The sequence below is a fragment of the Microbacterium sp. NPDC059771 genome (assembly GCF_042732495.1).
Classification (GTDB): Bacteria; Actinomycetota; Actinomycetes; order Actinomycetales; family Microbacteriaceae; genus Microbacterium; species Microbacterium sufflavum.
In genome coordinates, this window is the sequence record NZ_JBHWHK010000001.1 from 1,577,183 (window position 1) to 1,632,561 (window position 55,379).

At 71.1% G+C, this 55,379-nt stretch carries 51 protein-coding genes, 1 pseudogene and 1 riboswitch (2 of these 53 running past the window's edge); of the genes and pseudogenes, 31 read left to right on the plus strand and 21 right to left on the minus strand.

The genetic code is table 11. The features are described from left to right. Window positions 1-363, minus strand: partial view of an MDR family MFS transporter gene (locus ACFV3I_RS07520; protein ID WP_136036937.1) — the 5' end (the start) only. 1,113 nt of this gene lie to the left of the window's left edge; only the first 363 of its 1,476 coding nucleotides appear in the window; the start codon lies at window positions 361-363; its stop codon lies off the left edge, out of view. A gap of 167 nt (window positions 364-530) precedes the next feature. On the opposite strand from ACFV3I_RS07520, the gene ACFV3I_RS07525 reads away from it, so the two are divergent. Further along, a complete protein-coding gene (locus tag ACFV3I_RS07525; RefSeq protein WP_247982862.1) occupies window positions 531-2,627 on the plus strand; it encodes an ABC transporter ATP-binding protein in 2,097 nt (698 codons plus the stop codon). Between the two features lie 17 nt (window positions 2,628-2,644). Here ACFV3I_RS07525 and ACFV3I_RS07530 read toward each other — a convergent pair whose 3' ends face one another. Genes ACFV3I_RS07530 through ACFV3I_RS07560 form a run of 7 tightly spaced genes read right to left on the minus strand, consistent with a single transcriptional unit; the run spans window position 2,645 to window position 9,976 of the window. Then, a complete protein-coding gene (locus tag ACFV3I_RS07530; protein WP_247638562.1) occupies window positions 2,645-3,418 on the minus strand; it encodes an SDR family NAD(P)-dependent oxidoreductase in 774 nt (257 codons plus the stop codon). A 25-nt stretch (window positions 3,419-3,443) separates the two neighbouring features. Beyond that, on the minus strand, window positions 3,444-4,388 hold the full coding sequence (locus tag ACFV3I_RS07535) for a glycosyltransferase family 2 protein (RefSeq protein WP_308194353.1): 945 nt from the start codon (window positions 4,386-4,388) through the stop codon (window positions 3,444-3,446). Window positions 4,389-4,410: 22 nt separating this feature from the next. After that, window positions 4,411-5,547, minus strand: a complete 1,137-nt coding sequence (locus tag ACFV3I_RS07540; protein ID WP_247638563.1) for a cysteine desulfurase family protein — start codon at window positions 5,545-5,547, stop codon at window positions 4,411-4,413. Between the two features lie 4 nt (window positions 5,548-5,551). Then, entirely contained in the window at window positions 5,552-6,403 is an 852-nt protein-coding gene (gene nadC, locus ACFV3I_RS07545; protein ID WP_247638564.1) for a carboxylating nicotinate-nucleotide diphosphorylase, read from the minus strand. After that, on the minus strand, window positions 6,403-7,932 hold the full coding sequence (gene nadB / locus ACFV3I_RS07550; RefSeq protein ID WP_378822654.1) for an L-aspartate oxidase: 1,530 nt from the start codon (window positions 7,930-7,932) through the stop codon (window positions 6,403-6,405). The genes nadC and nadB overlap by 1 nt, the downstream gene beginning before the upstream one ends. Beyond that, window positions 7,929-9,263, minus strand: coding sequence for a quinolinate synthase NadA (gene nadA, locus ACFV3I_RS07555; protein ID WP_247638566.1), 1,335 nt, complete (start codon window positions 9,261-9,263; stop codon window positions 7,929-7,931). The genes nadB and nadA overlap by 4 nt, the downstream gene beginning before the upstream one ends. After that, window positions 9,260-9,976 carry an NUDIX domain-containing protein gene (locus ACFV3I_RS07560; protein ID WP_247638567.1) on the minus strand — a complete coding sequence of 239 codons (717 nt, stop codon included), beginning with the start codon at window positions 9,974-9,976 and terminating at the stop codon, window positions 9,260-9,262. Before ACFV3I_RS07560 ends, nadA begins: the two co-directional genes overlap by 4 nt. 267 nt (window positions 9,977-10,243) lie before the next feature. Between ACFV3I_RS07560 and ACFV3I_RS07565 the strand changes: the two genes are divergently transcribed. The 13 genes and pseudogenes from ACFV3I_RS07565 (at window position 10,244) to ACFV3I_RS07625 (ending at window position 26,426) form a co-directional block, all read left to right on the plus strand. Next, window positions 10,244-11,935, plus strand: coding sequence for an ABC transporter substrate-binding protein (locus ACFV3I_RS07565; protein WP_136035501.1), 1,692 nt, complete (start codon window positions 10,244-10,246; stop codon window positions 11,933-11,935). 40 nt (window positions 11,936-11,975) lie between these two features. Beyond that, the gene (locus ACFV3I_RS07570; protein WP_136035502.1) at window positions 11,976-12,971 is read left to right on the plus strand and encodes an ABC transporter permease; all 996 of its coding nucleotides are present in this window, start codon (window positions 11,976-11,978) and stop codon (window positions 12,969-12,971) included. Further along, window positions 12,964-13,944 (plus strand): ABC transporter permease, encoded by a 981-nt coding sequence (locus ACFV3I_RS07575; RefSeq protein WP_136035503.1) that lies wholly within the window; start codon window positions 12,964-12,966, stop codon window positions 13,942-13,944. Before ACFV3I_RS07570 ends, ACFV3I_RS07575 begins: the two co-directional genes overlap by 8 nt. Continuing rightward, window positions 13,941-14,717 (plus strand): annotated as a pseudogene (locus ACFV3I_RS07580) (ABC transporter ATP-binding protein); the annotation flags it as partial. The gene ACFV3I_RS07575 and the pseudogene ACFV3I_RS07580, both read left to right, overlap by 4 nt. A gap of 71 nt (window positions 14,718-14,788) precedes the next feature. Next, the gene (locus ACFV3I_RS07585) at window positions 14,789-15,649 is read left to right on the plus strand and encodes an ABC transporter ATP-binding protein (RefSeq protein ID WP_378803555.1); all 861 of its coding nucleotides are present in this window, start codon (window positions 14,789-14,791) and stop codon (window positions 15,647-15,649) included. A gap of 71 nt (window positions 15,650-15,720) precedes the next feature. Then, window positions 15,721-15,815, plus strand: a riboswitch (glycine riboswitch). Window positions 15,816-15,968: 153 nt separating this feature from the next. Beyond that, entirely contained in the window at window positions 15,969-17,084 is a 1,116-nt protein-coding gene (gene gcvT, locus ACFV3I_RS07590) for a glycine cleavage system aminomethyltransferase GcvT (RefSeq protein WP_247638570.1), read from the plus strand. Then, window positions 17,081-17,458: a glycine cleavage system protein GcvH gene (gcvH, locus tag ACFV3I_RS07595; protein ID WP_136028632.1), complete on the plus strand. Its 378-nt coding sequence runs from the start codon at window positions 17,081-17,083 to the stop codon at window positions 17,456-17,458. The genes gcvT and gcvH overlap by 4 nt, the downstream gene beginning before the upstream one ends. A 61-nt stretch (window positions 17,459-17,519) precedes the next feature. After that, window positions 17,520-20,360: an aminomethyl-transferring glycine dehydrogenase gene (gene gcvP, locus ACFV3I_RS07600; RefSeq protein WP_378803855.1), complete on the plus strand. Its 2,841-nt coding sequence runs from the start codon at window positions 17,520-17,522 to the stop codon at window positions 20,358-20,360. A 215-nt stretch (window positions 20,361-20,575) separates the two neighbouring features. After that, window positions 20,576-22,228, plus strand: a complete 1,653-nt coding sequence (locus ACFV3I_RS07605; protein ID WP_136028634.1) for an ABC transporter substrate-binding protein — start codon at window positions 20,576-20,578, stop codon at window positions 22,226-22,228. 101 nt (window positions 22,229-22,329) lie between these two features. Next, on the plus strand, window positions 22,330-23,256 hold the full coding sequence (locus ACFV3I_RS07610) for an ABC transporter permease (RefSeq protein WP_136028635.1): 927 nt from the start codon (window positions 22,330-22,332) through the stop codon (window positions 23,254-23,256). Beyond that, the gene (locus ACFV3I_RS07615; RefSeq protein ID WP_136028636.1) at window positions 23,249-24,190 is read left to right on the plus strand and encodes an ABC transporter permease; all 942 of its coding nucleotides are present in this window, start codon (window positions 23,249-23,251) and stop codon (window positions 24,188-24,190) included. The genes ACFV3I_RS07610 and ACFV3I_RS07615 overlap by 8 nt, the downstream gene beginning before the upstream one ends. Further along, window positions 24,187-25,860 carry a dipeptide ABC transporter ATP-binding protein gene (locus ACFV3I_RS07620; RefSeq protein ID WP_378822655.1) on the plus strand — a complete coding sequence of 558 codons (1,674 nt, stop codon included), beginning with the start codon at window positions 24,187-24,189 and terminating at the stop codon, window positions 25,858-25,860. The genes ACFV3I_RS07615 and ACFV3I_RS07620 overlap by 4 nt, the downstream gene beginning before the upstream one ends. Window positions 25,861-25,862: 2 nt before the next feature. After that, on the plus strand, window positions 25,863-26,426 hold the full coding sequence (locus ACFV3I_RS07625) for a PH domain-containing protein (protein WP_136028638.1): 564 nt from the start codon (window positions 25,863-25,865) through the stop codon (window positions 26,424-26,426). 18 nt (window positions 26,427-26,444) lie between these two features. Here ACFV3I_RS07625 and ACFV3I_RS07630 read toward each other — a convergent pair whose 3' ends face one another. After that, window positions 26,445-27,218 (minus strand): CPBP family intramembrane glutamic endopeptidase, encoded by a 774-nt coding sequence (locus ACFV3I_RS07630; RefSeq protein WP_136028648.1) that lies wholly within the window; start codon window positions 27,216-27,218, stop codon window positions 26,445-26,447. Between the two features lie 120 nt (window positions 27,219-27,338). Here ACFV3I_RS07630 and typA point away from each other — a divergent pair, with 120 nt between their 5' ends. From typA to ACFV3I_RS07650, 4 genes are all read left to right on the plus strand, one after another. After that, window positions 27,339-29,252 carry a translational GTPase TypA gene (typA, locus tag ACFV3I_RS07635; protein WP_136028639.1) on the plus strand — a complete coding sequence of 638 codons (1,914 nt, stop codon included), beginning with the start codon at window positions 27,339-27,341 and terminating at the stop codon, window positions 29,250-29,252. Between the two features lie 171 nt (window positions 29,253-29,423). Then, window positions 29,424-30,308, plus strand: coding sequence for a phospholipase (locus tag ACFV3I_RS07640; RefSeq protein ID WP_136028640.1), 885 nt, complete (start codon window positions 29,424-29,426; stop codon window positions 30,306-30,308). 108 nt (window positions 30,309-30,416) lie between these two features. Next, window positions 30,417-31,463, plus strand: coding sequence for a glutaminase A (gene glsA / locus ACFV3I_RS07645; protein WP_136036701.1), 1,047 nt, complete (start codon window positions 30,417-30,419; stop codon window positions 31,461-31,463). Continuing rightward, window positions 31,460-33,085 (plus strand): MFS transporter, encoded by a 1,626-nt coding sequence (locus ACFV3I_RS07650; RefSeq protein WP_136036700.1) that lies wholly within the window; start codon window positions 31,460-31,462, stop codon window positions 33,083-33,085. Before glsA ends, ACFV3I_RS07650 begins: the two co-directional genes overlap by 4 nt. Before the next feature lie 8 nt (window positions 33,086-33,093). On the opposite strand, the gene ACFV3I_RS07655 is transcribed toward ACFV3I_RS07650, so the two are convergent. Then, window positions 33,094-33,642 (minus strand): helix-turn-helix domain-containing protein, encoded by a 549-nt coding sequence (locus tag ACFV3I_RS07655; protein ID WP_136036699.1) that lies wholly within the window; start codon window positions 33,640-33,642, stop codon window positions 33,094-33,096. A gap of 102 nt (window positions 33,643-33,744) precedes the next feature. On the opposite strand from ACFV3I_RS07655, the gene ACFV3I_RS07660 reads away from it, so the two are divergent. The 6 genes from ACFV3I_RS07660 (at window position 33,745) to ACFV3I_RS07685 (ending at window position 38,154) form a co-directional block, all read left to right on the plus strand. After that, complete coding sequence (locus ACFV3I_RS07660; protein ID WP_136045755.1) at window positions 33,745-34,461, plus strand: AzlC family ABC transporter permease; 717 nt, start codon at window positions 33,745-33,747, stop codon at window positions 34,459-34,461. Beyond that, complete coding sequence (locus tag ACFV3I_RS07665; protein WP_136028645.1) at window positions 34,458-34,772, plus strand: AzlD domain-containing protein; 315 nt, start codon at window positions 34,458-34,460, stop codon at window positions 34,770-34,772. Before ACFV3I_RS07660 ends, ACFV3I_RS07665 begins: the two co-directional genes overlap by 4 nt. Before the next feature lie 46 nt (window positions 34,773-34,818). Beyond that, window positions 34,819-35,223 (plus strand): hypothetical protein, encoded by a 405-nt coding sequence (locus ACFV3I_RS07670; protein WP_206251516.1) that lies wholly within the window; start codon window positions 34,819-34,821, stop codon window positions 35,221-35,223. A 9-nt stretch (window positions 35,224-35,232) separates the two neighbouring features. Continuing rightward, window positions 35,233-35,553, plus strand: a complete 321-nt coding sequence (fdxA, locus tag ACFV3I_RS07675) for a ferredoxin (protein WP_017203330.1) — start codon at window positions 35,233-35,235, stop codon at window positions 35,551-35,553. Between the two features lie 9 nt (window positions 35,554-35,562). Then, complete coding sequence (gene dapC, locus ACFV3I_RS07680) at window positions 35,563-36,675, plus strand: succinyldiaminopimelate transaminase (protein WP_136028646.1); 1,113 nt, start codon at window positions 35,563-35,565, stop codon at window positions 36,673-36,675. Between the two features lie 189 nt (window positions 36,676-36,864). Then, a complete protein-coding gene (locus tag ACFV3I_RS07685; protein WP_136028647.1) occupies window positions 36,865-38,154 on the plus strand; it encodes a citrate synthase in 1,290 nt (429 codons plus the stop codon). Between the two features lie 116 nt (window positions 38,155-38,270). Here the strand turns inward: ACFV3I_RS07685 and ACFV3I_RS07690 are convergent, their stop codons facing one another. Next, window positions 38,271-39,671, minus strand: a complete 1,401-nt coding sequence (locus ACFV3I_RS07690) for a DEAD/DEAH box helicase (RefSeq protein WP_206251515.1) — start codon at window positions 39,669-39,671, stop codon at window positions 38,271-38,273. Between the two features lie 236 nt (window positions 39,672-39,907). Then, entirely contained in the window at window positions 39,908-40,861 is a 954-nt protein-coding gene (gene dapD / locus ACFV3I_RS07695) for a 2,3,4,5-tetrahydropyridine-2,6-dicarboxylate N-succinyltransferase (protein ID WP_136033204.1), read from the minus strand. Window positions 40,862-40,927: 66 nt separating this feature from the next. Here dapD and dapE point away from each other — a divergent pair, with 66 nt between their 5' ends. From dapE to ACFV3I_RS07710, 3 genes are all read left to right on the plus strand, one after another. Beyond that, a complete protein-coding gene (gene dapE / locus ACFV3I_RS07700) occupies window positions 40,928-42,001 on the plus strand; it encodes a succinyl-diaminopimelate desuccinylase (protein ID WP_136033202.1) in 1,074 nt (357 codons plus the stop codon). Further along, on the plus strand, window positions 41,983-43,200 hold the full coding sequence (locus ACFV3I_RS07705) for a hypothetical protein (RefSeq protein ID WP_378803557.1): 1,218 nt from the start codon (window positions 41,983-41,985) through the stop codon (window positions 43,198-43,200). The genes dapE and ACFV3I_RS07705 overlap by 19 nt, the downstream gene beginning before the upstream one ends. A gap of 94 nt (window positions 43,201-43,294) precedes the next feature. Further along, a complete protein-coding gene (locus ACFV3I_RS07710) occupies window positions 43,295-43,468 on the plus strand; it encodes a DUF3117 domain-containing protein (protein ID WP_136033199.1) in 174 nt (57 codons plus the stop codon). A gap of 89 nt (window positions 43,469-43,557) precedes the next feature. Here the strand turns inward: ACFV3I_RS07710 and ACFV3I_RS07715 are convergent, their stop codons facing one another. After that, entirely contained in the window at window positions 43,558-44,196 is a 639-nt protein-coding gene (locus ACFV3I_RS07715; protein WP_136033197.1) for an O-methyltransferase, read from the minus strand. Between the two features lie 90 nt (window positions 44,197-44,286). On the opposite strand from ACFV3I_RS07715, the gene ACFV3I_RS07720 reads away from it, so the two are divergent. Continuing rightward, window positions 44,287-44,661 carry a twin-arginine translocase TatA/TatE family subunit gene (locus tag ACFV3I_RS07720; RefSeq protein ID WP_136033195.1) on the plus strand — a complete coding sequence of 125 codons (375 nt, stop codon included), beginning with the start codon at window positions 44,287-44,289 and terminating at the stop codon, window positions 44,659-44,661. Window positions 44,662-44,670: 9 nt separating this feature from the next. Here ACFV3I_RS07720 and ACFV3I_RS07725 read toward each other — a convergent pair whose 3' ends face one another. Genes ACFV3I_RS07725 through ACFV3I_RS07740 form a run of 4 tightly spaced genes read right to left on the minus strand, consistent with a single transcriptional unit; the run spans window position 44,671 to window position 48,091 of the window. Beyond that, complete coding sequence (locus ACFV3I_RS07725; RefSeq protein WP_136035377.1) at window positions 44,671-45,165, minus strand: YcxB family protein; 495 nt, start codon at window positions 45,163-45,165, stop codon at window positions 44,671-44,673. Between the two features lie 18 nt (window positions 45,166-45,183). Next, window positions 45,184-46,305, minus strand: a complete 1,122-nt coding sequence (locus ACFV3I_RS07730) for an Mrp/NBP35 family ATP-binding protein (protein ID WP_136033192.1) — start codon at window positions 46,303-46,305, stop codon at window positions 45,184-45,186. Then, window positions 46,302-46,826 (minus strand): DUF1003 domain-containing protein, encoded by a 525-nt coding sequence (locus ACFV3I_RS07735; RefSeq protein WP_136033189.1) that lies wholly within the window; start codon window positions 46,824-46,826, stop codon window positions 46,302-46,304. Before ACFV3I_RS07735 ends, ACFV3I_RS07730 begins: the two co-directional genes overlap by 4 nt. Beyond that, window positions 46,826-48,091 carry a magnesium transporter MgtE N-terminal domain-containing protein gene (locus ACFV3I_RS07740; protein WP_136033187.1) on the minus strand — a complete coding sequence of 422 codons (1,266 nt, stop codon included), beginning with the start codon at window positions 48,089-48,091 and terminating at the stop codon, window positions 46,826-46,828. Before ACFV3I_RS07740 ends, ACFV3I_RS07735 begins: the two co-directional genes overlap by 1 nt. A gap of 85 nt (window positions 48,092-48,176) precedes the next feature. Here ACFV3I_RS07740 and ACFV3I_RS07745 point away from each other — a divergent pair, with 85 nt between their 5' ends. After that, the gene (locus ACFV3I_RS07745; protein ID WP_378822656.1) at window positions 48,177-48,968 is read left to right on the plus strand and encodes a general stress protein; all 792 of its coding nucleotides are present in this window, start codon (window positions 48,177-48,179) and stop codon (window positions 48,966-48,968) included. Window positions 48,969-48,984: 16 nt separating this feature from the next. Further along, window positions 48,985-49,644, plus strand: coding sequence for an alpha/beta family hydrolase (locus ACFV3I_RS07750; protein ID WP_378803559.1), 660 nt, complete (start codon window positions 48,985-48,987; stop codon window positions 49,642-49,644). A gap of 260 nt (window positions 49,645-49,904) precedes the next feature. Here the strand turns inward: ACFV3I_RS07750 and ACFV3I_RS07755 are convergent, their stop codons facing one another. Genes ACFV3I_RS07755 through ACFV3I_RS07765 form a run of 3 tightly spaced genes read right to left on the minus strand, consistent with a single transcriptional unit; the run spans window position 49,905 to window position 53,295 of the window. Next, window positions 49,905-50,807 (minus strand): phosphotransferase, encoded by a 903-nt coding sequence (locus ACFV3I_RS07755; protein WP_378803560.1) that lies wholly within the window; start codon window positions 50,805-50,807, stop codon window positions 49,905-49,907. Window positions 50,808-50,814: 7 nt separating this feature from the next. After that, window positions 50,815-52,236 (minus strand): aminopeptidase P family protein, encoded by a 1,422-nt coding sequence (locus ACFV3I_RS07760; RefSeq protein WP_378803561.1) that lies wholly within the window; start codon window positions 52,234-52,236, stop codon window positions 50,815-50,817. A 36-nt stretch (window positions 52,237-52,272) separates the two neighbouring features. Then, on the minus strand, window positions 52,273-53,295 hold the full coding sequence (locus ACFV3I_RS07765) for an endonuclease/exonuclease/phosphatase family protein (protein WP_378822657.1): 1,023 nt from the start codon (window positions 53,293-53,295) through the stop codon (window positions 52,273-52,275). Window positions 53,296-53,393: 98 nt separating this feature from the next. Between ACFV3I_RS07765 and ACFV3I_RS07770 the strand changes: the two genes are divergently transcribed. Next, the gene (locus ACFV3I_RS07770; RefSeq protein WP_378803562.1) at window positions 53,394-54,266 is read left to right on the plus strand and encodes a PHP domain-containing protein; all 873 of its coding nucleotides are present in this window, start codon (window positions 53,394-53,396) and stop codon (window positions 54,264-54,266) included. 105 nt (window positions 54,267-54,371) lie between these two features. Here ACFV3I_RS07770 and ACFV3I_RS07775 read toward each other — a convergent pair whose 3' ends face one another. Further along, on the minus strand, window positions 54,372-55,379 hold the 3' portion of the coding sequence (locus ACFV3I_RS07775) for a DEAD/DEAH box helicase (protein ID WP_247638580.1). Its footprint extends 516 nt past the window's final position; 1,008 of the gene's 1,524 nt are visible here — the last part of the coding sequence; the start codon falls outside the window, past its right edge — the gene reads right to left on this strand; the stop codon is at window positions 54,372-54,374.

Consider the following 55,379-nt stretch of genomic DNA (forward strand, 5'->3'; position numbering starts at 1 on the left):
CACCCGGCCGACCAGCAGCACCGAGAAGCCGGGCGCGACCAGCGCGACCAGGGTGCCCAGCGAGAAGGCCGTCATCGCGGCGATGAAGACCTGACGGGTCGTGAAGCGCTGCAGGATGAAGCCGGTCGTCGGGATGACGACCGCCATGGTGAGCATGAAGGCGCTCGTGAGCCACTGCCCGAGCTCGGGCGGGATGCCCAGGTCGGTGTTGAGGTGCGGGATCGCGATCCCCATCGTGGTCTCGTTGAGGATGGCGACGAAGGCCGCGACGAGCAGGAGCCAGATCACGCGCATGTCGCGGCGGGGGATCTCACCGCTCTGTGCGGGAGGCGTCGAGATGGAGCCGGTATCGACGGCAGACATGGGCGGCCTCCAGGGCATCGAGGGGGAAGGAAGGCGCGAGAGTTCGCAGGAGTCACTCAGCGTAACGGGTGCCGCGGACATTTCATTCCGATCCCTGTGATATCCGCTCAGGGCGGAGATCCGCGGGCGGCGACGTCGGCGCCCGTGGGTACGCTTGCGCCATGAGCATGGGCGGTATGGGCGGCGGGCCACGGGCCGGGTTCCGTGGGGTCGACGAGGAGGCCCAGCGCCGCCAGAACGCCGAGGCTCCGCGCATCGAGGGCCTGGGCAGCCGCGTGGTCGCGCTGTTCAGCGCCTACCGGTGGCGCATCCTCGTGACGGGCGTGCTGGTGGTCGTGGGAGCGGGCATCGCGGTCATCCCGCCGTTGCTGGTGCAGCGCATCTTCGACGACGCACTCTTCCCGGTCGACGGCGGCGGCCCTCACCTGCAGCTGCTGGCCTGGCTCGTGGGCGCGATGGTCGCCCTGTTCCTGCTCTCGGCCGGACTCGGCGTCGTGCAGACGTGGCTCACCGCGACCGTCGGCAACAGCGTCACGGGCGACCTGCGGGTGCGCCTTTTCGAGCACCTGCAGGCGATGGAGCTCGGGTTCTTCACCCGTACCAAGACCGGGGTCATCCAGTCGCGCCTGCAGAACGACGTCGGCGGGGTGTCCGGCGTGCTCACCAACACCGTCACGAGCATCCTCGGCAATGCCGTCACCGTGATCGCCTCGCTCGTCGCGATGATCCTGATCGACTGGCGTCTCACCCTGATCGCGGTCGTGCTGATGCCGTTCCTCGTGCTCGTCCAGCGCCGCGTCGGCCAGGTGCGGGCGCGCATCGCGGGGGAGACGCAGGAGTCGCTGTCGGAGCTCACGTCGATCACGCAGGAGACGCTGAGCGTGTCGGGCATGCTGCTCTCCAAGGCGTTCAACCGGCAGCGCACCGAGTCGGAGCGCTACCAGGCGGAGAACCGCAACCAGGTGGTCCTCCAGGTGCGCCGCGCGATGAGCGGTCAGGGCTTCTTCGCGGTCGTGCAGGTGATCATGGCCAGCGTCCCCGCCGTCATCTATCTCGTGTCCGGGTTCTTCATCGCGGGCGGCACCGGTGCCATCACCGCCGGCACCATCGTGGCGTTCACGACCGTGCAGGCCCGGCTGCTCATGCCGCTGATGGGGCTCATGCGCGTCTCGCTCGACCTGCAGACGTCCTCCGCGCTGTTCGCGCGCATCTTCGAGTACCTCGACCTGGTGCCCGAGATCACCGACGCGCCCGACGCGATCACGGTCGACCGGGCGCCGGGGCCGCGCGGTCGCGTGGAGTTCGCCGACGTGGTGTTCCGCTACCCGGATGCCGCGCCCGACGCCCGACCCACGCTGCACGGCGTGTCGTTCGTGGCGGAGCCGGGGCAGCACGTGGCGTTCGTCGGGCCGTCCGGGGCGGGCAAGACCACGATCATCTACCTCGCACCGCGCCTGTACGAAGCCACGGAGGGCACCGTCCTGTTCGCCGGCGCCGACGTGCGCACGCTGCGGCAGGAGTCGATCATCGACGACGTGGGCATCGTGTCGCAGGAGACCTACCTCTTCCATGCGACCATCCGCGAGAACCTCCTGTACGCCAAGCCGGACGCGACCGAGCAGGAGCTGATCGCCGCCTGCACCGCGGCCAACATCCACCACATCATCAGCGGGTTCGAGAAGGGCTACGACACCGTGGTCGGCGAACGCGGCTACCGGTTGTCCGGCGGGGAGAAGCAGCGGATCGCGATCGCGCGCGTCCTGCTCAAGGACCCGCCGGTGCTGCTGCTCGACGAGGCGACCTCGGCGCTCGACACCGTGTCGGAACGCGTCGTGCAGGAGGCGCTGGACGAGGCGGCGAAGGGACGCACGACCCTCTCGATCGCGCACCGGCTGTCCACCGTCATGGGCGCCGACGTGATCCACGTGATCGATGCCGGCCGCATCGTCGAGTCCGGCACGCACGCCGAGCTGCTGGCGCAGGGCGGGCTCTACGCCGAGCTCGCGGCGCAGCAGGTGGCGGCCTCGCGCGTGCTCACCGTCGAGGCGGAGATCGAGGAAGACGACGCGGGGGAGCCCGCGACCGGGGGCGTGCGGGCGGCGCTCGACGCCCGCCGTGCCGACCGCGCACCGGACGACGCGGCTGCGGCGGACGCCGTCACCGCACTCGCGACCGCGGCTCCGCTGATCACGCCGTCCGCACCGGCGGCGGCCACCGGGGTCACGACGCCCGACCCCGACGAGTCCGCCCTCCCCGAGGCCTGAGCGCCGGGGCGGCGGCGTCAGTGCACGGACAGGCCGCCGTCGACGAACAGCGAGTGCCCGGTGACGTAGGCCGAGCCCGCACCGGCGAGGAACACCGCGGCGCCCGCGAAGTCGCTCGGCAGTCCGTTGCGTCCGATCATGGTGCGCGCGGCGAGGGCCGCGATGGTGTCGGGGTCCTGCTGCAGCCGGGCGTTCAGCGGGGTGAGCACGAACCCGGGCACCAGGGTGTTGCTCGTGACTCCGGTGCCACCCCAGGCCTCGGCTTCGGAGCGCATGAGCGACTCGACCGCGCCCTTCGACGCGCCGTACACGCCGCTGCCCACGAAAGCCCGGTGCGCCTGCTGCGAGCTGATGTGGATGAGCCGTCCGTAGCCGCGGGACGCCATGCCCCTCGCGTACCGCTGGCCGAGCAGGAACGGCGCCAGCGCGTTGACCGTCATGGTCGCGTCCCAGTCGTCCTGCGTGATCTCGGCGTAGGGCGGCCGGAGGTTGATGCCCGCCGAGTTCACCAGGATGTCCGGCTCGCCGAACGGCTCCGCGGCCGCGGCGGCCGCGGCGTGGATGCCGTCGCGCGTGCCCAGGTCGCCGACGACCCCGGCCGCGCGGGCGCCGTGACCGCGCAGCTCCTCGACGGTCTCGCGGATGCGCTCCTCGCCACGGGCGACGATCACGGTCGCGGCGCCCGCGCGGGCGAGTGCGGTGGCGATGCCGCGGCCGATGCCGGAGCTGCCGCCGGTCACCACGGCCGTGCGACCGTCGAGCGAGAACAGCGAGTCGAGGTAGGCGTTCATGCGGGCGGCCTTTCGGGGGTCGGGCTCACCAGTTCAGGGCGTCGGCGAGCGCGGGATCGGGAGCGGCGTCGGCGAACTCCGGCAGCGCCCGCAGCTCGGCCAGGAACGCCTGCACCTCGGCGTCGTACGCCGGGTCGGGGTGCGTACGGGCGATGTCGAGCAGGGGAGGGACGTCCATCGCCAGGATGAGGTCGAGGCGGGCGGTGACGGCGGCGTGCTCCCCGGCGGCGTGCAGCACCGCGATCCCGCCGCGGAGGGCCGTGAGGTAGTCGCGGAGCACGGGGAGCTGGGCCTTGCTCTGCGTGATCGACGTGCCGTCGGCCCTGACCCGCCACTCGACGACGACGTCGGGGATGACGTCGAACGCCCCGGCGCGGGTGTACAGGGTCTGCGCGACGACCTGGTCCTCGTAGGCGACGCCCTCGGGGAAGCGGAGGTCGGTCCACAGCGGGGTCCTGCTCACCTTCGACCACGCGACGATGTTCGACGCGGCCGCGGGGTGCTCGGCAAGCGTGGTGCCGCGTCGCTCGGGGGCGGTGGCGGCGGCGACCCACGGCTGCACGCGCCCCGCGACGTAGCGGTCGCCCTGCCACCGCGACCGCACGTACGCGCCGGCGGCGAGGTCGCTCCCGGTCTCCTCGAGCGTGCCGAGCAGCCGGGCGAGCGCCGTGGGGCGCAGTTCGTCGTCGGCGTCGAGGAACCCGGTGTACGGGGTGTCCACGAGCGAGAGGCCCACGTTGCGCGCGGCACCGAGGCCGCGGGAGGCGGCGTGACGCATCGACGTGAACCGCGGATCCGCGGCCGCGGCGGCGTCGAAGATCGCGCCCGTGTCGTCGGTCGAGCCGTCGTCGATGAGGATGGCACGCCAGCGTCGCTCGGTCTGCGCGCGCAGCGAGTCGAGCGCGGCGCGGGCGAAGGCGGCGATGTCGCGTCCTGGCACGACCAGGGTCACGAGCGGGGCGTCGGTCACCAGCCGAGTCTAGAGCCGCAGCTCACCCCCGGACGGCGTCCACGGAGGCGGCGACGAGGGCGGCGAGGCGCTCCGGCGCGTCGTCCGGGAGGGGGGCGCGCCCGAACGTGAAGCGCACCGAGGTCTGGGCGACCGCGGGGTCGAGGCCGCACGCGAGCAGCACGTGCGACGGCTCGTCGCTGCCCGCCGCGCACGCGGAGCCGCTGGACGAGATGACGCCGCGCCGCTCCAGCTCCAGCAGCACCGCCTCGCCGCTCACCCCCGCGATCGTGAAGCTGGCCGTGGCGGGCAGACGGCGCACGGGGTCACCCGTGAGCGCCGCCTCCGGCACCCGCCTCAGCAGCTCGGCGATGAAGCGTCCGGTCGCGGCGCCGATCCGCGCCCCCGCGACCTCGCGTTCCCGTTCGGCGAGGTCGAGCGCGGTCGCCAGGCCCACGGCGCCCGCGACGTCGGCGGTGCCCGAGCGGCGCCCGCGCTCCTGTCCGCCGCCGTGCAGCAGCGGCTCCAGGGGCAGGCGGCCACGCACCGCGAGCGCGCCCGTGCCCTTGGGGGCGCCCAGCTTGTGCCCGGCGATCGACACCGCGTCGGCGCCGAGGTCGCGCAGCGGCAGCCAGCCCGCCGACTGCACGGCGTCGAGGTGCAGCGGCACTCCCCGCGCACGGGCGACCGCGGCAAGGGCCTCGACGTCCTGCACCGTGCCGATCTCGTTGTTCGCGTGCCCCAGCGCGACCAGTGCCGTGTCATCGCGGAGCGCGGCGGCGAGGGCCTCGGTGGTGACGCGGCCGTCCGGCCCCACGTCGAGCGCCGTCACCTCCACGTCGTGGAACCGCGCGAGGAACGCGGCCGACTCCAGGATCGACTCGTGCTCGATCGGCGACACCACGACGTGCCGGCGCCCCGAGCTCAGCGCGCCGAGCACCAGTCCCTTCACCGCGAGGTTGTTCGCCTCGGTGCCGCCGCTGGTGAACACGACGTCGCCGCGGCGCATCCCGAGCACGTGCGCGACCCTGGCCCTGGCGTCCTCGAGGGCCTCCGCCGCCGCCTCTCCCGCGGTGTGGTGGCTGGCGGGGTTGCCGTACACCGTCGTGAGGTACGGCTGCATCGCGGCCAGCACCTCCGGGCGGACGGGGGAGGTGGCGGCGTGGTCGAGGTACAGCACGGCGTCAGTCGATCCGCAGATCCAGGCCGAGATCGAGCGCGCGGGCCGAGTGGGTGAGCGCCCCGACGGAGATGATGTCCACTCCCGTGCGGGCGATCGCGGCCACGGTGTCGAGGTCGACGCCGCCCGAAGCCTCCGCGGTCGCGCGACCGTCGATCAGCGCGACACCGGCGCGCAGCTCGTCCGGGGTGAAGTTGTCCAGCAGCACCGTGTGCGCGCCGCCGTCGAGCACCGCGGGGATCTGGTCGAGCCGGTCGACCTCGACCACGACGTGCGCGGTGTGCGGCAGTCGCGCCACGGCCTCGCGCAGCGCCGACGCCAGGTCGAGACCGGTGCGCTGCAGCACCGCGAGGTGGTTGTCCTTCGCCATGACCGCGTCTGACAGGGAGAAGCGGTGGTTGCGGCCACCCCCGCAGGCGACGGCGTGGCGCTCGAACGCCCGGAGCCCCGGGGTGGTCTTCCTGGTGTCGCCGATGCGGGCGCGCGTGCCCTCGATCGCCGCGACGTACGCGGCGGTGAGGGTCGCGATGCCCGACATGCGCTGCGTGAAGTTCAGCGCCACCCGCTCGGCGGTCAGCAGGCTGCGGGCGGCTCCGGTCACGGTCGCGAGCACGTCACCCGCAGCGAACGCGTCGCCCTCGCCCACGTGCAGGTCCACGGTGACCTCCGGGTCGGTGAGGGTGAAGGCGGCGGCGAACACCTCTCCGCCGCTGAACACCCCGGGCTCGCGGGCGACGAGGTCGGCGGTCGCGGTGGCGTCGGCGGGCAGCAGCGTCGCACTGGTCAGGTCGCCCCACGGGGCGTCCTCCTCGAGGGCGGCGCCGACCACGCGGGTGAGGGTGGCACGGGTGAGCATCAGACGGTCTCCAGGATCGGGGGACGGGCGGTGGCGGGGGCGGCGGGCTCCGCGTCCGCGCGGTGGTGGGCGCCGACCGAGATGCGGCGCGCCAGGGCAGCGGCGGCCGTGGCCTCCGCGACGTGCAGCAGGTGGGCGTCCTCGTGGTCGCGCGCGCTCTGCGGCGGCTGCTGCGCGATGATCCAGCCGCGGATGGTGCCGAGGGCGCGCTCGAGTCCCCGCGCTGTGCGGTGGAGTCCGACCTCGTCCCACATCAGCTGCTGCAGGGCGCGGCGCGCGAACGGCGGGGTGCCGGTGGTCGCCGTCGGCTCCGTGGCGGGTGTCGCGGTCGCCCGCGGCGTCGTGGGGCCGGGGTGGACACCGGCGGGCCAGGGACCGGCGAGGGCCGCAGCCGCCCGTGCGCCGAACACCGCACCCTCCAGGAGGGAGTTCGACGCGAGGCGGTTCGCGCCGTGCACCCCGGTACGGGCCACCTCGCCCACCGCGTAGAGCCCGCGGATCGTGGTGCGTCCGTCGAGGTCGGTCACGACGCCGCCCATCAGGTAGTGCGCAGCCGGGGTCACCGGGAGCGGCTCGCGAGACCAGTCGAAGCCCCGCTCGCGGGTGACACGGTCGATCGTGGGGAAGCGGCGCGCGAGGGTCGCAGCTCCCAGCATCGTGGCGTCGAGGCGCACCGGCACGTCCTGTCGCGCGGCCTGTGCGGCGATCGCCCGCGCGACCACGTCCCGCGGCGCCAGCTCGCCGTCGGGGTGGCTGTCGAAGACGAACCGCCGTCCGTCGGCGTCGAGCAGCACCGCCCCTTCGCCGCGCACGGCCTCCGAGATGAGGAACGCCGGGCCGCTCGCGAGCACGGTGGGGTGGAACTGCACGAACTCCAGGTCGGCGACCGCGGCCCCCGCGGCCAGGGCCACGGCGATCCCGTCGCCCGTGACCCCGGCGGGGTTGGTGGTGTGGGCGTACAGCTGTCCGTCGCCCCCGGTCGCGAGGATCACGGCGTCGGCGGTCCGCACGGTGGGGTGGTCGTCGTGGAGCAGCTCCACGCCGCGCACGGTGCCGTCCGCCACGGTGAGCCCGGTGAGCATCGCCCGTTCGACCGGGGCGATCCCCGCCCGGCGCACGGCCGCGGTGAGGGCGGTCGCGATGGCGGCACCCGTGGCGTCTCCGCCCGCGTGGAGGATGCGCGCGTGGCTGTGCGCCGCCTCCCTCCCGCGCTGGAGGCTGCCGTCGGCGGCGCGGTCGAACGCGACGCCCCGGGCGATGAGCTCCGCGATGCGGGCGGAGCTCGCGGCCACGAGCGTCTCGACGGCGGGGCGGTCGCCGAGTCCGGCTCCGGCGGTGAGGGTGTCGTCCGCGTGCGCGGCCGGGGAGTCGTCCGGCCCGTAGCCGCCCGCGATCCCGCCCTGCGCGAGCGGTGTGCAGCCCTCGCCGACCTCGCCCTTCGTCACGAGCGTCACGGTGTGGCCCGCCTCGTGCGCGTGCAGGGCCGCGGTCATGCCCGCGATGCCCGCTCCGACGACGACGACGTTCATCGCGCGCCGGCTGCCGGGGGCTTGGCGGCGAGCATGCGCTCGAGGGCGACCCTGGCCGGTTCCGCGACGTCCTGGGCCACCGTGATCCGGTTGGGCGTGCGTCCCGCGACCAGCTCCTCCAGCGTCCAGGCGAGGTAGCCGGGGTGGATGCGGTACATGGTCGAGCAGGGGCACACCACGGGGTCGAGGCAGAAGATCCGGTGCTGCGGGTACTGCGCGGCGAGGCGGCGCACGAGGTTGATCTCGGTGCCGATCGCGAACGTCGTCGGCGTGGTGGCCTCGTCGATCGCGCGGCGGATGTACTCGGTCGATCCGGCCTCGTCGGCGGCGTCCACCACCTCCATCGGACACTCCGGGTGGACGATCACGCGCACGCCGGGGTGCTCGGCGCGGGCCTGGTCGATCTGCGCGACCGTGAAGCGGCGGTGCACGGAGCAGAAGCCGTGCCACAGGATGACGCGCGCGTCGCTGAGCTCGTCGGGCGTGGAGCCGCCGAGCGCTCGCCGCGGGTTCCACAGCGGCATGCGCTCCAGCGGCACGCCCATGGCCTTGGCGGTGTTGCGGCCGAGGTGCTGGTCGGGGAAGAACAGCACGCGCTGTCCGCGCGCGAACGCCCATTCGAGCACGGTGTGCGCGTTGGAGGAGGTGCAGACGATGCCGCCGTGTCGCCCGACGAAGCCCTTGATCGCGGCGGACGAGTTCATGTAGGTGACAGGGATCACGGGCACGCGGCCGTCCGCGTCCGGCGTGTCGAGGTCGCCCAGCACGTCGGCGAGCTGCTCCCAGCACTCCTCGACCTGGTCGATGTCGGCCATGTCCGCCATCGAGCATCCGGCGGCGAGGTTCGGCAGGATGACGGACTGCTCGGGGCGCGACAGGAGGTCGGCGGTCTCGGCCATGAAGTGCACACCGCAGAACACGATCGCCTCCGCGTCGGTCCGGCCCTTGGCGGCCGTGGCGAGCTGGAAGGAGTCGCCCACGTAGTCGGCGTGCGTGACGACCTCTTCGCGCTGGTAGAAGTGCCCGAGGATCACCACGCGGTCGCCCAGGGTCGCCTTGGCGGCACGGATGCGGTCGTGGAGCTCGGCCTCCGGTGCCTCGCGGTATTCGGCGGGCAGTTCGCCCTGGCGGGGAGCGCCGGTGGGGATCACATCGCCCATGGACGACCCCGGGCCGTAGCCCGGGCGGATGTCGAAGTCCCAGGGGCCGGCCGCGAGGTCGGTGGTGCAGGTGGCCTCGGTCGACGCGCCGGTGACGATCGCCTGGATCGCGTGGTCGACCGAGGCGTCCACGGGCAGGACGGCGGGAGTCGGGACGGCGGTGATGCTCATCGGGTGCTCGTTTCTTCGGGGCCGAGGGGGCCGCGGTCGGCCAGCTCGACATCGGTGTTGTCGCGGTACAGACGGGCGGGACGGTGGCTTCCGGTGCGGAACCGGTCGGTGGGCAGGAGGTTGCCGGCGGCCTCCACCTGACGGCGGAAGTTCGCGGGGTCGAGCTGGCGGCCGAGGATCGACTCGTACGCCTCGCGGAGCTCGGCGAGCGTGAACTCCGCGGGCAGGAAGCCCTGTGCGACGCGGCTGTAGCCGACTTTGTTGCGCAGGCGCCACAGGGCGTACTCGATGATCTTGGCGTGGTCGAACGCCAGTGCGGGGAGCTCGTCGACCTCGAACCACTGCACGTTCTCCGGCGCGCGTCCGCTGGCGCGGTGGGCGGCGATCTGGGCTTCGACGTCGTCCTGTCGCAGCAGGGCCCAGTACACGATCGAGACGACGCGCGTGGGGGAGCGGTCGACGGCGCCGAACGCGTAGAGCTGCTCGAGGTAGCTGGGCGCGAGGCCCGTGGTCTCCGCGAGCGTGCGGGCGGCGGCGTCGACCGGGGATTCCTCGGCGGTGAGCCAGCCGCCGGGGAGCGCCCACTGCTGCGCGAACGGCTCGCGCGTGCGGAGCACGAGGGGGAGGGCGAGCACGGCGCGGCCGTCGTCGGTGCGCCGCAGCGTCAGGATCACGGTCGAGACGGCGACGCGGATGGGCTGGCTTCGAGTCATAGGCACCTTAACCTCCGTGAACGATCTTAGTGTCATAGCGACCCTTAGGGCGACTCCATGACGCCGTGGGTCCAGCGAGTCCGAAACGTTATCTGCGGGAGGGAATAGGGCTTGTCCGGCTCGAAGGGGTTTGTTAGGTTACTGTCCTAACAAACCCCTTCGAGGTGACGTCCGTCTCCTCCTCCCGGGTTTCCCGTGAACCCCGACCGGGGTTCGGCTCCATCCGGAGAATCCCTCCTGCAGTGCAGCACCGAGAGGAAATGAAGAATGATCCGTAAGGGAAAGCGCGGTATCGCGCTCACGGCGGTCGCGGGGGCCTCGGTCCTCGCGCTGGGACTCACCGCCTGCGGTGGCGGGGGAGGCGAAGGCGGCAACGCCGACGGCGACCGCGCCCTCCGCGTCTGGGCCGGCAGCACGACGCCGATCACCACGAACTACAACCCCTTCGCCCCGAACGTGCTCCACGGCGCACTCGGTCCGATCTACGAGCCCCTGTTCTTCTACAACAAGACCAAGGATGAGGAGCCGATCGGCCTCATCGGCGAGTCCTTCGAGTACAACGAGGACGGCACGCAGATCACGGTGAAGATCAAGCCCGATCTGAAGTGGAGCGACGGCGAGCCCCTCACGGCCTCCGACGTCGCCTTCACCTTCAAGTACGAGGCCAACAACCCCGAGGGCAACAATCTGGTCTCCGCCGAGGCGACGGACGACACCACCGTCGTGCTCACGTACGGCATCGCGCAGTACACCACGGAATTCCAGCGGATGGGCTCGAGCTACATCCTCCCCGAGCACATCTGGAAGGACGTGGACGACTTCGCGAACTTCACCAACGAGGAGCCGGTCGGGTCGGGCCCGTACGTCGTCGACAAGACCACGAGCGAGTCCTACACCCTAGTCGCGAATGAGAACTACCGCGACGCCGACGAGCTGGCCATCAAGAAGGTCCAGTACATCGCCGTCGACAACAACCAGACGGCGCAGGATCTCGTCGCCGCGGGCGAGCTGGACTGGACCGGCATGTTCATCCCCAACCCGGACGACGTGACCGGCAACGGCAAGATCGAGTGGATCAACACGCCGCAGGACCCGACCGTGCTGTACACGTGCTCGAACGCCGAGCTCGGCTGCACGGGTCCGCAGACCGACGTCGCCGTGCGTCAGGCGCTGAACGTCGCGATCGACCGCGCCACCATCAAGGAGAAGGCGTTCGTCGGCCTCACCGCCGACATCTCGCCCGCCTACACGCTGCTCCCGCGGGATGAGAAGTGGCTCACGGACGACGCGTACGAGGTCAGTCCGCAGGAGGCGAACGTCGAGGAAGCCGCGTCGATCCTCGAGGCGGCCGGCTACACCAAGGGCTCGTCGGGCATCTACGAGAAGGCCGGCGTGCCGGTCGAGTTGAGCCTGATCTCGGTCGACGGGTGGACGGACTACAACGACGCCGCGAAGCTGATCGCCGAGCAGGCGGAGAAGGCCGGCATCAAGGTCACCACGTCCACCGTGCAGTGGCAGGAGTTCGTCGACGCCCGTCAGTCCGGCCAGTTCCAGCTGATCGTCGGCGGGGTCATCGGCACCACCATCGCCGACCCGTTCCAGATCTACCGTGACTGGTTCGGCGGCACCGCGGTGCAGTCCACCAGCCCGGTCGGGACGGAGATCCCCCCGGGGCGCTGGAACTTCAGCCGCTACAGCAACCCCGCCGTCGACGCGGCCATCCAGCAGGCCATCAGCACCGAGGACGAGGGGGAGCGCAAGCAGCTCTACGCCACGATCCAGGACGCGATCGTCAACGACGTGCCCTACATCCCGCTGGTGATCAACGCCACGCAGACCTTCTACAACACGAAGGACTACACCGGCTGGCCGACGGAGGAGAACCTCTACGCGTTCCCGCCGTCCTGGGGTGCCATCGCCGCCGGCTACGTGCTGACGCAGATCAAGCCGGCCGGCTGAGCGAAGGAGTCGGGGAAGCAGGAAGTCAGGACACAGTGACATGAAGTTCTATGCACGACGGATCGGGTTCTACGCGTTCACGCTGTGGGCCGCGATCTCCATCAACTTCCTGCTTCCCCGGCTCATGCCGGGGGACCCCGCCGACATCATGATCGCCAAGATGCAGCGGGCGGGCGGCGAGGTCTCCGAGACCACCATCCGCAACATCAAGCTGCTGCTCGGGGGCGACGACTCCTCGCTGTGGGAGCAGTACATCGCCTACTGGGGGCGGATGCTCCGCGGAGACCTCGGCATCTCCGTCACGAAGTTCCCGACGCCGGTCGCCGACCTCATCGCGGGCGCCCTCCCGTGGACCCTGGTGCTGGTGGGCACGGCGACCGTCCTGTCCTTCCTCCTCGGCGTCGTGCTCGGCGCGTGGGCGGGGTGGAAGCGGGGCACGTGGGTCGACCACCTCATCCCGGCGACCACCGTCCTGCAGTCCATCCCGTACTTCTGGCTCGCGCTCGTGCTGGTCGCCGTCTTCGCGGTCGGGCTCGGATGGTTCCCCATGTTCGGCGGCTACGACGTCTTCGACTTCCCGGACGGCCCGGAGCCGACCTGGGCCTTCTTCACCGACGCGGTCGCTCACTCGCTCCTTCCCGCGATCACGATCGTGATCAGCTCGGTCGGCGGGTGGATGTTCGGCATGCGCAACATGATGGTGTCGACGCTCGCCGAGGACTACGTGCTGACCGCCGAGGCGAAGGGCCTGCGCCCGCGGCGCATCATGACCACCTACGCCGCGCGAAACGCCGCGATCCCGTCGATCGCGGGCTTCTCGATCACCCTCGGCTTCGTGGTGGCCGGCGCCATCGTGATGGAACAGGTGTTCACGTATCCGGGTGTCGGGAAGCTCATGTTCCAGGCCGTCACCAACAACGACTACGCGCTGATGCAGGGGCTGTTCCTCGTGATCACCCTCACGGTGCTCGTCGCCAACTTCTTCATGGACCTCGTCTATGGCTTCATCGACCCGAGGGCTCGCCAGAATGTCTGACACGAAGAACCCGCTCCTCGTGGAGGAGCCGCCCACCGTCGCCCCCGAGGGCACGGTCGCCCTGGCCACGCAGCGCCAGGAACGCAAGCGCCGCCGGATCCTGCCGAGCACGTCGCCGAAGTTCATCGTCGGCTCTGTGCTCGTGCTCGCCATCGTGCTCTTCGCGATCATCGCGCCCTTCTTCACACAGAACCCGCGCAGCACCGACAACCCCGCACTCGCCGCGCCCTCGGCCGAGCACTGGCTGGGAACGACCAAACTCGGCAACGACGTCCTCGCCCAGCTCGCCATCGGGGCGCAGGGATCGTTGCTCATCGGCGTCACCGCCGGCGGGATCGCGATCGTCCTGTCCCTCTTCTTCGGTGTGCTGGCGGGGTACCTCGGCGGCTGGCGCGAGGACGCCCTGGCGCTGCTCACGAACGTGATGATCGTGATCCCCGGGCTCCCGCTCGTGATGGTGATCGCGTCGTTCGTGCCGCAGCGCAGCTGGCAGCTCGTCGCCTTCGTGCTCGGCATCACCTCGTGGGCCGGGGCGGCCTATGTCCTGCGGCTGCAGACGCGCTCGCTGCGCACCCGCGACTACGTGTACGCCTCGAAGGTGGCGGGGGAGCGATCGTTCCGCGTGATCCTCGTCGAGATCATGCCGAACCTGCTCCCGCTGCTGACCGCGCAGTTCCTGTTCGCGATCATCTTCGCGATCCTCGGCGAGGCCGGGCTGTCGTACCTCGGTCTCGGCCCGAACTCGTCGATCACCTGGGGGTCCATCCTCAACGACGCCCAGTCCGGGCAGGCGCTCGGCCGCGGTGCGTGGTGGTGGTTCGTGCCCCCGGGCATCATGATCGCGATCCTGGGCGCGGGCCTCGCGCTGATCAACTTCGCGATCGACGAGGTCATCAACCCGAAGCTGCGCAACGCGCCCGATGCGGCCCGTCGGGTGCGCAAGGCCGCCAAGACGAAGGGGGTCTCCGCATGAGCGACGCCGTCCTGACCGCGAGGAACGTGTCGATCGAGTACGAGGTGGATCCGCCGGTCAGGGCGGTGCGGGATGTGTCGCTGACGCTGCATCGTGGCGAGATCCTGGGGTTGGCGGGGGAGTCGGGGTGTGGGAAGACGACGCTCGCGTATGGGATGAATCGGTTGTTGAAGGCTCCGGCGTTGATGACCCAGGGCGAGATCGTGTTCCATGACCGGGATGGTCATGACATCGATGTGGTGGGCCTGGATGGGGAGGGGTTGCGGGCGTTCCGGTGGGACAAGATCTCGATGGTGTTCCAGGGGGCGATGAACTCGTTGAATCCGGTGATCAGTGTGAGGGCGCAGATCTTCGACATCTTCGACACGCACCGTCCGGGGATGAGTAAGAGGGCGAAGCGGGAGCGGGCGGAGGAGCTGCTGACGCTGGTGGGGGTGGATCCGAACCGGTTGACGAGTTTCCCGCACGAGCTGTCGGGCGGGATGCGGCAGCGGATGATGATCGCGATGGCGTTGGCGCTCGATCCGCAGGTGATGATCATGGACGAGCCCACGACGGCGTTGGATGTGGTGGTGCAGCGGGGCATCATCCGGGAGATCATGCGGTTGCGGGAGAGGTTGGGGTTCGCGGTGATCTTCATCACGCATGACCTGCCGATGCTGATCAAGATCAGTGATCGGATCGCGGTGATGCTGCAGGGGCGGATCGTGGAGCAGGGCACGGCGGAGGAGATCTACCGGACCCCGCAGCACGAGTACACGAAACGGCTGCTGTAGAGTTTCCCGTCGTCGACCGGGGAGCGGGGCGATTTCGTCCGCACGGGTATGAGCCAGGAGGGCATCCGATGACCGCCATCGCCGACACCACCACCGCGACCGGCACCCTGGAGGCGCGGAATCTGGTGAAGGACTTCACCCTGCGCTCCGGGTTCCGCACGAGTGTGTTGCATGCGGTGAAGGACGTGTCGTTCACGATCGAGGCCGGGAAGACGGTCGCGCTGGTGGGGGAGTCGGGGTCGGGGAAGTCGACGATCGCACGGATGCTGATGAAGCTGGAGACGCCCACCTCCGGGTCCATCCTCCTCGACGGTGTCGAGTCCGGCACCCGGGGTCGGGGGTTGGAGCGGTACCGGTCGGATGTGCAGATGGTGTTCCAGGACCCGTTCGCGTCGTTGAACCCGTTCCACACGATCGTGCATCACCTGGAGCGTCCGATCCGCCTGCACCACCCGAAGCTGTCCGGGACGGCGGTGCGAGCGCGGGCGCTCGAGCTGCTCGAACGGGTCCGGCTGACCCCGGGGGAGAGCTTCGCCGAGCGCCGCCCGCACGAGCTGTCCGGCGGGCAGCGGCAGCGCGTCGCGATCGCGAGGGCGCTGGCCCCAGGGGCACGGTTCATCGTCGCCGACGAGCCGGTGAGCATGTTGGACGTGTCGATCCGGCTCGGGGTCCTGAACCTGCTGGCCGAGCTGCAGCGGGAAGAGAACCTGGGCGTGCTGTACATCACCCACGACCTCGCCACAGCCCGCCACTTCTCCGATGAGATCATGGTGCTCTACAAGGGCGACGTCGTCGAACGCGGACCCGCCGACCAGGTCATCCTCCACCCGCAGCACGAGTACACCAAGACCCTCCTCGGTGCCGCCCCCGAGCCCGAGAACCTCGGCCGTCTTCGCGATGAGGTGCGTGCGGAGCTCGCGGGACGGTGATCCGGGTCCGAGCCGTATGGGTGGGGCCCGTGCGTCGGGCTAGACTGAAGCCACAATCGAAGACAGGCCGAACGACCCACGCGGGAGAGCCCCGGCGCACGCAGCCGGGCACCGAAGGAGCAAGCCTCCCCGCCAATCTCTCAGGTACGCGTACCGCGGGGGTCCGGCCGCTCTGAAAAGCGATCCCGAGCTGTCGGGGATCCGCCGACGGTGAAAGCCCGCGTGCTCGTGCGGGCGAAGCTCTCAGGCCCATGACAGAGGGGGAGTTCCCTGGAACGGCGATGCCGCCGTTCCGCCCGACCCAGCCCGGGAGAACTCCATGTCCGACCCCCGCTTCACCCCGCTGCGCGAGCGCCACGAGGCCCTCGGCGCATCCTTCACCGACTTCGGCGGCTGGCAGATGCCGGTGCGCTACACATCCGACCTCGCCGAGCATCACGCCGTGCGCCAGGCGGCGGGCATCTTCGACATCTCGCACATGGCCGAGTTCGCCGTGCGCGGAGGCGACGCGGGTGCCTTCCTCGACTACGCACTGGCCGGACGGCTGTCGGCTCTTGCGGTCGGCAAGGCGAAGTACTCACTGCTGCTCACGCCCGAGGGCGGCATCGTCGACGACGTGATCGTGTACCGGCTCGCCGACGACGACTACCTGATCATCTCCAACGCCGGCAACCGTGATGCCGTCCGTGGTGCGCTCGCGGACCGGGTCGCGCACTCCGGGGTCGAGCAGGTCGAGGTCGCCGACGTGTCCGACGACTACGCCCTCATCGCGGTGCAGGGTCCGCGCGCCGAGGAGATCCTCGCCGCGACGGCCGGTATCGGCGAGGTGAGCGTGCCGTGGGCCGAGCAGCGCTACTACGCCTGGGCGTCCGCGACGTTCGCGGGGCAGCCGCTGCTCCTCGCCCGCACCGGCTACACGGGCGAGGACGGCTTCGAGCTTCTGGTGCCGGCGGCTCACGCGGCCGCGCTGTGGGATGCCGTGCTCACCGCCGGGACGCCCCTGGGCCTGGTACCGGCGGGCCTCGCGGCGCGCGACACGCTCCGGCTCGAGGCCGGGATGCCCCTGTACGGCCATGAGCTGAGCCTGGACACGTCGCCCGCGCAGGCGGGCCTCGGTCGCGTGGTGGTCGCCGCGAAGGAGCGCTTCGTCGGCAAGGACGCCCCCGCCCCGGCGGCCGACGCGCGCGTCCTGGTCGGACTGACCGCCGAGGGTCGCCGCGCGGGCCGCGCCGGCTACGCGGTGGTCGACGCCGACGGTGCCCCGCTGGGGGAGATCACCAGCGGCGCCCTGAGCCCGACGCTGGGTCATCCGATCGCGATGGCCTACGTCGACCCTTCTTCCGCGGAAGAGGGAACCGCAGTATTCCTTGATGTGCGGGGGACCCGTATCCCCGCGACCGTGACCGCCCTGCCTTTCTACCGGAGGAACTCATGACCGACCTCAGCGCACTCCGCTACACCGACGAGCACGAGTGGATCGCCGGTGACGGCGACACCGTGACCATCGGCATCACCGACTACGCCGCCGAGAAGCTGGGCGACGTGGTGTTCGTCGAGCTCCCCGCCGTCGGCACCGAGATCACCGCCGGCTCCGTGGTGGGCGAGATCGAGTCGACCAAGTCGGTCGGCGAGCTCTACGCCCCGGTGGCCGGCACGGTCGTCGAGATCAACGACGCCGTGGTCGACGACCCGTCGCTGGTGAACGCCGAGCCCTTCGAGGGCGGCTGGCTGCTCAAGGTCTCGGTCGCCGCCGGCGCCCTGGACGGACTGCTCGACCGCGACGCCTACGTCGCACTCACGGAGGGCTGAGACACACGTGGTTGCTTTCGCCGATCGTCACATCGGACCCACCGAGGCCGCACAGCGCACGATGCTCGACGCGCTCGGGCTCGGCGGCGCGGAGGACGGGCCCACCAGCCCGGTCGAGACGCTCATGCGCCAGGCCGTCCCCGCCTCGATCTACACGGGGCCGGAGGCCGCGGTCGCGGAGTCGCGCATCCCCGCCGCCGCGAGCGAGACCGAGGCCCTGGCCGAGCTGCGGGCGCTCGCGTCGCGCAACACGGTCCGCCGCGCGATGATCGGCCTCGGGTACTACGACACCATCACGCCCCAGGTGATCCAGCGCAACGTGCTGGAGAACCCCTCCTGGTACACGGCTTACACGCCGTACCAGCCCGAGATCTCGCAGGGGCGCCTGGAGGCGCTCATCAACTTCCAGACCATGGTCGCCGAGCTCACCGGCCTCAGCACCGCGAACGCGTCGATGCTCGACGAGTCCACGGCCGTGGTCGAGGGGATGCTGCTCGCGCGGCGGGCCTCGAAGTCCTCGTCGAACGTGTTCGTGGTCGACGCCGACGCGCTGCCGCAGACCAGGGCCATGCTCGCGTCCCGCGCGGACGCCCTCGGTGTCGAGCTCGTGACGGTCGACCTCGCGGCGGGCGAGGAGCTGCCGGACGAGCTGTTCGGCGTGTTCGTGCAGTACCCCGGCGCGTCCGGTCGCGTGTGGGATCCGACGGCGGTGTTCGAGGCCGCGCACCTCGCGGGTGGTCTCGCCGTGGCCGCGGCCGACCTGCTGGCGCTCACACTGCTCACGGCCCCGGGGACGATGGGTGCCGACGTCGCGGTCGGCACCACGCAGCGCTTCGGCGTGCCGATGGGCTTCGGCGGACCGCACGCCGGCTATATGGCGGTGCGCTCCGGCCTCGAGCGCCAGCTGCCGGGGCGACTGGTCGGGGTGTCGGTCGATGCCGACGGCAAGCCCGCGTACCGGCTCTCGCTGCAGACGCGCGAGCAGCACATCCGCCGGGAGAAGGCCACGTCCAACATCTGCACGGCGCAGGTGCTGCTCGCGGTCATGGCTTCGATGTACGCGGTGTACCACGGCCCCGACGGGCTGCGCTCGATCGCCCAGGGCGTCGCCGGCAAGGCCACCCTGTTGCGTGACTGGCTGGTCGAGGCGGGGGCCGAGGTCGTGCACGAGCACTTCTTCGACACGCTCACGGTGCGGGTGCCTGGCGCCGCGGCGGAGCATGCCGCCCGCGCGCGCGAGGAGCACGGCATCCTGCTGCGGGTCGCCGACGCCGACACGATCGGTGTCGCGGTGGACGAGACGACGACGTTCACCGACCTGCACCGCGTGGCGCTGGTGTTCGGCGGGCCGACGGAGCGGGCGTTCGCGTTCGTCGCGGGTGTCTCGGTCGCGCTGCCGGAGGCTCTCCGCCGCGCGGACGAGTACCTCACGCACCCGGTGTTCCACGCGCACCGCAGCGAGACCGCGATGATGCGCTACCTCAAGAGCCTGTCCGACCGCGACTACGCGCTCGATCGCGGCATGATCCCGCTCGGCTCGTGCACCATGAAGCTGAACGCGGCGACCGAGATGGCGGCGATCACGTGGCCCGAGTTCGCCGGCATCCACCCGTTCGCCCCGGCGGACGACGTGCAGGGCTATCTCGAACTGATCGATCAGCTCGAGAGCTGGCTCGCCGAGATCACCGGCTACGACGCGGTGTCGCTGCAGCCGAACGCGGGGTCGCAGGGCGAGCTCGCCGGCCTGCTCGCGATCCGCGGCTACCACCACGCGAACGGCGACGCGCACCGCACGGTGTGCCTCATCCCGTCGTCGGCGCACGGCACGAACGCTGCGTCTGCCGTACTGGCGGGCATGAAGGTCGTGGTCGTGGCCAGCGATGCGCTCGGCAACGTCGACCTCGACGACCTCCGCGCCAAGATCGCGCAGCACGCCGATGAGCTCGCTGCGCTGATGATCACGTACCCCTCGACGCACGGGGTGTACGAGGAGCAGGTGGTCGAGATCACGACGGCGGTGCACGAGGCCGGCGGTCAGGTGTACGTCGACGGCGCGAACCTCAACGCGCTGCTCGGCTACGCGCGCTTCGGTGACCTGGGCGGCGACGTCTCGCACCTCAACCTGCACAAGACGTTCGCGATCCCGCACGGCGGGGGTGGCCCCGGCATCGGCCCGGTCGCGGCGAAGGCGCACCTGGCCCCGTACCTGCCCTCGCACCCGCTGGCACAGCGCGCCGAGCATTTCGGCGGCTACACGTTCGACGGTGCGGTCATCTCGGCGGCCCCCTACGGTTCCGCGGGCATCCTGCCGATCTCCTGGGCCTACGTGCGCATGATGGGAGCCGACGGGCTGCGCCGGGCGACCGCAGCGGCCGTGCTCTCGGCGAACTACATCGCGGAGCGGCTCGGCTCGCACTTCCCCGTGCTCTACACGGGCGAGAACGGCCGGGTCGCGCACGAGTGCATCCTCGACCTGCGTCCGCTCAAGGAGGCCACGGGCATCACGGTCGACGACGTCGCCAAGCGCCTCATCGACTACGGGTTCCACGCGCCGACGATGTCGTTCCCGGTCGCCGGCACCCTGATGGTGGAGCCGACCGAGTCGGAGGACCTCGACGAGATCGAGCGGTTCATCGAGGCCATGATCATGATCAAGGCCGAGGCCGACGCGGTGGCCGCCGGACGCTGGCCGGCCGACGACAACCCGCTCGTGCACGCACCGCACACCGCGGTGTCGCTCATCGCGGGGGAGTGGACGCACGCCTATACGCGCGAGGAGGCGGCCTACCCGGTGCGCTCGCTCGTGGCCGCCAAGTACTGGCCGCCGGTGCGCCGGATCGACCAGGCGTACGGCGACCGCAACCTGGTGTGCGCGTGCCCGCCGGTGGAGGCGTTCGCCTGAGCCACGAGGGATCCGCGGACGGCGTCGCGACCACTTCCGGGTGGCGCGGCGCCGTCCGCGTCTCCCCATGTTTCGCGCGTGTGACGATTGGTCACCACTCAGTAACAGTTCGTTAGCCGAGTGCGTCGGCGGGCGGACTCGCGGGTTACGCTCAGGTATCCCTGCGTGCTCGACGATGCGCACGCAGAATTCCCACGTCCACAGGAGGACACAAAGTGAAGCGCAACAAGATCGCCCTGGCGGGCGTCGCGCTGTTCGCGGGTGGCGCTCTGGCGCTCGCGGGCTGCGCGGGCGGATCCGGCAACACCGGTGACGGCGGCAACGGTGGGGCCAAGGCCGACCCGGATGCCATCATCACGACGAACGGCTCGGAGCCGGAGAACCCGCTGATCCCGACCAACACGAACGAGGTCGGTGGCGGCAAGATCCTCGACGAGATCTTCGCCGGGCTCGTCTACTACGACGCCGAGGGCAAGCCGGTCAACGACATGGCCGAGGAGATCACCACGGAGGACCCGCAGCACCTCACCGTGAAGCTGAAGGAGGGCCAGACCTTCTCCAACGGCGAAGAGGTCACCGCCGACAACTTCATCAAGGCGTGGAACTACGGCGCACAGGCGGAGAACGCCCACCTCTCGAGCTACTTCTTCGAAGACATCGAGGGCTTCCAGAACACCCCCGACGTATACGGCGCTCAGGGCGACATGTCCGGTCTCCAGCAGGTCGACGACTACACGTTCACGATCACGCTGAACAAGCCGGCCGCCGACTTCGCGCTGCGCCTCGGCTACTCGGCCTACTACCCGCTGCCCGACGTCGCGTTCGAGGACATCGACGCGTTCGGTGAGAACCCGATCGGCAACGGCCCGTACAAGCTCGACGGTGAGGGCGCCTGGCAGCACGACGTGCAGATCGACCTGGTCCGCAACGACGACTACGACGGCGGTCGCAAGGCCAAGAACGGCGGCCTGTCGATCATCTTCTACGCGACGCAGGACGCGGCCTACGCCGACCTGCAGGGCAACAAGGTCGACGTCATCGACGTCATCCCGTCCGTGTCGCTGCCGACCTTCCAGGACGACCTGGGCGACCGCGCGGTGAACCAGCCGTCGGCCGTCTTCCAGTCGTTCACGATCGGTCAGTTCCTGCCGCACTTCTCCGGCGAGGAGGGCATCCTCCGTCGTCAGGCCATCTCGATGGCGTTCGACCGCGACCAGATCACCGACAAGATCTTCTTCGGCACCCGCACGACGGCCAGCGACTTCACGTCGCCGGTCATCGACGGCTGGTCCGACTCGATCAAGGGCAACGAGGTCCTGAAGTACGACCCCGAGAAGGCCAAGGAGCTGTGGGCCGAGGCCGACGCCATCTCCCCGTGGGAGGGCGAGTTCAAGATCGCCTACAACACCGACGGTGGCCACCAGGAGTGGGTCGACGCCGTGACCAACGCGATCTCCAACACGCTGGGCATCGAGGCATCGGGCGACCCGTACCCGACCTTCTCGGTCATCCGCGAGGAGATCAACAACAACAGCATCAAGACCGCTGCCCGTTCGGGTTGGCAGGCCGACTACCCCGGTCTGTACAACTTCCTCGGTCCGCTCTACGCGACCAACGCCGGCTCCAACGACGGTGACTACTCGAACCCCGAGTTCGACGCGCTGATCGCCGAGGGCATCAGCAACACCGACACCGCGGCCCAGGTCGAGGAGTTCACCAAGGCTCAGGAGATCCTGTTCAACGATCTCCCCGCGATCCCGCTGTGGTACTCCAACGTGACCGGTGGTTACGCCGACACGGTCGACAACGTCACGTTCGGCTGGAACTCGGTCCCGCTGTACTACGAGATCACGAAGGCTGCCGAATAGGCCTGACGGAGCTCGCACCCGCGAGGCGGTGACGGTTTCCGTCACCGCCTCGTCGGGTGCTCCCGTTCGGTCTGTTCGCGCCCTCCCGAAAGGGACTGCGGATGCCCAGCTATATCATCAGACGTCTTCTCCAGGTGATCCCCGTGTTCTTCGGGGCCACCCTGCTCATCTACTTCCTCGTGTTCGCCATGCCGGGCGACCCGATCCTGGCTCTGTTCGGCGATCGCACGCCCAATGAGGCTCTCGTCAACGCCCTGCGCGAGGAGTACCACCTCAACGAGCCGTTCCTGGTCCAGTACTGGTACTACATCACCGGTGTCTTCCAGGGTGACCTCGGCACGACCTTCTCCGGTCGCCCGGTCTCCGCGGTGCTCGTCGACACGCTTCCGGTCACCGGCCGGCTCGCCGTCATGGCGATCGGGATCGAGTTCACGCTCGCGATCACGATCGGCACGATCTCGGCGCTGCGCAAGGGCAAGCTGTTCGACACGACCGCCCTGCTGGTCGCGCTCGTCGCCCTGGCGATCCCGATCTTCGTGCTGTGCTTCCTGGCCCAGTACTTCCTGGCGATCCAGTGGGGCTGGTTCAGCCCGACCGTCGGCTCCGACAACGACTGGGGCGGCCTCTGGCTCCCCGCCCTCGTGCTCGGGTTCAGCCTCTTCGCCGTCAGCATGCGCCTGATGCGCAGCTCGGTGATCGACACCCTCAACCAGGACTGGGTGCGCACGGCGTACAGCAAGGGACTCTCGCGCACCCGCGTGATCCCGGTGCACGTGCTGCGCAACTCCCTGCTCCCGGTCATCACCAACTCCGCCACGAACTTCGGCGTGCTCCTCGTGGGCGCGACCGTGACCGAGGGGATCTTCAACATCCCCGGTGTCGGCAACACGCTCTACCAGGCGGCGATCCGCGGTGAGGGGCCCACCGTGGTCTCCTTCGTCACGGTGTTCGTGATCCTGTACGTGCTGGTGAACCTTGTCATCGACCTGCTCTACGGTCTGCTCGACCCGAGGATCCGCTATGTCTGACCCCACCACGCAGAAGCACTACGTCGCCCCGGTCGAGACCGAGTCGATCGCCATCGATGCGGTGCGCGTCGCCGAGAAGCCCAGCAACCTGTGGCGCGACGCGTGGCGCGACCTGCGCCGTCGCCCGATGTTCTGGTTCTCGGTGCTGCTCGCCGCGCTGTTCATCGTCATGTCGTTCTGGCCGACCCTGTTCACGCAGGTCAACCCGCGCGTGTGCGACCTGATGAACAGCAACGAGGGCCCGACGCCCGGCCACCCGCTCGGGTTCAACTTCCAGGGCTGCGACATCTACGCCCGCGTCGTCTGGGGCGCCCAGACGTCGCTGTCGGTCGGTCTCATCGCCACCGTGATCTCCGCGGTGCTCGGCCTCATCATGGGTGCGCTGGCCGGTTTCTACGGCGGCTGGATCGACGCGCTGCTGTCCCGCATCGGCGACATCTTCTTCGCGATCCCGTACATCCTGGCCGCCCTGGTCGTGATGACGGTGCTCTCGGACTATCGCTCGGTGTGGACGCTCGCGCTCGCGATCGGTGGCTTCTCCTGGGCGTCCACGGCACGCGTCGTGCGCGCTGAGATCCTCCGGGTGCGGCAGGCGGACTTCGTCATGGCGTCGCGCTCGCTGGGCCAGTCCCGGTTCAAGACGCTGCTGACCCACGTGATCCCCAACGGCATCGCGCCGCTGCTGGTCGTGTCGACCCTGGGACTCGCCGCGGCGATCGTGGCGGAGGCGACCCTGTCGTTCCTCGGTGTCGGGCTCGGCGGCACGGTGGTGTCGTGGGGTAACGACATCAGCCAGGCACAGGCGGCTCTGCGCATCGCCCCGATGTCGCTCATCTATCCATCGATCGCGCTCACCCTCGCGGTGCTCGCGTTCGTCGGCCTCGGCGAGCTCATCCGAGACGCCCTCGACCCGAAGGCGAGGGCCCGCCGATGAGCGACCACAACGCCGCCCAGATCCCGCTGCTGAGTGTCCGCGACCTCAAGGTCGCGTTCCGTTCGCAGGAGGGGATGCGCGAGGTCCTGCACGGTGTCACGTTCGACGTGTTCCCCGGCGAGACCGTCGCGATCGTGGGGGAGTCCGGCTCGGGCAAGTCCACCACGGCCACGGCCATCGTCGACCTGCTGCCGGGGACTGGAAAGGTCACCGGAGGATCGATCACGCTCGAGGGCCGTCCGCTCACGGGCCTGAGCCGACGCGACATCGAGGCCGTGCGCGGTCGCGACATCGGCTTCGTGCCGCAGGACCCCATGTCGAGCCTCAACCCGGTGTGGAGCATCGGCTTCCAGGTCAAGGAGGCCGTGCGCGCCAACGGCATCGCCCAGGGGCGTGCCGCTGTCAAGGCACGCACGATCGAGGTGCTGCAGCAGGCGGGTCTGGCCGATGCCGAGCGACGGCTGCACCAGTATCCGCACCAGTTCTCCGGCGGGATGCGCCAGCGCGCGCTGATCGGCATCGGTCTCGCGGCCGACCCGAAGCTCCTGATCGCCGACGAGCCGACCTCGGCCCTCGACGTGACGGTGCAGCGGGTCATCCTCGATCACATGGCCTCCCTCACGCGGGACAAGGGCACCTCGGTGCTCCTGATCACGCACGACCTCGGTCTCGCGGCCGAGCGCGCGGAGAAGATCATCGTGATGAACGGCGGCAACATCGTCGAGGCGGGGCCGAGCCGTCAGATCCTGGAGAACCCGCAGCACCCGTACACCAAGCGGCTGGTGGCCGCGGCGCCCAGTGTGGCGTCGCAGCGCATCCAGGCGGTCGTGGAGGATCGGGGGATCGAGACGCTCGAGGACCTCGCGGACATCCCGCCGACCGTCCGGGTGGCCGGTCTGACGAAGGACTACAAGATCCGCCAGGGCAACTTCCGCAGCGAGGCCTTCCGGGCGGTGGACGACGTGTCGTTCGAGATCCCGCGCGGCAAGACGCTCGCACTGGTCGGGGAGTCCGGATCGGGCAAGTCCACGGTCGCGAAGATGGTGCTCAAGTTCGAGGATCCGACCGCCGGCACGATCGAGATCGACGGCCAGGACGTGTCGGGGCTCTCGAACGCGCAGGCGTTCGGGCTCCGTCGTCGGATGCAGCCGGTGTTCCAGGACCCGTACGGCTCGCTCGACCCGCTGCGCAACATCGGCAACACGATCGCCGAGCCGCTGCAGATCCACGGCGTCGGCGACCGCGCCTCGCAGCGGGCGCGCGTGGAGGAGCTGCTGGAGCAGGTCGCCCTGCCCCAGTCCCTCGCCACGCGATACCCGAACGAGCTGTCGGGCGGTCAGCGGCAGCGCGTGGCGATCGCCCGTGCACTCGCGCTCAAGCCCGACATCATCGTGCTCGACGAGGCGGTGTCGGCGCTCGACGTGCTGGTGCAGGACCAGATCCTGAAGCTGCTCGCCGACCTGCAGTCCGAGCTCGACCTGACGTACCTGTTCATCACCCACGACCTCGCGGTCGTGCGGGTCTCCAGCGACCTGGTGTGCGTGATGGAGAAGGGCCGCGTGGTGGAGCAGGGCACGGTCGACGAGATCTTCGCGAACCCGCAGGAGGAGTACACGGAGCGCCTGCTGCAGGCGATCCCGGGTGCGTCGATCCCTCTCGGCGGCCACTGAGCGTGGCATCGCCGGCACAGCCCGAGGACGCACGGACCTACCGTGCGTCCTCGGGCACCGTCATCCTCGTGCTCAGCGTGCTGCTGGTGCTGTTCCTGCTGGGGGACACGGTCGTCAACGGCAGCATCGTGCAGGCGCTGCTGATCGCTCCGTGGATGCTCCTCGCCCTGTGGATCGTGTACGAGATCAGCTTCGTGTCGCACGTGCGGGTGGACGCGCACGGGGCGACCGTGCAGAACCTCCTGCGCCGGACGAGCTTCGGCTGGGGGCACGTGCGCGACATCGACCTGCGCTGGCAGCTCGAGTTCGCGCTCGACGACGGCCGCACGCTCACCTCCTGGGGTGGCCCGGCCCGCGCCCGCCCGCCCCGTCAGCGTCGTGACGAGGACGCGGAGCCGCGGGTGCCCTCCGGGTTGCGGGCCCTCACCGACATCCGCGACCGCTGGTCGGAGGCGGCGGCTGCCGACGCGCCCATCCGTCGCACGTGGGACGGCCCCGCGCTGATCGCGCTCGCGGTGATCGTGCTGTGGGCCGCCGCCGCGCTCGTCGTGGTCAATCTCGGCTGAGCACCCGGCGCACCGGGCTCACCCGGGCAGCCCGAACAGCTCCGGCCAGGTGGCGGCCGCCCACGGGTAGCCGACGAACACGGTCGCGTCGATGAGGAAGTGCGCCACCAGGAACGGCAGCAGTCGTCCCGTCCGCTGGTAGAGCCATCCGAACAGCAGCCCCATCGCGAGGTTGCCGACGAACGCCCCCGGCCCCTGGTACAGGTGGTAGGTCGCGCGGAGCACGGAGGTGGCGACGATGATCGTCCACGGCGACCAGCCGAGCTGCCGCAGCCGCGCGAAGAGGTAGCCGAGCACCACGAACTCCTCCTGCAGGGAGGCGCGGGCCGCCGCGAGCAGCAGGATCGGCACGGTCCACCAGTGGGCGTCGAGTCCCGCGGGGTTCACGGCCACGAACAGGCCGGCCGCCCGGCCGCCGAGGTAGAGCGCGAGGCCCGGCACGCCGATCGCCACCACGAGCAGCACGCCGCGGGCCACGTCGACGCCGATGCGGGTGCCGTCGAGCCCGAGCCGCCCGAGGTGCGGTCGTCGGCGCTGCCACAGCAGGAAGCACACCAGCACCACGGGCACGAGCGAGAAGCCGATCGAGAGCAGCTGATAGACGAGGTCGAACACCTCGCGGTCGCTGCGGGACGGGTTGAGCGTCGCGGTCTGGTCGGCCAGGGGCACGTCGTCGGTCAGGCGGTAGGCCAGCTGCACGATCGCGTAGACCGCCGACTGCCCGAGCCCCAGGGCCAGCACGATCGCGATCTCCCACCACAGGCGCGCACGGCCCTCGCGGCGCGAGGACATCGGGGGAGCGGGGGTCACGGAGTCGATGCTACGACGTGCCTCGGAGATCCGATCCGGCGCGTACGTTATCCTGGAACGTCGGCTTCCCGGCGCAACCCCACACTCTTTGAGGACCCTTGTATGGCGCACGCCCTCCGCTCTGACCTCCGCAACGTCGCAATCGTCGCCCACGTCGACCACGGCAAGACCACGCTCGTCGACGCGATGCTCCGCCAGACGGGCTCCTTCGGCGAACACTCTCACGTCGAGGAGCGGGCGATGGACTCGAACGACCTCGAGCGCGAGAAGGGCATCACGATCCTCGCCAAGAACACGGCGATTACCTACAAGGGCAAGCACGCCGACGGCAAGGAGATCACGATCAACGTGATCGACACGCCCGGCCACGCCGACTTCGGCGGCGAGGTCGAGCGCGGCCTGTCCATGGTCGACGGTGTCGTGCTGCTCGTCGACGCGAGCGAGGGCCCGCTGCCGCAGACCCGCTTCGTGCTGCGCAAGGCCCTCGAGGCCAAGCTGCCGGTTATCCTGCTGGTCAACAAGACCGACCGCCCCGACGCCCGCATCGCCGAGGTCGAGGAGGAGGCGCACGACCTGCTGCTGGGTCTCGCGTCCGACCTGGTCGACGACGTGCCCGACCTCGATGTCGACGCGCTGCTCGACGTTCCGGTCGTGTACGCCTCCGGCCGTGCCGGCGCCGCCTCGCAGAACCGTCCCGCCGACGGGTCGCTGCCCGACAACGACGACCTGGAGCCGCTGTTCGAGGCGATCCTCGAGCACGTGCCCGCGCCGTCCTATGACGACGAGGCGCCGCTGCAGGCCTGGGTCACGAACCTCGACTCCAGCCCGTTCCTCGGCCGACTCGCCCTGCTGCGCGTGTTCAACGGCACGCTCAAGAAGGGCCAGACGGTCGCCTGGGTCCGCTCCGACGGCACGACCAGCAACGCCCGGATCACCGAGCTGCTGAAGACCCGCGCCCTGGAGCGCTACCCGGCCGATTCCGCGGGCCCCGGCGACATCGTCGCGATCGCCGGCTTCGAGGACATCACGATCGGCGAGACCATCGCCGACCCCGAGGACATCCGTCCGCTGCCGGCCATCACGGTCGACGACCCCGCGATCTCCATGACGATCGGCACGAACACGTCGCCGCTCATGGGCAAGGTCAAGGGGCACAAGCTCACCGCCCGCATGGTGAAGGATCGTCTGGACCGCGAGCTCATCGGCAACGTCTCGCTCAAGGTCGTCGACATCGGCCGTCCCGACGCCTGGGAGGTGCAGGGCCGCGGTGAGCTCGCGCTCGCCATCCTCGTCGAGAACATGCGTCGCGAGGGCTTCGAGCTCACGGTCGGCAAGCCGCAGGTGGTCACCAAGAAGATCGACGGCAAGGTCTACGAGCCGTTCGAGCACCTGACCATCGACACGCCGGAGGAGCACCTCGGCGCGATCACGCAGCTCCTCGCGAACCGCAAGGGCCGCATGGAGAACATGACCAACCACGGCACCGGCTGGGTGCGCATGGAGTTCGTCGTGCCCTCGCGCGGTCTCATCGGCTTCCGCAGCGAGTTCCTCACGACCACCCGCGGCACCGGCATCGCGAACGCGATCTCGCACGGGTACGAGCCGTGGGCCGGTCAGATCACGACGCGCCAGAACGGCTCGATCGTGGCCGACCGCTCCGGCGTGGTGACCCCCTTCGCGATGATCGCCCTGCAGGAGCGCATGTCGTTCTTCGTGCAGCCGACCGAAGAGGTCTACGAGGGCATGGTCATCGGCGAGAACTCGCGCGCCGACGACATGGACGTGAACATCACCAAGGAGAAGAAGCTCACCAACATGCGCTCCTCCACGGCCGACAACTTCGAGTCGATGACGCCGCCGCGGCTGCTCACGCTCGAGGAGAGCCTGGAGTTCGCGCGTGACGACGAATGCGTCGAGGTGACGCCCGAGAAGGTGCGCATCCGCAAGGTGATCCTGGACCAGACCGTCCGCGGTCGCGAGGCCTCGCGCCTGAAGCGTCAGGACGCGAACGCCTGAGGCATCCCCGCACCCTTCCGAGAGGGCCCCACGCTCCTGCGTGGGGCCCTCTTCTCATGAAAATGCCAGGTGGGGGCTAGGTCGATGACGCAGACTCGTTCACTTGCGTCCGGGGCAATCTCCCGATGAGTGTCCCGCATCGGGCGCACGACGACCCGAAAGTCGAACCCAATGCTTCAGAAGACCCGTGCGCTTCGGCGCGCCTCCGAGGTGGCTGCCGCGCGCGCCGCCGTCACCCGTACCCCGCTGCTCGTCCTGGGCACCGCGGCCGCCGCCCTCGTGGGGATCACCCTCACGGTCGGGGTGACGGCCGCCCCCGCCACCGGCACCGCGCAGCCGGCCGCGTCGGCCGCGATCACGAGCCAGGCCTTCGGCGCGGAACCGCTCACCCGCATCGCCGACGAGGCCGTGATGACGGTGTCGAAGGGGAAGGATGCGGTCGCGGCGGCGGACGCCCTGACCGCCGAGGTCTCCGCGTCCGGCCTCGACGTGAGCGCTGCGGCCCCGGTGGACACGACGCCGCTCGAGGATGACCTGGAGACCCTCGACGACCGTGCGACCCTGCCCTTGCTCCTCGTGACGGTCGCGACCGAGCAGGCCGCCGCCGAGACCGAGAAGGTCGTCGCGGAGACCGCGGCGCTGCAGCAGGCGTACACGGCGGCGCAGGAGCAGAAGGCCGCGGAGGAGGCGGCGCGCGTCGCCGCCGAGCAGGCCGCTGCGGCCGCCGCCGCGCTCGCCGCGGCCAACACGGTGGACGGCGCGAAGGCGACCGCGCAGCAGATGATGGCCGACCGCTACGGCTGGGGCGGCGATCAGTTCTCCTGCCTGAACTCGCTGTGGAACAAGGAGTCGGGCTGGAACTACCGGGCGTACAACGCCGATGGCGGTGCCACCGGGATCCCGCAGGCGCTTCCCGGCAGCAAGATGGCCTCGGCCGGCGCCGACTGGCAGACCAACGCGGCCACTCAGATCGCGTGGGGCCTGAAGTACATCGCCGACGCCTACGGCACGCCGTGCAGCGCCTGGGGCCACTCGCAGGCGATGAACTGGTACTGAGCCCGAGCGGGCCGGAGGTCACGCACCGTGACGGGCCTATCCTGAGAGGCGGTCGAGCGCTACGGTGACTGTGACGGCTGGGGAGCGTCGCGAATCCGAGGAGGAGTGGTGCTCGATCCCGTCGCCTGGCTCGATGTCCCGCAGGAGGTCTCGACCGGCACGCTGCCCGGCTGGGAGCGCGTGGACGAGATCGTCCGGGAGGCCCACGCCCGCTATGCCGGTGAGCGCGGAGGGCGCGTGGCCGACTACATCCCGGTGCTGGCCGAGGTGGACCCCGAGCTGTTCGGTCTCGCCGTCATCGAGGTCGGCGGCGGGGTGCACGACGCCGGCGACGCGCTGCACCCGTTCTCGATCCAGTCGATCTCGAAGATGTTCGTGTACGCCCTGGCGATCCAGGAGCACGGGCACGAGCGCGTCCGCGACATCGTCGGCGTCAACAACACCGGGCTCGCGTTCAACTCGGTCGTCGCGCTGGAGCTGAACGAGGGCCATCCGCGCAACCCGATGGTCAACGCCGGCGCGATCGCGACCACGGCGCTGATGCCGGGCGCGACCGCGGTCGAACAGTGGGAACGGGTGCGGGAGGGGCTGTCGGCGTTCGCCGGACGGCCGCTGAGCCTCGACGGCGAGGTGTACGCGTCGGAGGCGGCGTCGAACGACCGCAACCGCGCCCTCGGCTGGCTGCTCAAGAGCTACGGACGCCTGGCGGGTGACCCGGACGAGATCGTCGATGTGTACACGCGGCAGTGCGCGCTGAGCGTGACGGCGCACGACCTGGCTGTCATGGGGGCGACGCTCGCCGACGGCGGCGTGAACCCGATCACGGGGGAGCGCGTGGTGACGGCGGACGTGTGCCGCGACACGCTCGCGGTCGTCGCAGCGAGCGGACTCTACGAGAACTCCGGCGACTGGTTGTTCGAGATCGGTCTCCCGGCGAAGTCCGGTGTCGCGGGAGGGATCGTCGCGGTCTCGCCGGGCAAAGGGGCGGCCGCCGGGTTCTCGCCGCGGCTGGACGACGCGGGCAACTCTGTGCGGTCGCAGATGGCGATCGGCCATCTGTCGCGCTCGCTCGGGCTCAATCTGTTCGCCTCCGCACCCGCGCAGGCGGACGACTCGGGGAGCGGTCCCCGACCGGCGGAGAAGGAGCGATCATGACGGAGACGGTGCAGGCGCCAGCGAAGACCTCGTGGTTGCCGATGGTGAGTCTGTTCCTCGCGCAGGTGCTGATGTCGTTCAATGTGGCGGCGCTGCCCATCTCCCTGGGCGGCATGGTCGGTGAGTTCGGCGTGCCGCCGACACTCGCCAGCACCACCATCGTGATGTACGGCCTGGCAGTCGCGGCGCTCGTGATGACGGGCGCGAAGCTCGGGCAGCGCGTCGGCTGGGTGCTGATCTTCCGGGTGGTGGTCGCCCTGTTCGCCGGCTCCGCGATCATGATGCTCACCGCCCCCGGCATCTGGTGGGCGATCGCCGGTCAGGCGGTGGCCGGGGCGGCCGCGGCCATCATCGTGCCGTCCATCGTGGCGCTGATCGCCGAGAACTACCGCGGATCCCAGCAGGCCACCGCGATCGGGGCCATCGGCTCCGCCCGCGCCATCTCGGGTGTGAGCGCCTTCCTCATCGGCGGCACGCTCGGCACCCTCGTCGGCTGGCGCCCGCTGTTCTTCATCGTGCTGGCCGTCGCGGTCGCCGTCTTCGCCCTGAGCTTCACGCTGCGCGGCGACCGCGGCGACGCCTCCATCCGCATCGACCTCGTGGCGTCGCTCCTGATCGGCGGCGCGATCGTGCTGCTGACGCTCGGGTTCAACAACCTCAACAGCTGGGGTGCGCTGGCCGCATCGCCGGCCGCCCCGTTCAGCGTGCTGGGGCTGTCGCCGGCACCGCTGTTCATCGTGCTCGGCCTCGTGCTGGGGCAGGCGTTCTTCCTGTGGACGCGGCGGCGCATGGCGGAGGGCAAGGTACCGCTCATCGACCTCAGTGTGCTGGGGTCGTCGCGCGAGCGTGCCGCCGTCTACGCCATGTTCATCGTCGTGGGGCTCGAGGCGTGCGTGAACTTCACGATCCCGCTGTACATCCAGATCGTGCAGGGGAGGACCCCGTTCGACACGTCGCTGGCGATGATGCCGTTCAACCTCACGGTCTTCCTGACCGCGACACTGGTCGTGCGCTTCTACAAGCGCTACCCCCCGCGCACCATCGGGGTGTTCGGCTTCATCCTCACCACCGCCGCGCTCGTGTGGCTCTCGGTCGTCGTGACGAACAACTGGGAGACCGTGCCGACGATCGCGGGGCTGATCGTGTTCGGCATCGGACAGGGCGCCCTGGTCACGCTCGTGTTCAACGTGCTGGTCACCGCGGCCCCCGCGGAGCTGGCGGGCGACGTGGGCTCCCTGCGCGGCACGACGCAGAACCTCGCATCGGCGGTGGGGACGGCTCTCGCCGGCGCGCTGCTGGTGTCGCTGCTCGCCCTGAACGTCGGTCGCGCGGTGGTCGAGCATCCGGAGCTGCCGCCGTCGCTGGTGGCGCAGGTGCCGATGGATGACGTGAACTTCATCAGCAACGACGACCTGCGCGTGGTGCTGGAGTCGACGGACGCCACGGAGGAGCAGGTGGATGCGGCGGTCGCCGTGAACGAGCAGGCGCGTCTGAGCACGCTCAAGCTCGGACTGCTGCTGCTGGCGGCGGTGAGCGCCCTGGCGATCCTTCCGGCGTCGCGGCTGCCGCAGTACCGGCCGCACGAGATCCCCGATCCGTCGCCGTCGAGCGGCTCGGACTGAGGCGGCGCTCAGCGCAGTTCGGAGATGAGGACCGCGCTCGTCCCGGGCTTGGTGGCCTCGAAGATGTGCGACACGTCTCCGGCGTACGTGAGGTAGTCGCCGGGGTCGAGCACGACGGGCTCGTCGGGCGGGCCGATGCGGGCCTGGCCCGCGATCAGGATCACGTGCTCGATCGTGCCCGGGTGGTGCGGGTCGGAACGGCGGGGGTCTCCGGGCTCGGCCTGGATCAGGTACACGTCGCGCCGGGCGCCGGGCGGGCTGGCCGAGAGGAGGGTCGCGCTGTAGGCGGCGGCGGACGAGGGCACGCCCGCGAGCTCGTCGGCGCGGATGAGCGTGGGCGCGTTGGCCTGCTGGTCGACCAGCACCGCGAAGGGCACCCCGAGGGCGACGCCCAGGGCCCACAGCGTCTCGACGCTGGGGTTGCCCGCGCCGCTCTCGAGCTGTGAGACGGTCGCCTTGGAGACGCCGGCGCGGCGGGCGAGCTCCGAGACGGACAGGCTCGCGGCCTCGCGCTCGCGGCGGAGCGTGCGGGCGAGGCGGGTGCGGAGATCCTCCATGCGTTCATCATGTCAAACGATCGTTCGCTTGACTATCCACCAGCAGCTGTTCAGAATGATGGTCATGCGTTCACTCAAACGAACAGCGCGCGCGGTGTCCCGGTGACCGCGGAACGCGAGGTGTGGCGCGAGGCGCTCGGCGTCGTGCTCGCCACCAGCGCCTACGGCATCTCGTTCGGTGCCCTCGCCGTCGCCTCCGGGCTGGACGTGTGGCAGACCTGCGTGCTGAGCCTGCTGATGTTCACGGGCGGCTCGCAGTTCGCGTTCATCGGCGTCTTCGCCTCGGGCGGACTCGCCGCCCTCCCGTCGGCGATCGCCTCGGCCGCGCTGCTCGGCGTGCGCAACGTCGCCTACGGCATGCGCATGTCGCCCCTCGTCGGGGGAGGACCGTGGCGCCGTGCGGCCGCCGCGCACTTCACGATCGACGAGTCCACCGCCGTCGCGATCGCCCAGAACGACCCTCGCCTGCGCCGGGTGGGCTTCTGGGTCACGGGCGTGGGCATCTTCATCGGCTGGAACCTGACCACCCTCACCGGAGCCCTCGTCGGCGACGTGCTCGGCGACCCGAAGGCCTGGGGCCTGGACGCGGCGGCCGCGGCAGCGTTCCTCGCCCTGCTGTGGCCGCGCCTCCGACAGCGCCAGGCGGTGGCCGTCGGCGTGGCGGCGGCAGTGGTCGCGGCGGCGTTGACCCCGTTCCTCATGCCGGGGTTGCCGGTGCTGATCGCCGCAGTCGTCGCGATCGCGGTCGGGTGGTTCAACTGGCTCGGGCGGGACGATGCGGGACGCGAGCCCCTCGAGACGCGGGAGGCCGGCGCATGAGCCTGTGGAGCGCCATCCTGCTGGCCGCCCTGATCTGCCTCGCGCTCAAGGCCGCGGGCTACCTCGTGCCGCCGAAGGTGCTCGAGGCGCCGCGTCCCGCCCGCATCTCCGATCTGCTCACGGTGGCCCTGCTCGCGGCGCTCGTCGCAGTGCAGACGCTCGGCGACGGCCAGGCCATCACGGTCGACGCCCGCGTGCCCGCGCTGCTGGTGGCGGCCGGACTGCTGTGGCTGCGGCAGTCGTTCCTCGTGGTGGTCGTGGCGGCGGCGCTGGTGGCGGCGCTGCTGCGCCTGTTCGGGCTCGCGAGCTGATCGGCGGGTGCCGCGACCGCCGCGCGGATAGGATCGAGGGGTGCGCGTGAACGGGATCTCGAGGGTGCTGTCGTGGGTCGCCGCGGCCCTGGTCGGCGGTGTCTACGGCGTGGCCGGGACCATCGCGCACAGCGTGACGTGGGGCCCGATCCCAGTCGGCCTGATCGTCGCGGCGATCGCCTGCGCCGCCATCCTGGTGGCGATCCGCGCGCTCACCCACGACCGCTGGGCGGCCGTCGCCGCAGGGCTCGGGATGCTCGGCATGCTGGTCATGATCTCCGGTGTGGGCCCCGGCGGCTCCGTCGTGGTGCAGGACTCGCTCGCCGGTCGCATCTGGACCTACCTGGCGGCGGGGATCGTGCTGCTCGTGGTCGCGTGGCCGTCGTTCTCCCGCCCGCCCGCACGACCCGCGAGCGCGCCGACGGAGGACCGGGAGCCGAGCGCGACGTAGACTGGAGCGGTGACGTATGTGATCGCCCTCCCGTGCGTCGATGTCAAGGATCGCGCCTGCATCGACGAGTGCCCCGTTGACTGCATCTACGAGGGCGAACGGTCGTTGTACATCCACCCGGACGAATGCGTCGACTGCGGTGCCTGTGAGCCGGTGTGCCCCGTCGAGGCCATCTACTACGAGGACGACCTGCCCGACGAGTGGCAGGACTACTACAAGGCCAACGTCGAGTTCTTCGACGAGATCGGCTCGCCGGGAGGCGCCGCCAAGGTCGGCGTCTACCCGTTCGACCACCCGATCATCGCCGCGCTGCCGCCGCAGGGCGAGTAGGCGCCGGCCGTGAGCGTCCGCGACCTCGCCGACTACCCGTGGGACGCGGTCGTCCCGTTCCGTGACCGCGCAGCGCAGCACCCGGGCGGTCTGGTCGACCTCTCGGTCGGCTCGCCCGTCGACCCGACGCCTGACATCATCCGCCGGGCGCTCGCCGAGGCGACAGACGCCCACGCCTATCCGCAGACGGTCGGCACGCCCGCGCTGCGCGAGGCCATCGTCGCCTGGTATGCGCGCCGCCGCGGCGTGCCGGATCTGCGCATCGACAACGTGCTACCCACGATCGGCTCGAAGGAGCTCGTCGGGCTCCTGCCCACGCTGCTCGGTCTCGGTCCGGGCGACATCGTGGTGCACCCGCGCGTGGCCTATCCGACGTACGACGTGGGCGCCCGCGTCGCCGGAGCCACACCGCTCGCGGCCGACGATCCGGCGGAGTGGCCCGAGGGCACGAAGCTCATCTGGATCAACACCCCGGGCAACCCCGACGGGCGCACCTGGAGCGTCGCGGAGCTCGCGGCCGCCGTGCGTCGCGCGCGCGAGCTGGGCGCGGTCCTGGCGAGCGACGAGTGCTACGCGGAGCTGGGGTGGGACGGCCCGTGGTCGACGGAGCCGATCCCGTCCGTGCTGGACCCGCGGGTGACCGACGGCAGCCGCGCCAACCTGCTCAGCGTGTACTCGCTCAGCAAGCAGTCGAACCTCGCGGGGTATCGCGCCGCCTTCGTGGCCGGGTGCGCCCGCATCGTGGGGGAGCTGCTCACCGCCCGCAAGCACCTCGGCCTCATGCCGCCCGCTCCGGTGCAGCACGCGATGGCCGTGGCGCTCGGCGACGACGCGCACGTGGCCGCGCAGAAGGAGCTGTACCGCGCCAGGCGCGACCTGCTCCGTCCGGCCCTGGAGGCCGCCGGCTTCCGCATCGACGGCTCGGAGGCGGGTCTCTACCTGTGGGCGACGGAGGGACGCGACGCGTGGGAGTCGCTGGGGCGGCTCGCCGACCTGGGCATCCTCGCGGGTCCCGGCCCCTTCTACGGTGCCGACGCGGCGCAGCACGTGCGGCTCGCGCTGACCGCGCCGACCGAGCGGGTGAGCGCGGCGGCAGAGCGCCTGCACGACGGCGCTCTGTAGCTTCCCTCAGCTCAGCGGCGATCTGTTTGGCGGTTGTCACAGTAGGCCGGTGGGACTACTAGGCTGTAAAAGCGATTCGGTCGTCACCCGACCAGGCGCTCGGCGCCGAGAGATCGCCACTTCCGGCTTGATCACGAACGTGCTGACACCCCCGCGACGCGCAGGCGGTCAGACAAAGGAGGAGGGCGCGTGAGCGCTGCAGCAGACCAGACGGCGAAGCTGACGATCGGTGACACCACCGCCGAATTCCCCGTGGTGCGCGGCACGGCCGGCCACGACAGCATCGATTTCTCGACGTTGACCAGGCAGACCGGGTACACCGGACTCGACTACGGCTTCGTGAACACCGCCTCGACCAAGTCCGAGATCACCTTCATCGACGGCGACAAGGGCATCCTGCGCTACCGCGGCTACCCGATCGAACAGCTCGCCGGGAGCACCAGCTACCTCGAGGTGGCGTGGCTGCTCATCTACGGCGAGCTGCCCTCGGCATCCGAGCTCGCCGAGTTCGACGAGAAGATCCGCCGCCACACGCTGCTGCACGAAGACCTCAAGCGCTTCTTCTCCGCGCTGCCGCACACCGCGCACCCCATGTCCGTGCTGTCCTCGGCGGTCGCCGCCCTGTCGACGTACTACGAGGGCCAGACCGACCCGCACAACCCCGAGCACGTCGAGCTGAACATGATCCGCATGCTCGCCAAGCTCCCGGTGATCGCGGCCTACGCGCACAAGAAGAGCGTCGGGCAGGCGTTCCTGTACCCCGACAACTCCCTCGGGTTCGTGGAGAACTTCCTCAAGCTCAACTTCGGCGTCAACTCCGAGCCGTATGAGATCAACCCGGTCATGGCGAAGGCGCTCGAGCTGCTGCTGATCCTGCACGAGGACCACGAGCAGAACGCCTCCACGTCGACCGTCCGCCTCGTCGGCTCGACGGGCGCGAACCAGTTCGCCTCCGTGTCCGCCGGCATCCAGGCGCTCTCCGGCCCGCTGCACGGCGGTGCGAACGAGGCCGTGCTGACGATGCTCGGCCAGATCCGCGACTCGGGGCAGAGCGTCGCGCGCTTCGTGGAGCGGGTGAAGAACAAGGAAGAGGGCGTGAAGCTGATGGGCTTCGGGCACCGGGTCTACAAGAACTACGACCCGCGCGCCAAGCTCGTCAAGGAGGCGGCCGACGAGGTGCTCGCCTCGCTGGGCGTGACCGACCCGCTGCTCGATCTGGCGAAAGAGCTCGAGGAGCTCGCGCTCGCCGACGACTACTTCCGCGAGCGTCGCCTCTACCCGAACGTCGATTTCTACACCGGCGTGATCTACAAGGCGATGGGCTTCCCGACGCGCATGTTCACGGTGCTCTTCGCGATCGGACGGCTCCCGGGCTGGCTCGCGCAGTGGCGTGAGCTGCAGCTCGACCCGCAGACCAAGATCGGCCGCCCGCAGCAGCTGTACACGGGTTCGCCCGAGCGGTCCTTCCCGACGCGCTGAGCCGTCACCCGAAACGCCCCCTCCGTCACATCGGAGGGGGCGTTTCGGCGTCCGGCAGCGCCACGCAGAACGGTGCCCCTCCGTGAAGAGGGGCACCGTTCCGGGTGGCAGGGGTGTCAGCGGCCCTGCGAGCCGCGGCCACCGCCCTGGCGGGACTGGCCGCCCTGGCGCGAAGCGCCGCCGGTCTGCGTGGAGTAGCTGGCGCCCTGGCCGCCGCCCTGACCGCCGGAGCGGCGGCGGCGACGTCGCGCGGGCGGGGTCGCCGCGGAGCTGCGCTCGCCACCGGCGGGGCGCTGCTTGGCGGCCGGGCGCTGCGGCGCCTGCTGCACCGGTGCGGGGCGCACGTGCGGCGCGCGCTCCGGCACCAGCTCGGTCACCGCGGCCGGGGTGAGCTCTTCGAGCGGGGCCGAGATCGCGGCCTTGCGCAGCAGGTCCTTCACGTCGCGGCGCTGCTCGGGGAGCACGACCGTGACCACCGTGCCCGCGGCGCCGGCACGCGCGGTGCGGCCGGAGCGGTGCAGATAGGCCTTGTGCTCGACGGGCGGGTCGACGTGCACCACGAGGTCGACGTTATCGACGTGCACACCGCGCGCCGCGACATCCGTGGCCACGAGCACGCGCACCCCGCCGTCCTCCGGAGCGGTCGAGAACGCGCCGAGGTTGCGCTCGCGCGCGTTCTGCGAGAGGTTGCCGTGCAGGTCGACCGCGGGGATGCCGGCGGCCGTGAGCTGCTTGGCGAGCTTCTTCGCCTGGTGCTTCGTGCGCGTGAACAGGATGCGACGGCCGGTGCCGGACGCCAGGTCGCGCACGAGCACGGTCTTGTTCTCGGTGGAGTCGACCACCAGCACGCGGTGCGTCATCTCGCCCACGGGCACGCTCGCCTCATCGACCTCGTGGCTGACCGGGTTCGAGAGGAACCGGCGGGCGAGGGTGTCGATGCCGCGGTCGAGGGTCGCGCTGAACAGCAGGCGCTGTCCGTCGGCGGGCGTCGCCGCGAGGATGCGGGTGACGCCGGGGAGGAAGCCGAGGTCGGCCATGTGATCGGCCTCGTCGAGCACCGCGACCTCGATCGCGCTCAGACGCACGACCTGCTGCTTCATGAGGTCTTCGAGGCGACCGGGGCAGGCCACCACGATGTCGACGCCGCCCTGCAGCGCCTTCTCCTGCGGACGCTGGCTGACACCGCCGAACACGGTGGTGACGCGGAGGCCCACGGCCTCGGCGAGCGGGGCCACGGTGGCGGCGATCTGCGTCGCGAGCTCTCGGGTCGGCGCGAGCACCAGGCCGCGGGGGAGCCCGGCGCGGCGCTTGGTGCCCGAGGCCGCGAGCCGCGCCACGAGCGGAAGGGCGAAGGCGATGGTCTTGCCGCTGCCGGTGCGTCCGCGACCGAGGAGGTCACGGCCGGCGAGCGAATCGGGAAGGGTGTCGCGCTGGATCGCGAACGCCTCGGTCTTGCCGGAGGCGGCGAGAACGGCGGCGAGCTCGGCGGGAACGCCGAGATCGAGGAAGGAAGGCATGCAGAAACTCCGTCAGCGCCCGACAGGGGCGCGGTAGTGGGGTGAGGTGGGCGAGGACGCGGCGGATCGCGCGTCCGTTCGCCGTACGTATGGCCAGTTCGGGCTGGTGATGGGAGCGCCGGGCGCTCGCTTCGGTCCTCGGAGACCCCTAGACGACGACGATGCTGACCGGCCGGCGGCGCGAGCAGCGGTGTCAGTCTACCAGTGGCGGCATGCCGGAGGCCGCATGCCCGGTGTCAGGCGTGCAGCGCGTCGTTCAGCGTGACCCCGACGCCGGCGCGCTGGACCGCCTCGACCGCACCGGTGAGGGAGTTGCGACGGAACAGGAGGCCGTCGCGGCCGGACAGCTCCGCGCCCTTCACGGTCGGACGGCCGCCGTCCGGAGTGACCGGGCCGTCGGCCAGCACGATCTTGGTGCCAGCCGTGACGTAGAGCCCGGCCTCGACCACGCAGTCGTCACCCAGCGAGATGCCGATCCCCGCGTTGGCGCCCAGGAGCGTGCGCGACCCGATCGAGACACGGTGCGTGCCGCCGCCGGAGAGCGTGCCCATGATGGAGGCGCCGCCACCGATGTCGCTGCCGTCGCCCACGACGACACCCTGCGAGATGCGGCCCTCGACCATGGAGGCGCCGAGCGTACCGGCGTTGAAGTTCACGAAGCCCTCGTGCATCACGGTGGTGCCGGGGGAGAGGTGGGCGCCGAGGCGCACGCGGGACGCGTCGGCGATGCGGACACCGGCGGGCTGGACGTAGTCGGTCAGGCGCGGGAACTTGTCGAGCCCCTGCACCTGGATGCCCGCCCGCTGGAGCTGCGGGCGCAGACGGGCCGCGTCGGACGGCAGGACAGGTCCGGCGTTCGTCCAGGCCACGTTCGGCAGGTGGGCGAAGATGCCGTCCAGGTTCAGCTCGTTCGGGCGTGCGACCAAGTGCGACAGCGCGTGCAGCCGCAGGTATGCGTCCGCGGTGGAGGCGGGGGCGGCGTCGAGGTCGACCTGGAGCTGGACGACCTCGACCGTCACGTTGCGGCGCTCGTCCGGCCCGGCGAGCGGGACCAGGGCGTCGACCGCGGCCGCGGCGTCCTCGGTCGAGGGGGCGACGGTGCGCACCTCGGGGAACCAGGCGTCCAGGACGGTGCCGTCGCCGGCGGTCGTGGTCAGTCCGATGCCCCACACAGTTCTCGCGTCGCTCATACCTCCACGGTATCGCGGGCCGACCCGGGCCTCCGCCCGCATGACGACGGTCGGTAGGCTGAGGGCATGGTGCTCGATCTGACCGCGTCCTCTGCTGCCCTCACCCGCGCGATCTGCGACATCCCGAGCGTCTCGGGCGACGAGAAGACGCTCGCCGACGCCATCGAGCAGGCCGTCGCCCCCCTCGCGCACCTCGAGGTCATCCGGCACGGGAACACGATCGTCGCCCGCACCGACCGCGGCCGAGACCGTCGCGTGGCGATCGCCGGCCACATCGACACCGTGCCCGTGAACGGCAACCTTCCCACGCGCGACATCGAGGTCGACGGCGAGCCCTACCTGTGGGGGCGCGGCACGGTCGACATGAAGGCGGGCACCGCGGTGCAGTTGAAGCTCGCGGCCGAGCTGACCGACCCCGCGGTCGACATCACGTGGATGTGGTACGACAACGAAGAGGTCGAGGCGACCAAGAACGGGCTCGCGCTGCTGGCGGCGGCACGTCCCGACCTGCTCCAGGCGGACTTCGCGATCCTGGGCGAACCGTCGAACGGCGAGGTCGAGGGCGGCTGCAACGGCACGCTGCGGGCGATCGTGCGTACCTCGGGTGTCCGCGCCCACAGTGCCCGGGCGTGGATCGGCGAGAACGCCATCCATCGCGCCGCGCCCATCCTCACCCGTCTGGCCGAGTACCGCGCTCGGGAGGTCCCGGTCGAGGGGCTGCTGTACCGCGAGAGCCTCAGCGCCGTCCGCATCGCCGGCGGGGTGGCGGGCAACGTCATCCCCGACGCGTGCGAGGTCGAGGTCAACTACCGCTTCGCGCCCAGCAAGTCGGCCGCCGACGCCGAGGCCCACGTGCGCGCGGTGCTCGCGGGGTTCGACGTGGAGATCACGGATGCGGCCGAGGGGGCACGCCCCGGGCTGGACGCCGACATCGCGCGGGACTTCGTGGCGGCGGTCGGCGCCGAGCCGCGACCGAAGTACGGCTGGACCGACGTGGCGCGCTTCTCGGCGCTGGGCATCCCCGCCGTGAACTACGGCCCCGGTGACCCGCACCTCGCCCACCACGACGAGGAGCGGGTGCCGCTCGCGCAGATCGCGGCGGTCGAGCAGGGCCTGCGGGCATGGCTCACCTCGCACTGAGCACGGCACGTCGCTGGGCCCGGCTTCCCCTTCCGCTGCGCATCGGCCTGATCTATCTCGGCGCGCGCGTCGTGACGACGGGGTTCCTGATCGCGGCGGCGTCGCTGTCCACCGTCTTCTCGCGCTTCGGCGGTGACGCGGGCCTGATCGACTTCGTGCTCGGCTGGGACGCCCAGTGGTACTGGCAGGTGGCCGTCCACGGGTATCCGAGCGAGCTGCCGCTGACCGACGCCGGCGAGGTCGCCGAGAACGCGTGGGCGTTCATGCCGGTGTTCGCATACGCCGCGAAGGCGCTCGGTTTCGTGCTCGGCTCCTGGGGAGCGGGAGCGTTCGTGCTCGCCCTCGTCGCCGGCTACCTGGCCTGCCTGGCGCTGCATCGCCTGCTGCGCGATCGCATCGGCAGCGGGGCCGCGCTCTGGGCGGTCGTGTTCTTCGCCGCAGGGCCGCTGGCCGCGATGTTCCAGGTGGGCTATGCGGAGACGCTGTTCCTGCTGCTGCTGTTCCTCGCCCTGGACGCGACGATCCGCCGGCAGTACGCGTGGCTGTACCTGCTGATCCCGGTGATGGGCTTCACGCGACCCGGGGTTCTGGCGTTCGCGCTGTACCTCGGCCTCCACGGCATCCTCCGCTGGATCCACCGCCGCGACGATCCGCTCGCGCTGCGCGAGGTGGTGCACATCGTGGCGGCCGGCGCGCTCGCCGTCGCGACCGGCTTCGCGTGGCAGGTGATCGCCGCCGTCGTCACGGGCGACCCCGGGGCGTATCTCGCGACCGAGCTCGCCTGGCGCCGGCACTGGATCGTGGGCGGCGTCGACGGCTTCGTGCCGTTCGAGGGGTGGGTGCAGGCGTCGCAGTTCTGGTTCTCGCTGTGGGGGCTTCCCGCCGCGGGGGGACCCGTCGCGCTCGTGCTGCTCGTGGTGGCCGCGGCCCTCGCGCTGCTGTTCGCCCGCCCGGTGCGGGCACTGGGTGCGGACCTGCGCCTGTGGAGTGCGAGCTACCTGCTGTACCTGCTGGCGGTGTTCTTCCCGCAGTCGAGCACGTTCCGGTTGCTGCTGCCGCTCAGCCCGGTGTGGGGCGCGGTCGCGGTGCCCCGGTCGCGCGCCTGGCGTCTCGGCGTGCTGGTGCTGTGCCTGCTCGGTCAGTGGGTGTGGATCTACCACGTGTATGCGCTCGGCAGCACGTTCTGGCAGGTTCCCTGATCGCGCGGGAGAACGGGATTGTGTCGGCGTGACGTCCACGGCGCGGTGTCACCCGATAAACTCGTTCCATACCACCGGAGGAAAGGGAGCCACGATGGCAGCGATGAAGCCGAGGACCGGAGACGGACCGATGGAGGCCGTGAAAGAAGGACGACTCATCATCGTGCGCGTTCCGCTCGAGGGCGGCGGCCGCCTGGTCGTCTCCGTGAACGACGCCGAAGCGAAGGAGCTCCACGACGTGCTGGGTGCCGTCGTGACGCCGGCCTGATCGAACCGGGTCCGCTCGTGCGGAACCAGGAGGGCGATGGATCCGCGGATCCATCGCCCTCTTTCGCTGTTCCGGCCCCGTGCCCGCGGTCAGTCCTGGTCGTCGAGGCGCACCAGCTGCAGCAGTCCCTCACCGGCCGGCGACACCGTGGCCAGCACCGCGGAGGACTCCTGGGTCGCCTGCACCAGCGAGCGGTAGGCGGAGGTCACGTCGTCGCGCTGCACGGGGTCGGCCACGCGACCGCCGGCGAGGATGCGCGGCACGAGCACGAGCCCGCCGACCCGTGCGAGCCGCAAACCGTGCTCGACGTACTCGATCACGTTCTCCGGGTCGGCGTCGACCAGCACGATGTCGTACGAGGACTCGTTCATGCGCGGCAGCACGTCGCTCGCGCGACCCGTGATGAGGCGGGCGCGGGTGGACGGGACGCGGGCGTCGGCGAACGCCTGGCGTGCCGCGGCGAGATGCTCCGGCTCGTTGTCGATCGTGGTCAGGACGGCCTGCGGGGCGCCGCGCAGCAGCCAGAGGCCGGACACGCCGGCACCGGTGCCGATCTCGACGATCGACCGCGCCCCCGCGGCGGCGGCGAGCACGGCGATCTGCGAACCGACCGCGGCGCTCACCGGGGCGGCACCGAGCTCGACCGCGTGCGCGCGCGCCCTCGCGAGGGAATCCGGTTCGACGATGGATTCTCGAAGGAAGCGCGCGTTGGCGTCGTGCTCGCTCATGGGCTGACTCTCCCTGCCTGCGTGGGTGATGCCTCCAGGGTATGGGCTGTCTGCGCGCAGACTCCGCAGGCGCGGCGGTAGCCTGGTCACATGACGTTCGGTCTGACCTTCGAGAAGCTGCTGCTGATCGGCCTCATCGCGGTGCTGATCATCGGACCCGAACGTCTTCCCCGTGCGGCCGAGAGCTTCGCGCGACTCGTCCGCAAGGCCGGCGAGTACCTGCGCGACACCAAGTCGCGGATGCGGGAGGAGATGGGCCCGGAGCTCGACGACGTCGACTGGCGCAAGCTCGACCCGCGGCAGTACGACCCCCGGCGCATCATCCGCGACGCCCTGTTCGAGGAGCCGCAGCCGACGACCCCGGCCGCGGTCGCCGCCACCATCGCGGAACCGGTGGCCCCGCGCACCGCGCCGCCGGTGTTCGATGCGCAGAACCGTCCTCCGTTCGACTCCGAGGCCACCTGACCCGACGGCTCAGGAGACGCGGGATCGCAGTCGTGCGATGTCGTCGTCGCTCAGCAGCACGCGGGGGATCGCGGTCGCCACGGCGGCATCGCGCACCTTGAGCAGCACGGCGTCGCGCCCGACGCGGACGTGCTGGAACTCGGAGTAGGGGATCTCGGAGCGCCGCCGGTCGCTGCCCAGCTGCAGCCGGTCGTCCTCCAGCGCCACCCACACCACGCTCTCCACGGGCATGGCGGCCCGCACCGCACGGCGCGCGCTGGACACCGACAGCAGCACCGCGTAGAGGCCGAGGGCGACCGCGACCGCCGGAGTGAAGGCCACGATGGCGGACGTCTCCTGCCCGGCGCGCGCGGTCGCGGTGAGGTTGAGCACGCCGATGATCAGGGCGGCGGCCAGCGCCAGCCACATGACGATGGCGACCGGGCGCGTGAGGGTGTAGATCGCGGCGTCCCTCGCCATGTGACGGAGCAGTCTCTCGTCCACGGTCACGGAGCGGTGCGGCATCCGGGCATCCTCCACGGGTCAGGAGATCGACATCGGCAGCGGTCGACCGGCGAGGCCGCGTCCCTGTCGTCCGAGCTGTGCGGCCAGAGTGCGGATGGCGGTCGCCGCCGCGTCGTCCGGCTCGGCGATCACGACGGGGTCGCCGACGTCGCCGCCCCGCCGCAGCGCGGGGCTGAGCGGGATCGAGGCCAACAGCGGCACCGGGGAGCCGGGTTCCGACAGGGCCTCGGCGACCGCCGCCCCGCCGCCCGCGCCGAACAGATCGACCACGGTGCCGTCCGGGAGCGTGTACGCCGCCATGTTCTCGACCACGCCGATCACCCGCTGTCCGGTCTGCCGCGCCACCAGTCCGCTGCGGATCGCCACCTCCGATGCGGCCGCCTGCGGCGTCGTCACCACGAGGACCTCCGCGTGGGGGAGCAGCTGACCGATCGAGATCGCGATGTCTCCCGTGCCGGGCGGCATGTCGATCAGCAGCACGTCGAGGTCGCCGAAGAAGACGTCGGTGAGGAACTGCGACACGGTCCGATGCAGCATGGGCCCGCGCCACGCGACGACCGACTCGCCGTCGCGCAGGAACATCCCGATCGAGATCGCCTTCACGCCGTGCGCGACCGGGGGCAGCATGAGGTCGTCGATGCGCGTGGGCTGCGTGCCGGCGGGGATGCCGAGCAGACCGGGGATCGAGAACCCGTGCACGTCGGCGTCGACGAGGCCGACCGCGAGCCCGCGCTGGGCGAGAGCGACCGCGAGGTTCGCGGTGACGGTGGACTTGCCGACGCCGCCCTTCCCGCTGGACACGAGGATCACGCGCGTGAGCGACTCGGGTCCGAACGGCATGTGGCGCGGCGGGCGACCGGCGCGCAGCTTCTCGGTCAGCGCCTTCCGCTCGGCGGGGGTCATGACCCCCACGTCCACCTCGACGGTCTCGATGCCGGGCACCGCGGCGGCCGCGGCGCGGACATCCCGCTCGATGCGGTCAGCGGCGGGGCACCCGACGATGGTCAACGCGATCCCGACGTGCGCGACGGTGCCGTCGACCTCGATGTCCCGCACCATGTCGAGCTCACCGATGGGGCGTCGCAGCTCCGGGTCCGTGACGGCGGAGACGGCGCTGCGGACGCTGTCGGCCGCGGTCATGGGGTCGCGCCGCCCGCCGGCTCGTCCTCGGCGTCGTTCAGCTCGGCCAGCAGCGCCTTCAGCTCCTGGCGCAGCACGTCTCGGGTGACCGCCTGCGAATTGCGCTCCTCGAGCGCCATGCGCAGCGCCACGATCTCCCGCGCCAGGTACTCCGTGTCGGCGAGGTTGCGCTCGGCCCGCTGGCGGTCCTGCTCGATCTGCACGCGGTCGCGGTCGTCCTGCCGGTTCTGCGCGAGCAGGATCAGCGGGGCGGCGTACGAGGCCTGCAGTGACAGCATGAGCGTGAGCGCCGTGAACCCCAGGGCCGCATCGTCGAAGCGCAGGTGGTGCGGCATGAGCGTGTTCCACCCGATCCAAAGGATGCAGAACAGGCTGAGGATCACGAGGAAGGCGGGCGTGCCCATGGCCCGGGCCACCCACTCCGTGAACCGTCCGAAGCGGTCGCGGGAGGTGGTGCGGGGGCGCGTGGTTCCCCGCCCCGGTGCGTCCAGGCGCGGCGTCGACCGGCTCATCCTCGCCATCAGCGCGCCCCCGTCGTGGGCGACGCGTCGTCGCTGTCGTGCGTGCGCCAGTCGTCGGGCAGCAGGTAGTCCAGCACGTCATCGATGCTGATGGCGCCGACGAGGCGGTGGGCGGCGTCGACCACGGGGAGCGACACCAGGTCGTAGCTGGCGAGCATGCGGGCGACCTCGGCCGCGGAGGCCGTGACCGGGACGGGTTCGAGGCTGTCGTCGAGGATGGCGCCGAGGCGCTCGTGCGGCGGGTAGCGCAGCATCCGCTGGAAGTGTACGAGGCCCAGCAGGCGTCCGGTCGGGGTCTCGAACGGGGGCAGCGTGACGAACACCGCGGCGGCGAGGGCGGGGTGCAGCTCGTGACGGCGGATGAGCGCCAGGGCCTCGGCCACGGTCGCGTCGGCGGAGAGGATGATCGGCTCCGGCGTCATCAGACCGCCCGCCGTGTCGGGGCCGTAGCGGAGCAGCATCCGGACGTCCTCTGCCTCTTCCGGCTCCATCAGCTCGAGCAGCTGCTCCAGGCGGTTGGGCGGCAGCTGTGCGAGCAGGTCGGCGGCGTCGTCCGGCTCCATCTGGTCGAGGATGTCCGCGGCGCGCTCGTCGCCGAGCCGGTCGAGGATGTGCACCTGCTCGTCCTCCGGCATCTCCTCCAGGGCGTCGGCGAGACGGTCGTCGGAGAGCTCTTCGGCGACCTCGATCATGCGCTGCTGCGGCAGGTCGAGGAGGGTGTTGGCGAGGTCGGCGGCGTGCAGTTCGGAGTACGACGCGACGAGCTGCTCGGCGGACTGCGCCTCGCCCGGCGCCCGCTCCTCGGCGACCTCGTTCCAGGCGGCGAACGTCGTCGGCCCCTTGGCGAAGGGGGAGGCCCCGGTCTTCGGTCGCCGCAGGAAGAGCTGGCTGATGGCCCATTCGCCCAGACGGTTCGGCTCGATCGCCACGTCTTCGATGACGGCGGTGCCGCTGCCGTCGATGAGGCTCACGCGGCGCCCGAGCATCTCCGCGAGCACCCGCACCTCACCGGCTCGCGGTGAGAAGCGGCGCACGTTGATGAGGCCCGTGGTGATGACCTGCCCCGACCGGATCGAGGTGACCCGCCCGATCGAGAGGAACACGTGGCGGCGGCCGGGGATCTCGACCACGAGGCCGATCACACGAGGGGCCGCGGTACTTCGATACACGACGACGACATCCCGGACTTTGCCGAGCCGGTCGCCGACGGGATCGAAGACGGCGCACCCTGCGAGGCGCGCGGCGAAGACCCGTTGTGTGCTCACTCGTCCAGCGTATCCCGGGGGTCTCGCCCGCGGCGGCCGCACGCCATCCGCGGCGGCCGTGAGCACGGCATGGAAGAATGGCTTGATGAGCATGCTTAATCGCCCAGCGAACGGCACGGACACCGGCGAGATCGTCGCCTCGATGCGCGACTACGAGAGCGCGCAGAAGACGGTGTCGAAGCTGATCGCCGGAGAGGTGCCGGCGCGGGACATCGCGATCGTCGGGCAGAGCGTCCGCACGGTCGAGCGGGTGACGGGGCGCCTCGGCTATGCCGCCGCCGCCCGATCGGGCGCGATCAACGGCGTGCTGATCGGGCTCTTCCTGTCGGCCATCCTCGTGCTCGGCAACCCCGAGGTCCCCATCCAGCTGTTCGTGGGATTCGTCTTCATCGGTGTCGCGGTCGGCATGCTGCTGAGCCTCGTGACGTACGCGATCGTCCGCCGGCGCCGCGACTTCGCGAGCGTCACGCAGTTCGCCGCCGATCACTACGAGGTCACGGTGCAGGCGGCGTCGCTGGCCAAGGCCCGCCAGGTGCTCGGTGCCACGCGGGTCGCTCCGGTGCGCCCGCCCGTGAACCTGGACGAGCCGCCGCGCTATGGGGAGCGCATCACCCCGGGTGCCGGCACCCCCGCGCCCGCTCCCGCACCCCCGGCTGCTCCGGCTCCCGCGCCCGCTCCGCCGGCCCCCGAACCTGAGCCGGGCGCGGAACCCGCCCCCGCTCCGACCCCCGAGCCCGCACCGGCCCCGGAGCCCGCTCCCGCCCCCGAACCCGCTCCCGCCCCGGAGCCGGCTCCCGCCCCGGAGCCCGCTCCCGCCCCCGAGCCCGGGGTGCCGCCGCGGCCGGCCGATCCCGGCGCCGCTGGCACGATCCGCTGACGCGGCACGACGAGCGATGAGCACCCTCGACGTCGCGCTGCCCAACGGCACGGTCACGGTGTCGGTCGATCGGACGGACGCCGAGAGTGCCGACATCGTCCTGATCGCCCACGGCGCCGGCGCGGGCAAGGACCACCCGTTCCTCGTCGGCCTCGCCGGGGCACTCGACGGTCTCGGTCTCGCGACGGCACGGTTCTCCTTCCCCTACAGCCAGCAGGGGCGGAAGATGCCGGGTCCGGCTGCCCACGCCGTCGCCACCTGGCGCGCGATCGTCGAGGCCACCCGGGCCGCCCACCCCGGTCGACGCATCTGGGCCGCGGGCAAGTCGTACGGCGGGCGCATGGCGTCGCTCGCGGTCGCCGAGGGGCTCGCCGTCGACGGGCTCGTGTACCTCGGCTACCCCCTGCACCCGCCGGGGCGCCCGGACCGTCCGCGCACCGAGCACCTTCCGGCGATCGCCGTGCCGCAGCTGTTCATCGAGGGGACGAACGACCCGTTCATCCAGCCGCTGTCGCAGTTCGAGGAGGCGCTCGCCGCCTGCCAGGACGCCCGGGTCCACTGGATCGAGGGCGGCGGTCACTCCTTCGAGATCGCGGGACACAAGCGTCCCGCGGCCGATGTCGGGGCCGCGCTCGCCCCGGTGATCCGCGACTTCATCGTCGCCCGACGCCGCTGACGAGATTCCCCAGAACTTTTTCTCCGATTCGCGTAATGAATCGTGTGCGAGCCCGTCTCATCAGGTGGAGACGCCACACGAACTCCTCCGGGGGGCGGAGTTCGGGCGCCGGTGCGGGGGGTTCTGCGCCGGTCGGGTGGGCTCGGGAGCCTCGGGGGAGGAGTTCCCGGCCCGGCCCGCTTCCATTCAGGGGGACGGGCCGCCGATCTGGGGAGAACGGCGGCCCACCACCCCTCACTCCGCCAGACCGGAGGCAGCGGCTAGATCAGGCGGCGCAGGTCCGCGTCGGCGAGCAGCCGGCGCATCGTGGTGCGGCCGAGCGCGCTCATCGCCGGATTCGAGCGCTCGTAGTACCAGCCGAGGCCCGCGGCCTGCTGGAAGGCCCAGGCCGCGCCGCGCAACCAGGTCGTCGTGCCCACGTCGACCGCGTCCCGCAGCACCTCGCGCACCGGCGCGTCGAACAGGTGCCACGCGCACACCAGGTCGAGGGCGGGGTCGGCCGGACCGAAGTCGCCCCCGTCGAGCACACCGACCAGGCGGGCGCCGCCGTCCTCGGCGATCAACAGGTTGAACGGGGTGAGGTCGCGGTGGCTCATGACCACGTCCTCGGCGGACGGCAGCGACCGCAGCTCCGACCACAGGGCGGTGGCCGCGGCGACATCGAAGAGCGACCCGCTGCGCGCGAGGCACTCCGCGACCCACTCGTCGTGGTCGGCCAGCACTCCGCCGCGGCCCCGACCGTCGAACCCGCGCCCTGCGACGTCGACCGCGCGCAGCGCACGGATCAGCGCCCCGAGGTCACGCGCGAGGTCCGCGGCATCGGCGTGGGCCAGCGGGTCGGCCGGTCGTCCGGGCACCCACGTCTGCACCGACCACGCCGACGGGTAGTCGGTCGACGGCGGCACGACGCGCACGGGGACCGGGGTGGCGAACGGCGTGGCCTCGGCGAACTCGTGCAGGGCGGCCGCCTCCCTCCGCAGCTGCTGCTCGGTGGTGGGCAACAGCGGGAAGCGCGCCACGAGGTCGTCGCCGAGCCGCACGATGGTGTTGACCGTGCCCGCCGCGGGGACCCTGCGCAGCGGTCGACCGTGCAGGTCGGGTGCATCCCGGGCGAGCAGACGGTCGGCGAGGGTGTCGTCGACCGTCAGCTCACCGTCGTGCATCGCCGGGTCAGCCGCGGAGCCGGGCCATCCACGCCTCGACCTCGTCGGCCGTGCGCGGGATGTCGGCCGACAGGTTCACGGGGCCGTCCTCCGTCATCAGGATGTCGTCCTCGATCCGGACCCCGATGCCGCGCAGCTCGGCGGGCACCGTGAGGTCGTCGATCTGGAAGTACAGACCGGGCTCGATCGTGAAGACCATGCCCGGGGCGAGGATGCCGTCGTAGTACATCTCGCGGCGGGCCTGAGCGCAGTCGTGCACGTCGATACCCAGGTGGTGCGAGGTGCCGTGCACCATGTAGCGGCGGTGCTGACCGCCGGCGTCGGCGTCCAGCGCCTCCTCCGCCGTGACCGGCAGCAGACCCCACTCGGCGGTGCGCTCGGCGATCACGGCCATCGCAGCGGCGTGCACGTCGCGGAACCGCACGCCCACCCGGGCTGCCGCGAACGCGGCGTCGGCCGCCTCACGGACTGTCTCGTACACGCGCCGCTGCACGTCGGTGAAGGTGCCCGAGACCGGCAGGGTGCGCGTGATGTCCGCCGTGTACAGGCTGTCCGCCTCCACCCCCGCATCCACCAGGATCAGGTCTCCGGGAGCGACCACACCGTCGTTGCGCGTCCAGTGCAGGTAGCAGGCGTGCGGGCCGGACGCGGCGATCGTGTCGTAGCCCTCGCCGTTGCCGTCCTCGCGCGCGCGGCGGTGGAACACGCCCTCGACCACCCGTTCGCCGCGGGCGTGCGCGATCGCGGCGGGAAGCTCGCGGATGATGTCGTCGAAGCCGTTCGCGGTGATCTCCACCGCACGCCGCATCTCGGCGATCTCGAACTCGTCCTTGATGAGGCGCAGCTCGGAGACGACGCGGCTGAGGGTCTCGTCCTCGTCGAGGACGAGCTCTCCCTCGCTCGGGCGGAACTCGTGCAGGTGTGCCGTGGCGATCTGCAGGTCGGCGGCGACGCCGGCCAGCGAGGGGCGCGGGCCGATCCAGAACTCGCCGATCGTCGCGTCGGCGTAGAACTCGGTGGTGGTGCGGTCCGCGCGCTCGCGGAAGTAGAGGGTGACGTCGTGGCCGCCGTCGGTCGGCTCGAACACCAGGACGGAGTCGGGTTCGGCGTCCGACGCCCACCCCGTGAGGTGCGCGAACGCCGAGTGGGCGCGGAACACGTAGTCGGTGTCGTTGCTGCGCTGCTTGAGAGAGCCCGCCGGGATCACGAGGCGCTGCCCGGGGAAGGCGGCCGAGACGGCGGCGCGGCGCTTCGCCGCGAACGGTGCCTGCGCGCGCGGAGCCGGAACCGTCTCCGGACGCTCGGCCCATCCGGTCGAGATGGTGTCGAGGAAGCCCTGCGGGAAGGGCTGCTTGCGATTGGTCGAGCTGTTCTCGACGGGGGCTTCGACGGTCTCGTCAGCGATCGTGTCGCGTTCTCCGGTGCTCATCGCTCCAGTCTCTCACCCCGGGGCGCACGCGCAGGGTCAGCCGGCCGGTTCCAGCTGCACCACGAGCGCGCGGTGATCGCTGCCACCGGCGTCGTCCAGGACGACGGACCCCGTCGGGCGCCAGTTCGGAGAGGCCATCACGTGGTCGATGGGGGCCCCGGCCAGCGCGGGCAGGGAGCTGGGCCACGTGCCGGACAGACCGTTGCCCGTGCGAGAGGCGACGTCGCGGCAATAGCCCATGTCGCCCCCCTCCACGCCGAGCGACGCCATGTGGTCGACCGTGGCGTTGAAGTCACCCGCGAGGATGAAGTCGCCCGCCGGGCACTGGTCGGCGATCCACTGCAGGTCGCTCTGCCACTGCTGCATCTCCTCCATGCGCGGAGCGACCGCGTGCACGGCCACGATCGTCGGCCCGTCGCCGTCCACCGGCATCAGCACGACGCTCGGCACGGACCCGGTGTTGCTGCTGCCGTCCCTGGCGGACTCGATCACGGAGTACTCGCCCAGCTCGGGAGCGACCAGCACGGTCGTCTGCCACGACTGCGGGCCGTTCGGCACGTCGGGCCGGAACTGCACGTGGTGCACCCACATCGGGTGCCCCTGCTCCCGCAGCATCAACGCGATGCGCTCGCCGACCGCCTCGGTGGTCTCCGGCAGAGCGACGACCTCGGCACCCTGCTCCAGGATCCGTCGTGCGATCTCCTCCGCGGGAACGGCCTCGCCCGCCGTGTTCCAGGTCAGCACCCGCAGGCTGCTGTCGGTCGCGGCGGGGAGGGTGGCGCCGGTGAAGCCGCGCGTCGCGCCGATCACCCCGGTGGCCCCGGCACCCAGCAGCGCCACGATCAGGATCGACGCCGCGAACCCTCGGAGCGGCCGGGCCAGCAGCAGCAGGAGCGCCAGCACCGCGACGACGAGGAGCGCGCCGAGCACCAGGCCGCGGGCGGCGACCAGCTGCGCGAACGGGTAGGTCTGCTCGAGGCGGAAGAACTGCGGCCACACCACGATGGCCGTCGCGATCGCGAACAGCACGGTGAACAGGATCCCCAGGAGACGAAACATCCCCTCCAGCCTAGAAGCGACGCCTGTGAAAGCCCTGCCGCGACGCCGATCAGCGCGGCTGCGGATCCGCGGGTCCCGGCGCTCGCTACGCTCGGAGGATGCCCGCCGCGTCACACAGGTTCGCCGGTCCCGCCGACCTGCACCTGCACTCCAACCACTCCGACGGCACGGAGTCGCCCGCCGAGGTGATGCGGCAGGTGTACGCGCACGGTGTCCGCACGGCCGCACTGACCGATCACGACCGCACCACCGGCTGGACCGAGGCGGGCGACGCGGCGGTCGCCCTCGGCATGACGTTCCTGCCCGGAATGGAGCTCTCCGCCAAGCACGAGTGGCGCAGCGTGCACGTGCTGGGCTACCTCTTCGACCCGGACGACGCCGCGCTGAGCGCCGAGACGAACCGCATCCGCGACGACCGGATCGGACGGGCCGAGCGCATCGTGCGCAACATCGGTCGCGACTACGACCTGCAGTGGGACGACGTCGTCGCCCAGACCACGCTCGACGCCACGGTCGGCCGACCGCATATCGCCGACGCCCTCGTCGCGCGCGGCATCGTGCGGGATCGCACCGAAGCGTTCGACGGCATCCTGCACCCGCGCGAGGGCTACTACGAACCCCACTACGCCCCCGATCCGCTCACCGCCGTGCGGCTCATCACCGCCGCGGGCGGGGTGGCCGTCATCGCCCATCCCGTCACGGCCGGCCGCGACCGCATGATGCCCGTGGCGTACATCGAACGGCTGATCGACGCGGGGCTCGGCGGCTTCGAGGTGGACCACCGCGAGAACACCGCGCAGGGCAAGAGGATGCTGCGCGAGCTCGCGGCACGGCACGACCTCATCGTCACGGGGTCGAGCGACTACCACGGCAGCGGCAAGCCGAACCGCCCGGGGGAGAACACGACGGCCGAGGACATGGTGCAGCGCCTCATCGACCGGGCGTCGGGCTCCACACCGCGCTACCCCTGACGACGCGCTGCCGTCGAGTGGCCGTGGCGGCGGGACCCGTGAGGAACGACGAGGGGCGCCGCACGGATGACCGTGCGGCGCCCCTCGGACGATGATGCGGCCGGCTCAGGCGCCGGCGACGGGCGCGGCGCCGGCGGCACCGGAGCCCCCGCGACGACGACGGCGGCGGCGGGCGGGAGCCGGCTTGCCGTCGTGGTGCTCCTTGCCCGCACCGTCGTGCGTACCGGCGCCCTCGGCGCCGCGGTCAGCGGACGCAGCGGAGGAGCCTTCGGACGCGGTGCCGTCGGCGGCACCCTCGGCGAACGTCGAACCGACCTGGCTCGAGCCCGTGCGGCGGCGGCGACGACGACGCGTGCCCGCCTCGCCCGTGCCCTCGGCCGCGGCGTCGGCGGCGCGCTCCGGACGACGGGTGCGCTCGGTCTTGACCGGCTCCTTCTTCGGCGCGGAGACCAGACGGCCCTTGGTGCCCTCGGGGATGTCGAGGTCGGTGTACAGGTGCGGGCTCGACGAGTACGTCTCGATCGGCTCCGGCTGGCCGAACTCCAGCGCTCGGTTGATGAGGGCCCACTTGTGCAGGTCCTCCCAGTCGACGAACGTGACCGCGATACCCGTCTTGCCCGCCCGGCCCGTGCGACCCGCGCGGTGGAGGTACGTCTTCTCCTCATCGGGGATCGTGTGGTTGATCACGTGCGTGACGTCGTCCACGTCGATGCCGCGGGCGGCGACGTCGGTCGCGACCAGCACGTCCTTCTTGCCCGCCTTGAACGCCGCCATCGACCGCTCGCGCTGGTCCTGACCCATGTCGCCGTGCACGCCGCCCACGTTGAACCCGCGGTCGCTGAGTTCGTCGACGAGACGCTGAGCGGCCCGCTTGGTGCGGGTGAAGATGACGGTCTTGCCGCGGCCCTCGGCCTGCAGGATGCGGGCGATGACCTCGTCCTTGTCGAGCGAGTGCGCGCGGTAGACGAGGTGCTTGATGTTGGCCTGCGTGAGACCCTCGTCGGGGTCATTCGCGCGGATGTGGATCGGGTTGGTCATGAACCGGCGGGCCAGTGCCACGATCGGTCCGGGCATGGTCGCCGAGAACAGCTGGGTGTGGCGCACGGCCGGGAC

What these genes read in the sequence shown, in the direction of transcription:
- ACFV3I_RS07525 (WP_247982862.1), top strand. Translation starts at nt 531, where the DNA reads ATGGGCGGTATGGGCGGCGGGCCACGGGCCGGGTTCCGTGGGGTCGAC.
- ACFV3I_RS07530 (WP_247638562.1), bottom strand. Translation starts at nt 3,418, where the DNA reads ATGAACGCCTACCTCGACTCGCTGTTCTCGCTCGACGGTCGCACGGCC.
- nadC (WP_247638564.1), bottom strand. Translation starts at nt 6,403, where the DNA reads ATGCTCACCCGTGCCACCCTCACCCGCGTGGTCGGCGCCGCCCTCGAG.
- nadB (WP_378822654.1), bottom strand. Translation starts at nt 7,932, where the DNA reads ATGAACGTCGTCGTCGTCGGAGCGGGCATCGCGGGCATGACCGCGGCC.
- nadA (WP_247638566.1), bottom strand. Translation starts at nt 9,263, where the DNA reads ATGAGCATCACCGCCGTCCCGACTCCCGCCGTCCTGCCCGTGGACGCC.
- ACFV3I_RS07560 (WP_247638567.1), bottom strand. Translation starts at nt 9,976, where the DNA reads ATGACTCGAAGCCAGCCCATCCGCGTCGCCGTCTCGACCGTGATCCTG.
- ACFV3I_RS07565 (WP_136035501.1), top strand. Translation starts at nt 10,244, where the DNA reads ATGATCCGTAAGGGAAAGCGCGGTATCGCGCTCACGGCGGTCGCGGGG.
- ACFV3I_RS07570 (WP_136035502.1), top strand. Translation starts at nt 11,976, where the DNA reads ATGAAGTTCTATGCACGACGGATCGGGTTCTACGCGTTCACGCTGTGG.
- ACFV3I_RS07575 (WP_136035503.1), top strand. Translation starts at nt 12,964, where the DNA reads ATGTCTGACACGAAGAACCCGCTCCTCGTGGAGGAGCCGCCCACCGTC.
- ACFV3I_RS07585 (WP_378803555.1), top strand. Translation starts at nt 14,789, where the DNA reads ATGACCGCCATCGCCGACACCACCACCGCGACCGGCACCCTGGAGGCG.
- gcvT (WP_247638570.1), top strand. Translation starts at nt 15,969, where the DNA reads ATGTCCGACCCCCGCTTCACCCCGCTGCGCGAGCGCCACGAGGCCCTC.
- gcvH (WP_136028632.1), top strand. Translation starts at nt 17,081, where the DNA reads ATGACCGACCTCAGCGCACTCCGCTACACCGACGAGCACGAGTGGATC.
- gcvP (WP_378803855.1), top strand. Translation starts at nt 17,520, where the DNA reads ATGCTCGACGCGCTCGGGCTCGGCGGCGCGGAGGACGGGCCCACCAGC.
- ACFV3I_RS07610 (WP_136028635.1), top strand. Translation starts at nt 22,330, where the DNA reads ATGCCCAGCTATATCATCAGACGTCTTCTCCAGGTGATCCCCGTGTTC.
- ACFV3I_RS07615 (WP_136028636.1), top strand. Translation starts at nt 23,249, where the DNA reads ATGTCTGACCCCACCACGCAGAAGCACTACGTCGCCCCGGTCGAGACC.
- ACFV3I_RS07620 (WP_378822655.1), top strand. Translation starts at nt 24,187, where the DNA reads ATGAGCGACCACAACGCCGCCCAGATCCCGCTGCTGAGTGTCCGCGAC.
- ACFV3I_RS07630 (WP_136028648.1), bottom strand. Translation starts at nt 27,218, where the DNA reads ATGTCCTCGCGCCGCGAGGGCCGTGCGCGCCTGTGGTGGGAGATCGCG.
- typA (WP_136028639.1), top strand. Translation starts at nt 27,339, where the DNA reads ATGGCGCACGCCCTCCGCTCTGACCTCCGCAACGTCGCAATCGTCGCC.
- ACFV3I_RS07640 (WP_136028640.1), top strand. Translation starts at nt 29,424, where the DNA reads ATGCTTCAGAAGACCCGTGCGCTTCGGCGCGCCTCCGAGGTGGCTGCC.
- ACFV3I_RS07650 (WP_136036700.1), top strand. Translation starts at nt 31,460, where the DNA reads ATGACGGAGACGGTGCAGGCGCCAGCGAAGACCTCGTGGTTGCCGATG.
- ACFV3I_RS07655 (WP_136036699.1), bottom strand. Translation starts at nt 33,642, where the DNA reads ATGGAGGATCTCCGCACCCGCCTCGCCCGCACGCTCCGCCGCGAGCGC.
- ACFV3I_RS07665 (WP_136028645.1), top strand. Translation starts at nt 34,458, where the DNA reads ATGAGCCTGTGGAGCGCCATCCTGCTGGCCGCCCTGATCTGCCTCGCG.
- ACFV3I_RS07690 (WP_206251515.1), bottom strand. Translation starts at nt 39,671, where the DNA reads ATGCCTTCCTTCCTCGATCTCGGCGTTCCCGCCGAGCTCGCCGCCGTT.
- dapD (WP_136033204.1), bottom strand. Translation starts at nt 40,861, where the DNA reads ATGAGCGACGCGAGAACTGTGTGGGGCATCGGACTGACCACGACCGCC.
- dapE (WP_136033202.1), top strand. Translation starts at nt 40,928, where the DNA reads ATGGTGCTCGATCTGACCGCGTCCTCTGCTGCCCTCACCCGCGCGATC.
- ACFV3I_RS07705 (WP_378803557.1), top strand. Translation starts at nt 41,983, where the DNA reads ATGGCTCACCTCGCACTGAGCACGGCACGTCGCTGGGCCCGGCTTCCC.
- ACFV3I_RS07710 (WP_136033199.1), top strand. Translation starts at nt 43,295, where the DNA reads ATGGCAGCGATGAAGCCGAGGACCGGAGACGGACCGATGGAGGCCGTG.
- ACFV3I_RS07715 (WP_136033197.1), bottom strand. Translation starts at nt 44,196, where the DNA reads ATGAGCGAGCACGACGCCAACGCGCGCTTCCTTCGAGAATCCATCGTC.
- ACFV3I_RS07720 (WP_136033195.1), top strand. Translation starts at nt 44,287, where the DNA reads ATGACGTTCGGTCTGACCTTCGAGAAGCTGCTGCTGATCGGCCTCATC.
- ACFV3I_RS07725 (WP_136035377.1), bottom strand. Translation starts at nt 45,165, where the DNA reads ATGCCGCACCGCTCCGTGACCGTGGACGAGAGACTGCTCCGTCACATG.
- ACFV3I_RS07730 (WP_136033192.1), bottom strand. Translation starts at nt 46,305, where the DNA reads ATGACCGCGGCCGACAGCGTCCGCAGCGCCGTCTCCGCCGTCACGGAC.
- ACFV3I_RS07735 (WP_136033189.1), bottom strand. Translation starts at nt 46,826, where the DNA reads ATGGCGAGGATGAGCCGGTCGACGCCGCGCCTGGACGCACCGGGGCGG.
- ACFV3I_RS07745 (WP_378822656.1), top strand. Translation starts at nt 48,177, where the DNA reads ATGAGCATGCTTAATCGCCCAGCGAACGGCACGGACACCGGCGAGATC.
- ACFV3I_RS07750 (WP_378803559.1), top strand. Translation starts at nt 48,985, where the DNA reads ATGAGCACCCTCGACGTCGCGCTGCCCAACGGCACGGTCACGGTGTCG.
- ACFV3I_RS07755 (WP_378803560.1), bottom strand. Translation starts at nt 50,807, where the DNA reads ATGCACGACGGTGAGCTGACGGTCGACGACACCCTCGCCGACCGTCTG.
- ACFV3I_RS07760 (WP_378803561.1), bottom strand. Translation starts at nt 52,236, where the DNA reads ATGAGCACCGGAGAACGCGACACGATCGCTGACGAGACCGTCGAAGCC.
- ACFV3I_RS07765 (WP_378822657.1), bottom strand. Translation starts at nt 53,295, where the DNA reads ATGTTTCGTCTCCTGGGGATCCTGTTCACCGTGCTGTTCGCGATCGCG.
- ACFV3I_RS07770 (WP_378803562.1), top strand. Translation starts at nt 53,394, where the DNA reads ATGCCCGCCGCGTCACACAGGTTCGCCGGTCCCGCCGACCTGCACCTG.